Here is a 57671-nt window from a genome sequence, read left to right as displayed (position 1 = left end):
CACCGCTTATATGTGTGCCGAGGCACTCTGGTGGCGTTGTCATAGATCCATGATCTCGGATTATCTAAAAGCAAAAGGCTGGGAAGTGGAGCATATCATGGCTATAGACAAGGAAGAACCCCACAGCTACACCGCCCCTGCTCGTATTATAGGTGATAAAGTAGTGTATTATGATGAAGGAACACTTTTAGATCTCCAATGATTGATTTACCCCGCAACTAATCATCCTCTTCATAATCGTAGTATCTCGTACCATGAGGGTCTGCCTTTAGATGATGATAGTTTGTAAGTTCATAAGTAATTGTTCTTTTTTGTGGCAAAGATAAGGATTATTAATAAATTTTCCTTATCTTTGTACTTTCATACCCCCTCGAATTCGAGGGGTTAAAAAACAAATTTATCTGTCTTTTTGGCAAAGTAAAAAATCAACACAATGAGTACATTAACTCCTAATTTTGATTATGAAGAGATGCTTCTACAAGCCATTAATCATATCCGAGACGGACGTAATTATCTCGCCAAACAAATAAGTTCTACTATCAGTTCTGTATATTGGAATATAGGGAAGCTCCTTTTTGATCGGCATTTAGAAGAAGGATATGGTAGCGGAGTTGTAAAACAACTCTCTGTTGACCTAAAGAGAGAATTTCCTGATATGGGACTCTCACCTCGTAATCTCTGGTATATGAAACGGTTCTACGAACATTATTATCAAGCAGATACAAAACTGCAACGCAGCGTTGCAGTTTTACCATGGAGACATAATATCCTCCTATTAGACAAACAAGTCTCCGATGAAAAAGTTATTTTTTATAGTAACATGAGTTCGATATAACGAAAGCTCCCACTGATTTTCGTGGATTTCACAGATTTTCTATGTCTGTGTAATTGTGTTGTTGTGATTTACACAGATTTTTATAAGACCTTTGGTCTTATTTATCCGTGAAAATTAAAGAGTTACGCTTAGTTATATCATTTTCTCCGTGAAAATCCGTAGAATCTGTGGGAGAAAAAATATAATTTTGCTTACGTCGAACTCACGTTATATTATGATAAAGAAGTCTTCTGATTAACAGACAGAGGTTCAAAAGTAGGCAATAGCGGACTTTCATGAAATTTCAAGATAGATTTGTAAGTCTCTTCGCAAGTAAGGCGAGTGATAAACTCCCGAAAATGATAACCAACAAAATATATCCCTACAGGAAAATGTACAAGATAGATCGGATATTCCCCCGCTTTAGGGTATCTAACATCCCAAAAGACAACTTCCCCATTTTCGCTAAACATAAAAGGCTCCGCATTCATAAGTAACTCTAAGTTCTCTTTCTTTTTAAGCATGGACAACGGCACATGTATATATTGCAGGAAAACATCCTTCCAATAGGCATTTTGCCTCTCTAAGCTATCACAATAATTATTATCCTTACCCATGGGAATATAAGTCAAGAAAAGCTCTAAAAGACGACCAAAACCCAATTCTTGAACAAATTCAAGATAGGAGGTAGGCAATGCCCAGTTGTCACTGATACAAGTAATATCTTCTTTAGCGAGACAGTAAGAATTTCCTTTTATGGTTAAAAGTTCTTGATACATATATTTCTAGATTTTCTTCAACTAGTCACTAATCACTAACAACTAATTGGCAAACCTCCCCGTCAAACACCGCATAACTATAGTAGTGTATCCAGTCTCCTGTATTGATATAAGTGGCTCCCCCACCGAGGTCTATGGTCATAGGTAGGTGACGATGGCCAAAAAGAAAGTAGTCGTAATGTTCCCTTTCCAATTTGCGACGGCAGTACTGCACCAACCATTCCTTGTCTTCACCCAAGAAATGTACATCTTCCGCCCCCGAAATGAGTTTGTTTTTCACCGAAAGGTATTGCGCCAAGCGTACCCCAATATCAGGGTGTAGCCAACGGAAAAGCCACTTACAGAAAGGATTGGTAAAGACCTTTTTCATACGCTTATACCCCTTATCCCCTGGACCTAACCCATCGCCATGACCTATAAAAAAGCGCTTGCCATGGCAAAGAAATTCTTGCGGACGATGATATACAGGGATACCCAACTCCTGCTCGAAGTAATCCCCCATCCATAGGTCATGGTTGCCCACAAAAAAGAAGATAGGCAGGCCGCTGTCACGCAGCTCGGCCAACTTGCCCAATACACGTACAAAACCACGAGGTACCACCGTTTTGTACTCAAACCAGAAGTCAAAAAGATCACCCAAGAGAAAGAGCGCTCCCGCATCGGCCTTGATCGTATCCAGCCAATGCACAAAGCGCGCCTCACGCTCCCGACTTTTCTTATAAGTCGGTGCCCCTAAGTGATTATCTGAAGCAAAATATAGCTTCTTTCCTTTCTCTAATATTATTTCTTTCATCAACGATCAGTTATCAGCAGTCAGCTATCAGTAGTCAGTAGCCAGTTTCTTTTGGAGGGAATAAATCATTTTACCCACTTCATCTACCAAACACATTGCTTTTTGTACCTCTGACTCTTTTAAGTAATCTACTTTTACGCAGAGTAATAATTGTGTTTCTAATTCAGCCTTTGAACCTCTTGCTATAGACAAGAAATATGAAAATTCTTTTAAAGAACTCCTTCCTTGTCCTTCAGCTATATTACTGGGAATAGAAATCACGGCACGTCTTATTTGGTCACTTAGCGCAAAGAGTTCTTCTTTAGGTAACTTTTTTACTAATTGATATACCTCCACAACAAGTTCCATGGCTCGTTGCCAAACAATCAAATCTTTAAAATCCTTAGCACCATTCACTGACCACTGACCTCTGTCTTCGCGCTGACCGAGAGCACAATCCCCAACGCTATACAGGTCATCCATATAGAGGTACCCCCTGTGGTGAAGAACGGTAGGTTTTGTCCTGTTATGGGTAGCAGCCCCACGGAAACTCCCATATTGATAAATCCCTGAAAAACAATCGGTATACCTACACCCAGTACTAACAGCTTTCCAAAAATAGTGGTTGCCTTCAGTGAGATGATCACAAAGCGCACTAGCATGATGATAAAGAGCAGAATCAGGCAGCCCCCACCCCATAAGCCATATTCCTCCACTACTATGGCAAAAATAAAGTCGGACGAACCCTGTGGAAGCAGGTTTTTCATCACACTCTTACCTGCTCCTTTGCCCCAAAAACCTCCCGAAACAATAGCCATTTTCGCCCGCTCCGATTGGTAATTCTCTTCCTTATCTTTGCTAAAAAAGGTCTCTATACGGCTTTTCCATGTATCGGCACGGTGCGGAAAGGCATCGGGGAAAGCTTTGATAAAAAGAAAGAAAAGACCCGATAGCATGATTACAAAAAGGAAACTCAATAGCATATGCCTGATAGGATAGCGCCCTATGAAAAGTAGCATGAGCACCATTGTATACATAATCGCCCCTGTGGAGAAGTTGGGTAGCGTTACCAGTCCTACAGTGATGCCCACAGGCAGCCATAAGGGAAGTATGCTATCGACGAAACTCACCTTAGTACCATACACTTCGGCCAAGTAGGAGGCTACATACATCGGGAGAACCACCATCGCCATGGCCGACGGCTGAAAAGATACACCAAAAAAATCGATCCATCGACTTGCATTTGCCCCTTTTATTGTAGTGCCTTTCAGCAAAACAAAAAATAACAGTACCCATGCCAACAAAAGCCCTAACCGAGCCAAAGGACGAAAATAACGGTACGGAAAGATATGTATCAGATAGATCAGCAGCACCCCTACCGACACTAAGGCTGTGTGGCGCAACAAGTATCCAAAAGTACTTATCTTTGCCTTCTCCATATACACTAAGTTACTACTGGAGCTGTATACAGGCAAAAAAGAGAGAAAAACAAACAATAGTACCACCCCCCAAAGGGAAATGTCCCCCTTGAGATACTGCCTAAATCGTTCCATAACTACCTCGTTTAGAGCATATTTACATAATGCTTGAACTGATTACCTCTGTCCTCATAGCTCTGGAAAAGGTCAAAGCTCGCACAGGCAGGTGAGAGCAATACGGTATCTCCCTCTTGAGCCAAACCGCGCCCTACTTGTACAGCGTCTTCCATGGAGTGGGTCTCTATGATAGTAGGTATGATGCTTTGGAATGTTTGTATTATTTTTTGATTGTCAAGCCCTAAGCATACTATAGCCTTTACTTTCTTACTTACATAAGGAATCAGTGGGTTGTAGTCATTCCCCTTGTCCTGTCCCCCTACAATCCACACGAGGTTATCCTCCATGGAGTCCAAGGCGTAATATACAGAGTTCACATTGGTTGCCTTAGAGTCATTGATATACTTCACGCCTTCTACCTCGCGAACAAACTCCAAGCGATGGGGTACTCCTTGGAAAGTCATCAAGCTGTTGCGGATACTCTCGTTGCGAATATTAAGCATTTTGGCAACCATAGTGGCGCCCATAGCGTTCTTTAGGTTATGCTTACCTTTGATTGTCAAATCTTTTGTGGACATTTCTAATAGGTTTTGGTTAAAGTTTATATGTATATTTTTTTCATCAAGGCAATAAGCCCCTTGTGTATTTGCTTTTTCTAAGGAGAAAGGCAACAATTGTGCTTTTATATCCCTTCTCTTGGCTAACTCTTCCTGCAACACAGGATCATCTGCATCATAGATAAGATAGTCGCTGGCTTCTTGGTAGGCTGTGATACGAAATTTCGCATCTATATAGTTCTGAAATTCATAGTTATACCTGTCCAAGTGGTCAGGAGTGACATTGAGCAACAGGGCTATATGTGGGCGGAAAGAGGTGATGTCGTCCAACTGAAAGCTACTGATTTCCAGCACATAATATTCCTTTGGCTCTTTGGCAACCATATAAGCAAAACTGTTGCCTATATTTCCTCCTACTCCTACCGAAAGACCTGCCTGCTCCAGAAGGTGATAAATGAGGCTTGTGGTAGTGGTCTTGCCATTGCTGCCCGTAATAGCAATAATTTTTGCATTGGTATAGCGTGAGGCAAACTCTATCTCTGAGATAATCTCTATCCCCTTTGCCTTCGCCTGCTGGATAATGGGTACCTTGTGGGGTATACCAGGGCTTTTGATAATACAGTCGGCCGAGAGAATCTGGCTTTCTGTATGTTGGCCTTCTTCCCAGCGTATTCCCGCTGCGGTAAGTTCTTTTTTGTAACTGTCTTTCAGAGGCGCCTTATCGGAGAGAAATACCTCCCAGCCTTTTTGTTGTCCGAGAATCGCGGCACCTGTACCGCTCTCCCCTCCTCCTAATATGACTAATTTCATCTCTTATTAGTTTTGAGTTTTTAATTTTGAGTTCTAAGGGTTATAGATTTATAGGAGTCTTGCCTAACAACTAACCACTATCTTATCTTCAGCGTGATAAACGACACTAAGGCCAAAATAATCCCTACAATCAAGAACCGCATCACAATCTTGCTCTCATGGTAGCCCTTTTTCTGATAGTGATGGTGCAGAGGCGACATAAGCAATATCCTGCGTCCTTCTCCATATTTCTTCTTCGTATATTTAAAATACCCTACTTGCAGGATTACCGATAAGTTTTCTATCAAAAACACCCCACAGAGCACTGGGATAAGCAATTCCTTTCTAACCATAATAGCCAATACCGCTATGATCCCTCCTATGGTAAGGCTACCTGTATCCCCCATAAAGACCTGTGCTGGATAGGTATTGTACCAGAGAAAACCGATGAGCGCTCCTACCAAGGCGGCAATGAATATGGTTACCTCGCCTACATGAGGTATGTACATGATATTCAAGTATTCCGAAAAGATTGTGTTCCCTGAAATCCACGCAAATATCCCCAAAGTAAAGACGATGATTGCCGAGGTTCCCGCCGCCAGCCCATCTATTCCATCGGTGAGGTTAGCCCCATTGGATACCGCCGTGATGATAAAGGTAACTATCGGAATAAAAATAAGCCATACCCAATGCTTGTAATCCTTTCCTACCCACTTAATCAGGGAGGCATAGTCAAACTCATTATTCTTCATAAAAGGAATCGTCGTCTTGGTTGATTTCACCTCGGCCATTTCCGAAAGTGTTCGCCTTTGCTCTACACGAACCTGCCGAGAGGCTTGGGCATTCTCATTTTTTACGGTAACCTCAGGGTGAAAATATAGGGTAGCCCCCACTATGATCCCTAAGGACAACTGTCCCATAACCTTAAATCGCCCTTTTAGTCCATCCTTATTCTTCCTAAAGACCTTGATATAATCATCTATAAAACCGATAAGTCCCATCCATACGGTAGTAATCAGTAGCAAGATGATGTATATATTGTCCAGTTTAGTCAAAAGAATAGCAGGCACCAACAAGGCCAAGATTATAATAATCCCCCCCATAGTAGGAGTCCCGGTCTTTTCCTTCTGCCCTGCTAGTCCCAAGTCTCGAACCGACTCTCCTACTTGTCGCCTGTAGAGCATATTGATAATACGTTTCCCTGTAATGGTAGCAATCAGCAGCGAGAGGATCGCTGCCACTCCCGCTCTAAAGGATATATACTGAAACATCCCCGCTCCAGGCAAATTATAAGCCCTATGTAAGTAATCAAATAAATAATATAACACAATAGCTAATTGTTAATTGTCAATGGTCAATGATTTTTTCCCTTTCGCTGGCGCGAGCTTGTAGCTCGTGTCTATTATCAGTAGAGCTTGTAGCTCCTTTCGCTGGCGCGAGCTTGCAGCTCGTGCCCAATATCTGTAGAGCTTGTAGCTCTCATTAATTTATATCTATTTCTAAAACAGCACTCATATCATCACAATAGTTCTTAGCACTACTATATTTCCATTCCCATGCATTTTCTACAAAACCACTTTTTACAGGATTCTGATGTATATAGTTTAGTTTTTCCTCAAATACTGACAAAGACCATATTTCTATAGGATGATTATCTTGTTGCCAAAATTGATAATCTTTTACATTTGACCTTTTTGCAGCTGCCCTTCTAAACATCCACAACAACCATTCTTTCCCACTCTCTTGAGGATTTTCCTCTATCAATCTCACTATTTTCTTAGAGGTAAAAGTCTTAAAATCACGAATAATATCTGACGGATTATTATTCTTTGCTCTAAAAATCAAATGAATATGACTAGGCATTATACAATAGCCATATATTTCCATCTCTTTATTCTTCCTACAATAATCTAAAGAACTTATTATTTCATTAAAATATAACTCTCTAGTAAAAACATCTATCCAATTTACAACTGAAAAGCTAATAAAATAAGCTCCTCGTTCAGTATAAAATTTATATTTTCTACTCATTGTAGTTTTTCTGTTGCTTTCCAATTATCCTAACTAATGGTAAGAGCTAAAAGCTCTCCTAATTATAGGCACGAGCTGCAAGCTCGCGCCAGCAGACGGAAACTTAAATCATTAATCATTGCTGGCATTAATCATTAATGGCATTGATCATTTCTTCTAGGTCGTCAAAATGGCTCTTCACTCCCTTTACCTCCTGATAGGTTTCATGGCCTTTGCCTGCCAAAAGAATAATATCGCCTGCTTTGGCTAAGTGGCACGCTACTCTGATGGCTTGTCGGCGGTCGGTAACGGTCATATACTTGCTTTGGTTAGCGGCCTTGATCCCCGCTTCCATATCTCGGAGAATTGCTTCGGGGTCTTCATCACGAGGGTTGTCCGAGGTCAGCACTACCTTGTCGCTCAGCATAGTGGCTATATGTGCCATTATAGGGCGCTTGCCCTTGTCTCGGTTACCCCCACAGCCTACAACGGTAATGAGCTGTTGGTTCCCCTGCTTGATACTGCGAATCGTTTCCAATACATTCTCCAAAGCATCGGGGGTGTGGGCATAATCCACAATAAGAGTACGCTTGTCAGGCGCTACAAAGTACTGGAACCGCCCCGCTACAGCTGTGAGCTTGCTTAGGGCAAGTAGCACCCCATCGGAATCCTCACCCAAGCATATCGCTGTGGCATAGATAGCCAAGAGGTTATACGCATTGAACCTGCCTATGAGTGATACCCATACTTCTTTATCATTGATACGCAACAGCATACCAGAAAAAGTATTCTCAAGAACAGTTGCTCTGAAATCAGCCATTGTCTTTAGCGAATAACTATAGGTACGTGCCGAGGTGTTCTGCAACATATAGCTGCCGTTCTTGTCGTCTATATTGGTCAGTGCAAAAGAGGTTTTGCTTAAGCTGTCAAAGAACTTTTTCTTGGTATCGCGATAGTCGGCCAGTGTCTTATGAAAATCCAAATGGTCTTGGGTAAGGTTGGTAAAGATTCCTCCTGCAAAGCGCAACCCTTCTATCCTATGCATAGCCACTCCATGCGAACTCACTTCCATAAAGCAGTGAGTTACCCCCTCCGTTACCATTCGCTGCATCAGCTCGTTAAGGGTAAGCACATCGGGAGTGGTATTTTGTGTTTCTATACGCTGCCCGTTTATATAATTGGCTATGGTTGAGATAAGCCCTACCTTATAACCCAAATTTGCAAAGAGCTGATACAAAAGGGTTGCTATTGTTGTCTTTCCATTGGTGCCTGTAACGCCTACCAATCGGAGCTTCTGCGAAGGTCGTCCATAGTAATTGGCCGCTATCTGCCCCATGGCTATCGTAGTATCAGCTACTTGCACAAAGGTTACCCCTTCAGGACAAGCTTCAGGAAGCTTTTCACAAACAATGACGCTCGCCTTTTCTTTTATTACCTGTTCTATAAAAGAATGTCCATCTATTTTTGCTCCTTTTACAGCAAAAAACAGCGTATTTTCAACAATTTTTCGTGAGTCCTGAGTGATATGCTCAACTTCTACTTGCTCATCTCCTATGATCTGTATCGTTTTTACGCCTTCTAATAGCTCTTTTAGTTCCATGGTCTAATTAAAATCCAATTTTATAGTCTTTCTACCTCCTATATACTCTCCTCCTGCTATAGATTGTGCTGATACTTTGGCTGCATTACCGGATACTTTCACCGTAAGTCCTAAATTTTCCATAATAGCAATAGCATCCATAGCGTCCATACCTACTACATTGGGTACGATGGTCTTGTATTTGTTCATAATCTCATCATATCGCCCATAGTCTTTATTTACCTCTGCTGTTGAGGTCTCTATATCTTCTATTGTGTCTATTAGCAGAGAGTTGGTATAAATCTTCTGAGCAATACTCTTAAATACAGGCCCTGACACATCCGCCCCATAGTACCCTATCTTCTTATCAGGGTTGTGTATTACCACTATACAAGAGTACTTAGGGTTATCTGCTGGAAAAAAGCCTGCAAAGGAGGAGATGTACCCCAGCTTAGACTTGTCCTTATAATCTTTTTGGGCAGTACCTGTCTTCCCTGCCATGGAAAAATGAGGCGAATAGAGGCTCTTCCCTGTCCCATATTTTACTGTGTTCTCTAGGATTTTCTTTACTTTCTTGGCCGTCTCTTGACTACATACAGTACTATTGAGTACTTCTATATCAAACTTCTGTATGGACTTATTCAGTCGCTTAACTTCCTTAAGCATACGTGGCTTGAGCATCACCCCATTGTTGGCTATGGCATTGTAGAAGGTCAGAACTTGCAAAGGGGTCATCTCCAGCCCATATCCGAAGGCCATCCACTCAAGGGCAATCCCACTCCAACCTCGCTGCCCTGGCTGGGGAACAAAAGGATCCTTCTCTCCTTGTATGGCCATACCCAACTTGCGATTTAGGTGCATTTTATTAATCTTATCTACAAATTTTTTTGGATTTTTCCCAAAAAGATCGTGTATCGCTTGTACTATGCCCGTGTTGGAGGAGACTTGCATCGCCTTTGATAGGTTGATTTTCCCATAACCCTTATGGTTGGAATCCCAGACCTGTCGCCCATAGAAGGAAATCATCCCCTTTTTGGTATCTACCATATAGGTAGTGTCTATCTTAGCCTCTTCTAGTGCTACCACCAGCGATACGGTCTTAAATACCGATCCTGGCTCATAAGTCTCCCCTATGGCATAGTTTAGCCGCTCCGCATAGCTACCATCCTTGTTACGGCCTAAGTTGGTAATCGCTTTTATCTCTCCTGTGGCTACTTCCATGACCACTGCACACCCATGATCAGCCTGATAGGTTTCTAATTGCTTGAGCAGTGCATGATGGGCTATGTCTTGTATATTTATATTGATCGATGAGACTACATCATCACCATCCTTGGGATCTATCTCATTGCTATCCTCTATGGGTTTCCACTGCCCTTGAGCTATCTTTTGTTTGAGGTGTCGCCCTTCTACTCCTGAGAGGTATTTGCTAAAGGCACCTTCCAACCCTACTTTGAACACATTTCCTTGTCCATCGGTACGCTCATACCCTACAATACGGTGTGCTATGTCTCCCAAAGGATACTCCCTTGAGGTCCTCCCCTCTACTACCAATCCGCCCTGAATAGAACCAAGCGAGAAAAGAGGAAATTTCCGTACCCGAGCACATTCATCATACCCCAAACCCTTGGCTATCAATAGGTATTTGTTCCTACGCTTCCGTGCATTGGTAAGTAATTCCCTATAATAGGACGAAGGCCGATTGAAAAACTTCCCTAACGAATCACTCAGTGCCGGCAGATAAGTATCAAAATCCGACTGCGGGGGGGTGAGTGCATCAAAGTGTATATCATATCGCGTAATCGAGGTAGCCAAAAGACTCCCATCATCCGCATACAAATCCCCTCTATTGGGTGCTATCACAAACTCCTTTATGGTATGTTCGGCTATCATCTGCTCATACTTATCTCCTTTGAAATAGAGCATCTGTAGCTTATAAAAAATCAATATAGCAAAGACAAATAACCCTACTGCTACCATGATGGTACGTAGGTTTAGGATCCTATCCTTGGGCATCTCATTACTCATCTTCTTTTACTATTACTTTTATTTTATTCGGAGGGGTCTGCGATTGCTTTAGTCCTGTATTTTGAAGTTCACTAAGTACTGATGACTCTAATTTCTCTCGCTGTAGCCGAGAACGTACCGAAACAAACTCGCTGCGTAACTCCTTCACCTCTGTTTCCAATTTCGCTATAGTATATATCTTTTGGTCTATCAAGTGTCCACTGTAGATCATCACAATCCCCAACAGCAGCACCAGTAGTATTGTTATCCAGTTCCTCTGCGAATCCTTCCCTACGAGAAACTCCGCTTTGAATACTTTTACAAATCTCTCCTTTAATCTCTTCATGACACACTATTTGTTCACTTCTCATTTTTCACTCTTCTCTCTTTCGTTCTGCTACTCTCAGTACCGCACTACGCGCCCTGTTATTCTGAGCTATCTCCTCTTGGGTTGCCACGATGGCCTTGCCCACTTTCTGAAAAGGGGTCAACAGGTTTCCATAGAAATCCTTCTGTGGCTCCCCTGAGAACTGCCCATCACGTATAAAACGTTTTACCAACCTATCCTCAAGCGAATGATAGCTAATCAGGGCAATACGCCCCCCTGGCCTTACTATCTCTGGCAATTGCAAAAGCAGTTCCTCCAGTGCGGCCAGCTCACCATTGACCTCTATGCGTATAGCTTGATAGAGTTGGGCTAAGACCTTGTTTTCCTTGCCTTTAGGCAAAAAGCGCTGTACCACTTGCTTAAGCTCCCCCGTAGTAGCTATAGGTCTTGTGCTGCGCTGCTGCACGATGGTGCGGGCTATCTGTCGGCTTTGAGAGAGTTCTCCATAACGGAAAAAAAGTGTACTAAGGGCTTCCTCTTCATAGGTATTCACTACCTCATAGGCCGAAAGCGGTGCCTCTGGGTTCATTCTCATATCCAATGCGCCCTCAAGCCGAGTGGAGAACCCACGCTCGGCAGTGTCAAACTGGTAGGAGGATACCCCAAAATCGGCCAAAACACCATCTACTTGCTTTACCCCGTAGAAACGCAAGAAGCGTTTTATGTGTCTGAAATTCTGTGGGATAAGGGTAAACCGCTCATCATCTATGGCGTTCTGTTGCGCCTGAGGGTCTTGGTCAAAAGCCAGCAAACGGCCTCGACTGCCTAGTGCTGCCAATATCGCCCGTGAGTGGCCACCCCCTCCGAAGGTCGTATCCACATACGTCCCCGTGGGGTTTATTGCCAACCCTTCCAAACTCTCCTTGAGCAAGACGGGTACATGATAACTATACTCTATCATTGCCCATTATTTTTTCACTTAGCTGCATAAAGGCTTCTTCATCTATGCTATTATTCTGTGCTTCAAAGAGTTCCCTATCCCATATCTCTATAAAATTGATCAGGGGCACCAGCACCACTTCCTTGTCTATCTGGGCATATTCCACTAAGGACTTTGGAATAAGAAATCGTGCTGCCGCATCTACCTCCACTTCCTTAACCCCTGCGGTAAATTTTCGCAAATAGTCCAAATGTTGCTTGGAAAAAAGGTTCAATTTCGCACGCATTTTCTCCATAATCTCCTGCCATTCCCCCTGCGGATAGAGCTCTATACAGCGGTTGAAGACCGAAGGCTTGAGTACAAAACCATTCTGTAACTCTTTGTCCAGCACGACCTTAAGCCCCGAAGGAACCGTGATTCGCCCCTTGGAGTCCGCCTTGCATTCGTATGTTACAGAAGAATGTATCATCACCTTTGATTATTCGGGCCAAAGATACAAACTTTTTCCCACTTTCTCCCACTTTCTCCCACTTTTTTATTAACAGACATCTGAGGGAGTAATAATAAAAAGTGAAGAGTGAAAAATGTCCTCAGACACTTTTCACTCTTCACTTTTCACTTTTCGTTTTTCACGCTTCGCTTAGTAGAACTTCGCTCTATCGTCTTTGATCTTAGCGGTACTTTCTAAGGCTGAGAAAAGATCTTGAGAAGCTCGGTTCAGCTTCTGTGCGCGTAGGCTATTGGCATAAGCAGAATAGCTGTTGATAGCTGGAGCGATGGCCTTTTGAGTTACCTCTATCACATATACGCCATTGTTTCCTGCTATAGGTTTGCTCAGTTTATTCTCTGGCAAGACAAAGGCTACACCCACTACATTGGGCTCACTGCCTTGTCCTGAGAGGTTAGGGTTGCTCTGCATAAGCCCCTCACCTACTTGTATATTGTTAGCCTGGCCTGTAGCCTGAGCGATTTGTTCAAGCGAAGAGCCTTTCATCTTCTCAGAGATTTGTTTTACTTTCTTTTCTTTGATAAGGATAGGTTCTACGATGGCTCTCACATCGACTGCCTTGGCTAGACCTTCGTCTATTTTCTTGGTGAGTTGCACTACTACATAGCCGTCTTTTAGGTCAAAACGACGCACATCACCTACTTTAGTATCATCTTCAAAAGCCCATTTTACTATCGGACGATTGTTACCCAAGCCTGGAATATCTTCCGCAAGTACTTCTAAGTTATTGGCTGGCAATACGCTATAACCTTCCTTAGCAGCAATAGCAGCAAAATCCTTAGGATTCTTTAGCACCGCTTCGTTGAAGGCTGTAATCTTGGTATATACTTCATTGTTGGTAGCTGCTGAAGGCGCTATATTACGCACGATAGTGGCCAACTGTACCCCTTCTTTCTGGTCAGTAACCTTTACAACATGGAAACCAAAGTTCGTTTCCACAAGGCCTACATCCCCTACTTTAGCCTTGAACACATAATCATTGAAGGCTGGCACCATAGTCCCTGGGGTAAAGAAGTTCAAATCACCTCCATTAGGCGCATTAGACTTATCATCGGAATTAGCTTGTGCCAAAGCGGCAAAATCACTACCTGCTTTCACTTGAGCTAAGATTTCTTCTGCTTTCGCTTTAGCTTCTTCCTTGCTACGAGTAACTGTATTATCTGATACAGAACCCTTGTAAGCTATAAGGATATGGCTGGCTCTCACCTCTGCATTAGGTTTCTTGGAGAGCATACGGCTGTATTTGTAAGCCTCTCCGTCCTTATAGGGTCCATAGAGCTCCCCTACTTGTAGGTTGTAAAGTGCATCGGCATATTCCGCTGGAAGTCTGTCGCGATTTACATAGAGACTATCAAAAGGCACATCAGAGTTTTCATTTACAAAATCAGGTACTTCACTCTTTGGCAAAGCTGCAAAACCTGGAAGGGTATCGTTGGACTGGGTAGTGGCATTATACACTACTTTAGGCTCATTAAGGGCTTTAAGAGATGCCTCTATGGCTTGAATATCTGCCTGAGAAGCTACATTGGAAGCTAAAACAAACTGTAGGTTACGCATTTGTTTTTGCTCAAATTGCTTCTTATGGCTCTTGATATAGTCCTCTATCTCACTATCTGATACCTTTACAAGGCTATCGGAAATAGAGCTATAAGGTACCGTAACATATTTTATATTTACTTGGTCGGACTGCTTGTGGTATTCTCTTTCTCCGTCCTTGAAGGTAACGCCTAAGCCTGCGCGGATAAGACCTAAATATACCTCACGCTTAGCGTTGTCTATATAAGATTTTTCTTCCTGTTGCCATTGCTTGTACACTGTAGGATTCATAGTCTTAAGCTCGGAGATGAATTGGGCAAACTTAGCCTCAGAGAAGTTTCCTTTATCATCCTGAAACTGGGGGTTTTGTCCATAGTCAGGTATTCTGGCTATCATACTCACAATTTGGTCTTTCCCTACACTAATGCCCAGTTTCTCAAACTGTTGGTCTATGATACGGCTCTGTACCGCTTGTTGCCACAAGGCATTTACGATATATCCTTGGCCTATACTACCGCCCATATTGCGCATAGTATTTTCCACCTGGGTAGAGAAATCCACATAGGAGATATCATCACCATTTACACTCCCAATGACCAACTGACTTGGGGTAGTGTTACGACTAAATATGCCTGAGATAACAAAGGCAAAAAGCGCTAATCCGATCACAAGGATTAGGAACACTGTTCTTTTTCTGATTTTTTCTAAAACAGCCATTTTATAGTTTTTAGTTTTTAGTAGTTAGTGATTAGTGGCAAGTATTCTCCTTTCACTAGTCACTTTTCACTATTTTGGGGTGCGAAATTACAACTTTTTTACCAATTTTAAAAATTTTATACTTCTTATTTATCCACATCTATATAATACAGTGATTATCAAACACTTACCATTAGTCGCTTGTCACTAGTCATTAGTCACTTGTCACTTGTCACTCGTCATTTGTCATTTGTCATTTGTCATTCACAAAGATTCTCACTGTAATCACTTTATTATCCGCCACTTCCTCCACTAAGAAGCGATAATTCTCTATGCTGACCTCTTCGTCCTTACAAGGAATCGCCTCATGGATAGCCACTACTAGCCCCCCTAAGGTCTCATAGTTTTCACTCTCTGGAAGTGAAAGCTTATATTTTTCATTGATATAATCCACCTCCAAGCGTGCGGAAAAGACATATTCTTTGTCTGAAATCTGCAATTCCTTCTTAAAATTCTGGTCATGCTCATCTTCTATCTCTCCAAAAAGCTCCTCTACGATGTCTTCCAAGGTGATAAGTCCCGAAGTACCCCCATATTCGTCAAAGACAACGGCCATACTCTGGTGCTTCTTGGTGAGTGTATCCAGGAGCTTGGAGATGTAAATGGTCTCTGGCACAAAGGTGATAGGTCGGAGAAACTCTCGTATGGTCTTTGGACTCTTGAAGAGGTCAAAGGCATGTACATAGCCTATGATTTCGTCTATATTTTCCTGATAGACAAGTACTTTTGAGTAGTTGGAACTAACAAAAAGATCTCGTAGTGCCTCTACCGACTCATCTATATTGATCGCCACTATTTCTGTTCGGGGTCGCATAATCTCCCGTGCCTTTACCTGCGAGAAGCCTAAGGCATTCTGGAAGATCTGTACCTCACTGTCCATCTCCCTGTCTTCAGGCATGTTCTCTATCTGCTCGGAGATATAGCTCTCCAACTCTTCCTTGGAAAAAGTCAATCTAGTCACATCGCCTTGGGTATTGAAGAATACGTGTAAAATATTGTCCGACAGCCAAATAACAAAAGTTGAAACAGGTGAAAAGATCAAATAAAACACATAGGTAATAGGACTGAGTGCTCTAAGGAGTGTATTGGAATAGATCTGAAAAAACACCTTGGGCAGAAACTCTCCTGTGATGACAATCACCAAGGTTGAGATAATCGTCTGCCACAATACATTATGGAAATAAGGAGGCAACTGCGCCACAACCAATTTCCCCATCTCTATCCCATAGATCACCAAGGTGATATTGTTACCCACCAGCATAGTGGCGATAAACTTGGATGGCTTACGAGTGAGTTTCCCCAATATATTGCCAATCACCCCACCTTCCTTCTTCTCTATTTCCAATTGCACCTTGTTCGAGGAGACATACGCAATCTCCATCCCTGAGAAAAACGCAGAGAGCAACAATAGTACGGTTATGAATATCAGTGATGTCAACATTTTTTATTAGGGTTTAGGTAACAGACATTAATCATTAATCATTAATCATTAATCATTAATCATTCGTCACTTGTCACTTGTCATTAGTCACTTGTCACTATTCTCTTATGGGTATAATCCCCGTGATTTTATGGGCTTTTAGGTGTGTAAATTGCTTATCAAAATCCATACCGATGCCCTTGGTGATAGTTCCTTGCAGTGAATCCACAAACTCAAATGGACGTTCGGTAAAGACCCAATCCGTGGAGGCCTGCCAGAATAGCTGTGAGGTCTTGAGCTGCTTACCCTCATAAGTGGAAAGCGACACACTATCGCGTAGCTCTACCATCTGGGTTGGCAAGTAATAGATCGCATACTTAGAGCGAATGATATTCTCATGCCCCATATCGTCATACAACCTCAGTACCATTCCTTCGGGAAACTCCGTATAGGGAAAACGCTGATTGGAAAAATCCTTGTTCAGGCTACTCTCCAGGATCGTCTTGACCTTTGCAGAATCTGTGTACAACAAGCGGAAATTATACGTCTCCCCATTGGGAATCTTATCTTGTTGCAAGTGGTTTTTCTTCGGCTCATCATCACACGAGAAAAACATTGTAAGGACAAAAAGCCCTACAATGTTTCTAACCAATAACAATCTTTTTATACAAGTTCTTATCATTACAATTGGGGTACCTTAACCGATTGGCCTACCCAGCACTTGAAGGTAATGGTCTTTCCTGCCAATCCTGAGTTAAATATATCTGCCCTAGAAGGTGCAAGTGCCTCATAGCGTGCGGCCAACTTGTCCAAACCGCCTTTTCTGGCAGTGGCGGCAGCAAGCCAATATACAGCGCGCTTCTCAAAGGAGGTCGAACCGCACTCATTAGCAGCTCCAGCATAGGCCTGTGCCATGATCTGGTAAGCTGTCGTATTGGATGGATTGTATGAAAGCGCCTTTTGAGCATAACTTACCGCTGTACTACCTGAGTATTTGCTGGCTATTTTTACCAAATACATGGATTTCTTTAGGTTGTCTTTCTCCAAATCTACCGCTTGGTTAAAGTATTTCACCGCCTCTGTGGTATTCTTTTGCTTCTCTTTCATGATTCCTAAGTATAGAGCGGAAGAAGCCGAAGGTGATAGCTGGTAAAGACGTTCTACGAGCTTGGCAAAAAGTGGGTCAGAGGTACAATCCTTATCGGACATCTTAGCTGCTGCCCTACGAAGCCACTCGGCATTGTCCTTGTTCGCCTCATAGGTCTTTTGATAAAGCGGAATAAGGTTTGCACAATCTGCCAATTGCCCCAAAGCTGCATCCACACTCTCGGTGATATTCTTTAGATTGCCCACACGAGTACGTGCCACCTGTAGTTGTGCCTTTTCCTTATCATCGAGGGTATTAGCCTCTTCCTTAGGCAATAGCTCATTGATACGTACCGAAAGTTTGTCATTCTCATTCTCTATGATTTCCGATACATTGTCATAGATATCAAAGACCTCTTGTACTTGCTTCTTCCCTCCCTTGTAAAGATCCAAGGCTGAAGCAAAATACTGATAGATAAGGGTATCATCGTTGAACGCATCTTTATTGAGCTTATAGGTATCATCCAAAAGCGCAAAAAGTTGTTCCTTAGTACCTATATTTTGTTCTACCATAAGGAATGCCTGGCGCATATTCTTATCCGCCTGTGAGAATTTTTGTGGGAAATACTGGAAATACTTCTCATAAAGCTCTTGTAAATCCTTTATATACTTCTGTTTGTCTGTTCCTTTAGCAATCTTATCTCTGAGAATACGTTCTCCATATTGGAAAGTAGACTGATAGAGTTCTGGACAATGATCATACACATACTTCCATGGCTCATAGGCATCATTATAGTTCTTAAGCTTTGCTGCTTCTACATATACAGAGGCCTTCAGCTGGCACTCTTCTTTTTGCGCAAAAGTACCTAACGTACCCGCTACAAAAAGTACTGAAAATAGGAATTTCTTTTTCATTTTTTTATTCTAAGGGTTAATTTCTTATTTTAGGTATTAGATATTTAAGTTACTATATGCTACTATGTGTTAGCAGGTAACAATTAATAATTAACAATTAACAATTTATTAATGGTATTTCGTTCTTTGGAACCATTTATCATTGAGTGTCAAGGCTACTTTCAGTGTCAAATAATTCTCCTTCAGCACGCTGCCATCTCCTCTCTTACCCCAAGCCGCTCCAATAGTTGCATTAGAGAGCCCTTGCACTGGTAGGCTTACTCCAAAAGTTATGCCAAAATCGTTGATAGGCTTCTCTTTTACAATAATTCCTGTATGCTCATAATACAATCCTGCTCTGTAAGTAACTCGTTTCCAGTATTTTGTGTAAACTGTATTATGTGGCAAATAAAATCCTCCTACTGAAAAGCGGTACGCATTCTCATACCCCACAAAAGAAGAGGTTACAAATGGGTTAGAGAACGCACTCATATTGGAATAGCCAAAGCTCGCTCCTGCAAACCAGCGCTCTTGATCTCCCACCCCTGCCGAAAAGTCCAAAGAGGAGGGAAGCGTAAGGTTGGTCTTTACCAGATTTGGGTCTGTGATATTGCGACTGTCCTTAACTAGGAAATTGCCACTAGCAGGCCTGAGCGAATAGAGTGTCAAGTTATTAGTCGAACGCAAGCGTGCCTCTGGTATATAGCTCAGCCCCACACTCAGAGATAAGTCTTTGGTCAATTCCCGCTCATATTGTACCCCTAAGGCATAGCTACCGCCACGGTAAAGAGACTCACTATCTTCTCTGGAGATGTATAAGAACGAAGGCGAACTATAGAGGTTTTGCCACTGGGTCTTCCCAAAGTTAAAACCGCCTGAAACACCTATTCTAAGGCCTTTCAAAACCTCATAGCCTGCGGCCAAATATGCCTGATTTACCCCGCCACTCCCTTCGTAAGAGTAATATTGTTCCCTACCACTGATGCTCTCATGGCTCATCAGCCTATAACCTACCGAAGTATAAGGGCGCAACCCTACCGATACCCCTAAGTTTTTATATATGGGAAAAGAGAGGTTCAAGTAATCCAACAGAAAAGTACGCTCCTGATAGCTGCTCGCTGAGGTCTGCATCTTCCTTATATCATAGGAAGTAGCCAGAGAAAAGGTCGTACGGGTGAGCTTGGCCAATGAGGCAGGATTACGTACATCCACCCGTGTAGAATCCACATAGGCATTCACCCCGCCCATAAGGGCATTCTCCGTATTCCCTTCAAAACGCTTCTCTCCCAATCCATAATAGGAAAATGGCGAATTAGTCCCCTTCTGACCATAAGCAAAAGTGACTAAAAACAAAGCTAAGACTATAGGTAACCTCATATGTTCATTACTGTTACAGCTTGCAAATATCTAACTTTTTTAGCTCTTAAACAAGAAAAAAATAAAATCCCCCCGTTAAAATTTTGTTTAGTAAAAATTTTTCAGTTTTAATTTATTGAAAAACAATAACATAAAAACAAAAGAAAAATTTTTTCCGAAAATTTCTCTCAATCCCTTGCAGATTAGAAAAAAAGTTGTACCTTTGCACCCGAATTAAACAACCAATGGTGCCTTAGCTCAGTTGGTAGAGCAAAGGACTGAAAATCCTTGTGTCCCTGGTTCGATTCCTGGAGGCACCACTATTAAAATTTTTTTCAAAACTACTTTTTCTCTCTTTTGAAAAAGTAGTTTTTTTATTTACATGTCATTGACAATTGATAATTGACAATTAACAATTAAATCTATGCGTATTCTCCTCTCTGGTGGTGGCACAGGTGGCCACATCTTCCCTGCCTTGGCTATTGCAGGTGAGATCAAAAAGCGATTCCCCTCTGCTGAGTTTCTCTTTGTCGGTGCCGAGGGCAAAATGGAAATGCAGCGTGTCCCCAAGGCGGGCTACCCTATAGTAGGACTCCCCATTCGCGGACTCCAGCGCAAGCTCAGCCTCTCTACACTTGCCTTTCCCTTTAGGGTCATCTATAGCCTCTATAAGGCCTATAAGCTCATCAAGCGCTTCCAGCCCGATGTGGTCATCGGCACCGGAGGCTATGCCTCCGCCCCTACCCTGAAGGCCGCACAGCTATTGGGAATTCCTTATTTTATTCAGGAACAAAACTCCTATGCTGGGGTAACTAACAAGTGGGTAGCCAAAGGCGCCAAAGGCATCTTCGTGGCTTATGACCATATGGAACGTTATTTCCCTTCTGCCCCTCTCTTTCTCACCGGCAACCCTATCCGTGAGGACTTAATGACAATAACAGACAAAGACCCTGAGGCTTATAAGCTCTTTTCTCTTGACCCTCAAGCCTTTACCTTGCTTGTCATCGGAGGCAGTTTAGGGGCAAGAAAGATTAACGAATTGGTCAAGGAGCACTTACCGCTCTTCCAGGAGAAGGAGGTACAAGTCCTCTGGCAGTGTGGGGCTTACTACTTCCCTGAGTACAAGCACTTAGAAAGCGAATCGGTACGTATCCTCCCCTTTGTGGAGAACATGAAAGCGGCCTTCTCCCTTGCCGATGTGATTATCTCCCGTGCAGGTGCTAGCTCCGTCAGCGAACTGTCCGTCGTAGGCAAGCCTGTCATCTTCGTCCCCTCCCCCAACGTCGCCGAAGACCACCAAACGAAAAATGCCCAAGCCATAGCCGACCAAAATGCAGCTCTCTTACTTAAGGAAACAGACATCACCACTCATTTTCCCTCTCTTTTCACCGCCCTCCTCTCCGATGAGAACAAGCGAAAAGAGCTTTCCGAAAACTTCCGAAAGCTCGCCCGTCCCCACGCTACCCAAGAGATAGTTGATAAGATAAGTGAAATACTAAAAGTGAAAAGTGAAGAGTAACTTTTCACTTTTCACTCTTCACTCTTCACTCTTCACTTAACTAAGTCCTGTAATCACGCCATCATCATCTATATCCATACCTTCGGCGGCAGGCACACTTGGCAAACCTGGCATACGCACCGTATCGCCTAAGATAGGAATGATAAAGCCCGCTCCTGAGGCAAACTCGAACTCGCGAACGGTTACCTCAAAATCGGTTGGGCGAGCCAACTTCTTCTCGTCATCGCTGAGTGACTTAGGGGTCTTAACCATACAGATAGGAAGTTTGTCGAAGCCCAATTTGCTGATTTGCTTAAGTTGGCTAAGCGCCTTAGTACTATAATTCACTCCTTTAGCCCCATAGATACGGGTAGCTACTGTTTTTATCTTTTCCTCTACCGAAGCAGCATGGTCGTATAGGGGAGTAAAGTGGCTTTCTCTGCTCTCGGCTATGGCTACCACCGCACGGGCAAGCTCTTGGGTACCTGCGCCACCTTCGCTAAAGCCACGGCTGACAATCGCCTCCACGCCTCGTTCCTTGCAGAAGGCTTGGATATAGGCAATCTCCTCCTCGCTGTCATGAGGAAAGTGGTTGATAGCCACCACAGGTTTCAGTCCGAAACATTGTACGTTTTCTATGTGTTTTTCTAAGTTGGCAATACCTTTCTTTACACGCTCTAAGGAAGGGGTGTTGTACTCCTCTTTGGTAGCACCGCCGTGGTGACGTAGGGCACGTACAGTAGCCACTACCACTACAGCATCAGGAGCAAGTCCTGCCGATACGCACTTGATATTAAGGAACTTCTCTGCCCCTAGGTCTGCTCCAAAGCCCGCTTCGGTAACTACATATTCGCCTAAGGAAAGTCCCATCTTGGTCGCCAATACGGTATTGGTACCTTGGGCGATACTTGCAAAAGGCCCTCCGTGAAGGATAGCAGGGTTATTCTCAAGGGTTTGTACAAGGTTGGGCTTGATAGCCTCTTTCAGCAGTAGTGCCATTGCCCCTACAGCCTTCAGGTCGCGTGCAAAAACGGGGGTGCCGTCATACTTCTTTCCTACATAGATATTGCCAATACGGCGCTTAAGGTCAGAGAAGTTCTCCGCCAGACAGAGGATCGCCATAATCTCCGAAGCAGGAGTGATATTGAACCCATCTTCGCGGGGAATACCATGGGTAGCGCCACCCAAGCCTACTATGATATGGCGTAAGGCGCGGTCGTTCATATCCATCACACGCTTCCATACCACCGTACGAGGATCTATGCCTATGGAGTGGGTTTTGCTCTGTATATTATTGTCTATTACGGCAGCCAAGAGGTTGTTGGCGCGCTCAATAGCGGCAAAGTCACCAGTGAAGTGCAGGTTGATGTCCTCCATGGGCACCACTTGGGAATAGCCTCCGCCTGCTGCCCCTCCTTTGATGCCGAAGACAGGGCCTAAGGACGGCTCGCGAAGAACAGCAATGGCCTTTTTACCTATCTTGTTCAGCCCCTCTGTAAGACCAATGCTCACAGTAGTCTTACCTTCCCCTGCTGGAGTAGGGGTAATGGCAGTAACCAAGATGAGCTTGTGCTGGGCAATCTTCTTAGGGTCTATCAGGGACAAAGGCAACTTGGCCTTGTATTTCCCATAAGGGTCTATATCATCTTCTGGGATATCTAATTTTTTGGCTATCTCTCTAATAGGTAGCATGTGAGCTTGTTGCGCTATGGCAAGATCAGTAGGAAAACTCATAATTAATCAAAAATATCATTTGTATGTATGCTCAAAGTAGGAAACTTTACCGAGGTGATTTCTTTCCCCTCCACCACAGGCGCAAGGCCTCGGTAAAGGCCTTGGTCTAAGACAAAGATATTCACTTCCTTATCTGTAGGACGTACGATCCAGTATTCACTTACCCCCGCTTGTTCGTATAGGTGAAACTTGTCGTCTAAATCGCGTTGGGAATTACCTTTGGAAAGAATCTCAATCACCAAGTCAGGCGCTCCTAAGCAGCGCTTGCCATCGGCCAATTTCTCAGGGTCGCACACCACACATAGGTCGGGCTGTACCACATTATCCTCCTTTCCGTCGGCACTGGGAAGAACGACATCAAAGGGAGCGGTGAAAACCTCACAAGACTTCCCTTTGAAGAAATTATAAAACTCTCCTGAGAGCCTCATAGAGATTCTTTGGTGAATAATAGCGGGAGCAGGGATCATCTTAAAGATACGCCCACGCAGTAGCTCCACCCGTTCCTTCAACTGCCATAACAGATAGTCGGCATAGGTGTACCCTCCGCGGCTTAGGTCTAACTGATTGAGGCTGGTAATGGTCATTTCATTGGGATTTAAAGGGCAAATGTACGAAATATAATTGTTAATTATCAATGCTTAATTGTTAATTTTAATCATTGGTAAACAGAAGACAATAGATATGACATAGTTTATAATCAAGTAGAAATGGTTTGTGATTTTTTTCATCTTGTTATAGAATACAATAATACATGAGGCAATTCTCTAAAAATGGATAGTACTTCATTAAAATTCTTGCAAAATTCGTCTATCACAAAGAATATTTTAGTAAATTTGTCACTTGATAACATAAGGGATATTTTTTAGGTAATTATTTGATTTTCAAACCATAAAGCTACCAAAAATATCCCTTTCTTGCAAGAAAAAAGTAACTTTCTTATGTCGAACTCACGGTAAATAATATGATTGGAAATATCGATATTTTGGTAAAAGAACTCTGCAAACTACCTAAAGAGGCAGGATGGGTTGAGTTCAAGCATAACAATTGTGAGCCAAATATGGTTGGTGAGGACATTAGTGCCCTTGCAAATAGTGCAACATTGAACGACCGAGACTATGCCTATATGATATGGGGCATAGATGATACTACACATGAAATTATTGGCACAAAGGTACGGTTGAAGATGGAGAAGAAAGGTAATCAAGAGTTAGAGAATTGGCTTCGTTATCTTCTTTCAAAAAATGCGGATTTTGAGTTCCTTGATACAGAGATTGATGGTAAACATGTAGAGCTGATTAGAGTTCACAAGGCTCTTAACGAACCTGTTGCATTCCAAAATATTGATTATGTACGAAGCGGAAGTTACACAAAGAAGTTGTATGAGTTTCCTATATTCCGTGCTCAACTATGGGATAAGTTGCGCCATGCCCAGTTTGAGGATGTATGTGTCAAGACTGAACAGAGATTTGAAGATATTATCAGGCTACTTCAGGTAGATGCCTATTTTACGTTATTGAAGATACCCCAACCAGCAGAGAAAGATGCAGTAATACATTATCTGAACGAGGATGGAATCATCCAGAAGCAGGATAATGGACTATATAGTATTACCAACCTTGGTGCCATTTTATTTGCCAAGGATTTGAATGAGTTTGCCCGTTTAGGACGAAAAGCCATGCGAGTGGTACAGTACAAAGACGTTAACCGTCTACTGATTCAGAAAGAAGAATCATTTATACAGGGTTATGCCATTTGCTTTGAGAATATCGTGCGTTATGTGAATGCTTTGCTGCCAAGCAATGAGGATATAAATACTGTCCAATTGTCAACAACAAGCAAGTTCCCTTTGCCTGCTGTAAGAGAAGCCATTGCAAATAGCCTTATCCACCAAGACTTATATATAACGGGAGCAGCTCCAGTAGTGGAGATATTTGACAATCGTATTGAGGTAACAAATCCAGGCACTCCGTTAGTCGATATACTCCGAATAATAGACAATCCGCCAAAGTCGAGAAATGAGAAACTTGCTTCTCTCATGCGTCGTTTGAAGATGTGTGAGGAACTTGGTCGTGGATGGGACAGAATGGTGTTGGCATGTGAAGCACAATTCCTGCCTGCCCCGCGTATCGAGGTTTTCCAAGATAGCACAAAAGTTACACTTTTCTCAGAAATGAGTTTTAGCAATATTCCTATGGAGGACAAATTGTGGTCTTGCTATCTTCATGCATGTCTGATGTATATACAGGGTGACGCCCTGTCGAACAAATCACTTCGTGATAGATTTGGTATTCCAGAAACTTCTTCTAGTAGTTCCTCCAGATTAATTAGAGAGGCAATTAACAAGAAACTGATTAAGGTACTTGATCCTAGAACAGCTCCTCGATATATGAAGTATATCCCCATCTGGGCATAGATTTAACTTGCTGGTAACTTGCTAAGACAGACGAAATACGGATTGAGTTTTCCGCTAATTACTTGATATTCATCAGGTTTTCCGAATTAATTTAACTTGCTGAACTTGTCGCCAATTTGTTGCCAATTAGTTAAAGTGGTGAATGGAGAAGAGGAATTAAGCAATAATACCATCAGTGTTACCAAGAACAAATGATTTACCTCCTAGCTATGAAACATTTTGGAAAAATAAGTGCCCTCTTGTGGGTGTTGTTATTGGTTGTAGCAACCCATATAGGCTATGCCCCTTCCTATTTCAGCAAAACCATGGGGCTGAATTGCAGTTGGGTTATAGGGGTTACCTTATTGTTCTTGCCTATGTACTATTTTTTATGTTATAAGAAATTTTTATGGGCATACCGATTGGCTCTTTGGGGGATTATGAGTAGTTTCTCAGGGAGTGTTTTTGCCTATTATGAGCAATCACTTATGGAAAAGGTACTAAAGGGAGACCTTTCCATGATCGATAGAAACGCTTCCTTGGCGTTGGCAGCACCTATTCTATGGGTAATGCTACTTGTTTTATTCCTGATTTATGGAACTATTTTTGATGCTATAACAAGAAAAAGATATAAAAATGAGACAATGAGTCAATGAACCAATTAACTAATTAAAAAATTTCCATTAACCATTTGGTTAATCCAAATATTTAATATACCTTTGTTCCCGAATTAGAGGTTAGGTTTTAGGAACTAACCAATTTTACCTTTTACTTTTTATCTTTTATCTCTTTAAGATGACCACCGAAGAACGAATCAAAGCTGCTGCCCGTAAGGTCTTTCATCAGAAAGGCTATGCTGGTACCCGCACCCGCGACATAGCCGAGGAAGCGGGCATCAACCATGCTATGGTCAATTATTATTTCCGCAGCAAGGAGAAGCTCTTCCAAATCGTGATGATAGAGACAATGACTTATTTCTTTCAAGGGATATCTGCCATTCTAAATGAGGAGACGACCTCCCTTGAGCAGAAAATAGAACAGGTCGTAGCCAAGTATATAGACCTACTCTTGGAGGAGCCAGAGTTACCAACCTTCGTGTTCAATGAGGTACGCACTAATCCTGAACCTTTCGTAGAAAATTCGCCTATTCACGAGGCACTACAAAACTCAGTCTTAGCCCGCCAATACGCCGAGGCAGTAGCCCGCGGAGAGATTAGCGAACCCAATCTGCTCCAGATGGTACTCAATGTAATTGGTTTGGTGATATTCCCTTTCATTGCCCAGCCTATTCTCATTGCTTTAAACAAAATAGATAATGCCCCATACAAAGCCCTTATGCTTGAGCGAAAAAAGTTGATCCCCCAGTGGATCAAGGCTATGTTGTTTGTAGAGGAAAAATCCGAAAATAAGCGAAGTATATGAGGCCTTTCGTCCTTTAAAAACAACCATATTTTTTTACCTATACATTAACCAATTGGTTAAACTCACTGATTAACAATTAAAAAGATGCGTTATTTACTCTTATTACTTCCTTTCATGGGGTTTGCTCAAGAGGCACTTACCTTGGAGGATTGTTACCGTCTTGCCCGCGATCATTACCCAACCGTACAGAAGTTGGACTTAATTGCCAAGAGCGAGGACTATACTTTGGCCAATGCCAATAAGGCTTATTTACCTCAAATCAGTATCACAGGACAGGCCTCTTACCAGTCCGAAACCATTGATTTTTCCCAGTCTATCGGACGCTTACCGCTGACTATAACCTTGCCCACGGTAAGCAAAGACCAATACAAAGTAGTAGGTGAGGTAAGCCAGCTCCTTTATAATGGCGGAGCTACTCGCACTCAAAAGCAGCTGATCAAAGCTCAAAGTGCCGTACAAACCCAAGCCGTGGAAACCCAACTCTATGCCCTTAAGCAGCGGGTGAGTAATCTCTATTTTGGAGTATTGCTCATTGATGCACAACTATCTCAAAACCAACTAAATGCAGAAACTGTCCAATCCCAATTGGAAAAGGGGGAAGTAGCCCTAAAAAATGGTACCACTCTACCGAGCAATGTGGCTGAGCTAAAGGCGGAATTGGTGCGCCTTGCGATGCAGCGTACAGAGTATGAAGCTACTAAGGCGATGTATCTTCAGATGCTTAGCACTTTCATAGGTAAGTCCTTACCTTCCGATACGACTTTGCCTCGCCCAAAACCCACGGCACTTGGCACCGCCAACCATCGCCCTGAGCTAAAGGGATTTGACCTCCAACAATCGGTATTGGATATCCAGAGGCGACAGCTTACCTCGGAATATTTGCCCAAAATAGGACTGTTTTTCCAAGGTGCCTATGGCCGCCCCACACTCAATATCATCAAGAATGAGTTTGATTTCTATTATATAGCAGGGGTACGCTTGCAGTGGAATCTTAGCCCGCTGTATAGCTTGTCCAATAGGAAACAACTCCTACAACTCCAAGGGGAATCCCTTTCGGCCGATCGCAAGGCTTTTCTGATGAGCACCGAACTGGATCTTACCCAGCAACAGACGCAGATCAGCAAGCTCCAGCGCCTTATGGAGCAAGACCAAGAGAGCGTTGCCCTACGCCACTCGGTAGCTCAAGCCGCCCAAGTACAATTGGACAATGGGGTTATCACCACTCACGAATACCTCCAAAAGGTCAATGCCGAAAACCTCGCTAAGCAGACGCTCCTCTTGCACGAGATACAGCTACTCCAAGCACAAGAAAACCAACACTTAGTGACCAATGATTAGTGATGTAGCTCGTGCTTAACTCAAAACTTAGAACTCAAAATTCAAAATTCAATGAAGAAAATATACCTCGCAAGCCTCCTTGTCCTAAGTGCTTGCTCTTCCAAGAATACTTTTGATGCCTCTGGCAATTTTACTGCCGATGAGGTGATCGTATCAGCCGAACAAAATGGCCGCCTCTTGTCCTACTCCGTCGAAGAAGGCAAGATGCTCCAAGAGGGGGAGAAGGTTGGACAAATCAACGTGGAAATCCTAAAGCTCCAAAAAGAGCAGGTAGAAGCCACTATCTCCTCCCTGAAGGAAAAAACACTAAATCCCTCAGACCAAGTGGCGCTCATACGTAGCCAATATGAGGTGCAGAAAGCGCAGCTTGCCCAGCAACAACGCGAACTCGCTCGTGTGCAACAGCTTGTGGCTGGCGGGGCAGCTACTCAAAAACAGTTGGACGACCTCACCGCCCTGACCGACCAATTACGCAAACAGCTTGCCGTAACTGAAAACCAACTCAAGGTGAGCCTTACCAATATCAATAGCCAGAACCGCAATGTGCTCAGCCAAGAAGCTCCCTTACAGAAAAACGCCGATGCTGTCCAAGCTCAAATCAACCAAGGGGAGATCATCAACCCTATTGCAGGAACAGTACTTGTCAATTATGCTCTCAAGGGAGAAATGCAGACCTTTGGCAAGCCCTTGTACAAGATTGCCAATATGGATACCCTTACTCTCAAAGCCTATATCACTGGTGACCAACTCCCCAAAATCAAATTGGGTCAGTCCGTAACCGTCCATACCGATGCAGGAGAGGGAAAGCAACGCTCCTATGAGGGTACCCTTACCTATATAGCCGACAAGGCCGAGTTTACCCCCAAGACCATACAAACCAAGTCCGAACGTGCTAACCTTGTTTATGCTATCAAAGTAAAGGTAAAAAACGATGGCTATCTCAAAATAGGCATGTACGGGGAAGCCCTATTTAGATAAAAAATAAAAGGTAAAAGGTAAAAAGTAAAGCCAGCAAATATTTGGAGCTGGGTATGTCGGTAAAAAGTAAAACCAGCGAATACGAGGAAATAACCAAACAAATTCATATATTTGCATTCTGTTAGTGTATCATTTTTAATATATTCTTATGGATAACTCAGTGTCATATGATAATGCGGTCAGAGCTATAAAGACCGCTATATTGCAAGGACAATATGAAGCAGCAAAGGATGTAAACAGGGTGCAACTTGTTTTGTATTTTGCCATTGGCAAATATTTATCACAGCATACTCGTAATGGGGTTTGGGGTGAAGGAGTATTAGCAACTATCAGTGAACAACTTCGCAGAGAACTTCCTGGACTTAGAGGCTTTTCTGAAACCCAAATGAAGGATATGAGGCGCTTTTATGAAGCATGGGAAATGCTTGATGCTAATTCAGCGGTCATGACCGCCAAATTAGACAAAGGTAATTCGGCGGTCATGACCGCCGAATTATTAACAGTTGATAATGAGATAGATATATTTCATACTATGCAAGTTGCCAATGTAGCAGAATTTCCTATAGAAGACTTTTTTAAAGTCCCTTTTTCCCATCACTCTATTATTATAATCGGAACAAAAGATATACAGGAACGTTACTATTATATACGTCGTGTAGCGGAGGAGCATCTTGCTGTAAGAAAACTAAGATTGTTAATAAAGGAAGAAGCCTACAAAAGTCAAGGGAATATGCCCAATAATTTTACAAGGACTATTAACGACCCTATAGAAGCCCGTCGGGCAGTAGAAATGTTCAAGGATGAGTATTTGCTTGATTTTATTAATGTGGAAGAAATAGGACAACGTGAAAATATTGATGTAGATGAACGTGTAGTAGAACAAAAAATTGTACAAAACATCAAAAACTTCATTATGACTTTTGGACGCGATTTTGCTTTCATTGGTAATCAGTACCACTTGGAAATCTATGGAGTAGAACAGTTCCCTGATTTATTATTTTTTAATAGAGAGCTAAATGCTATGGTAGTAGTAGAATTGAAGTTAGGAGAGTTTAAGACCTCTTATTTAGGACAGCTTTTTGGTTATCTACAAATACTTGATGATCACATAAGAAAACCCCATGAAAATCCGACTATAGGTATTGTTCTCTGTCAAACAGCAAATCATTCTTATGCCCAATATGCTGTACGTGATTATACCAAGCCTATGGGAGTGGCTACTTATAAGACCTTAGACGATATGCCCGAAAAATTGCGTAAGGCGCTACCTGATGTAAAGAAAATGATGGAAATTTTAGAGAAAAAAGAATAATTGTTTTATGCTAAAGAAATACGACAAAGCAATAGCCGCACTTTTTGCCCTACTTACTGTAGTTCTTATAACAGTCTTTTTCACTAATGACGCCTTTTTTCAGTGGGCTTTTGCGCGACATCATAATATAGGGAGCTGGTACGTGCGTCCGCTCTTTATCGTGCCTATGGTGTATTTCGCTTTGAGAAAGTCGTATGCAGGCGTAACATTGAGTATCTTTTGCCTATTTACCAGTATGTTTTGGTTCCTGACTCCAGAGCAAACCGACCCTAAAGTACTTAGTTTCTTAGCCTACGAAATGGACTACCTCAAAGGTGCGTGGGACGCAAAAAAGATACTTTTCTCGCTAACGGTACCCCTGTTTTTCTACCTGCTGATAGCCTCGGCATGGCAGCGAAAATGGCACCTATTGCTCTATACTATAGTACTGACAGCACTTTTAAAACTCTTGTGGAGTGTAGAGAGTAGTGGGGCAAGCGGTTGGTCTGTAGCCAAACCTGCGCTTGTAGGACTGGTAATATGCGTAGTATTTATTTTGATAACCAGAAGGAAAGAAAAGAAATAAGTGAGAAAATCAGTGCCCATTTGCCTTTGAAAAGAGGTTAATTACCACCACCCCAGCGATGATAAGCAGGGCACCCAGTACAAAAGGTAAGTCTATTTTGCTTTTGAAAACGAGTATACCCACCATGGCGGTCAGTACAATCCCTACCCCTGACCAGATAGCATAGGCTACCCCCAGCGGAATATTTTTGAGGGTTAAGGATAAAAAATAAAAACAAACACCGTATGACAACAGCGACCCCACGGCAAACAACCATTTAGTAAACCCTTCTGATTTACCTAAAAGAGTGGTAGCGAAGACCTCTAAAACAATGGCTAAAGCCAAATATAAGTTGTGCATCATATATTTTTTCAATCCGCAGCAAAAGTACAACAATTTTACTGAAGATGAAATTAAAACTTATAGCCCCCTGCTGGCTCGTACCCTTCAAGAATAGAGCTTGTAGCGCAACTCTTAGCACATTTTTTGTGGTTTAATGACTAACAAAACTCTTGTGCTACCACGATTACAATTAAAACATCAAGTAATATGAAACGTTATTATATCTGTATTATCTTCTTCTTTGTCTCTGTATGTGGAATGGCACAAACCGTACAGGATATTAGGAATATACAAGAAGTTGATGTGTTCGAAAAATATACCCATTTGGCAAAAGATAGTCTTGCCATCCAAAATATCGTAGCGCATCAGAAGTTCTGCCATTCTTCGCGACGCTTTACCATAGAAAAAGGAGAGAAGGGAGAAGCTGTGGCCACACATAGACTTTTGATGTGGTCTCTCTCGTCGGTTTTATCTCAGAATAAAATATTGATTCGCAACCCTCAAGCAGATTATTGCCTGACAAATCTTTATGTGTATACCAATACAGAACTCTTTTTCGATCACATTATCGACATGTACGTATTATCCCCGTTCTCATCTACCAATAAGTCGTTAATGAAGTTTGTACACTCCCTGAAGGATAAGGATTATATAGTATTCGACCCCATAATGAAAATGCCGCATGTTTGCTATATGTTTTGGTATGAAGAAAAACTCATAATGATAGTTGTTCCCTGTCGTATCCTCTCTTTTGCAAAAGATGTAGACGATAAGATTGTAGAAGTAGCAAAAGAAGCGTTGGAGCGTTATTACAAATAATCCAATAAGAGTTATAGTCAAACAGAAATGGTTTGCGAAAAATTAGCATGAGCAGGTGTAGGGGCTAATGGCAATTAGCCCTTGAAAGAGAGCGAATTAGGAACGAACCCCTTGCCTTATTTATTCGCATTTTATTCACATTCTAAATATGATTGATTATAAATAACACACAAAATCAGTAAGAAAAACGAATTATACCTACAAGATGAAATTAAAACTCATAGAACACATAAAGCTCACCAAAGACCTCGTAGACCGAGAACATTTCTTTACTTTAGGCTATTGCGAAGCACTCGAAACCCACTTGATGAAAGTACTTGTAAGTTGGGTAGCAGGCTACGAACGCTATTACCGCATAAGTACCGACGATTACGCTTTGTTCGAAGAAGATCGCCCTGCATTCTACGAATTGTACAAAAATGAGCTTGCTGAGGATAACGAATGCTTTACACAGAAGTTTATGGGAGCGCAAGCGCTACGCGATTACGATGGTCGTAAGAACTTTCAGACGTGTTATCCCTCAAAAGAAATGAACCCTTTTGGGCATTATGCTTATTACAACGGAGTACTATATGCTCAAATCCTTTGGGACAAAGGTACCGTATACGTACCCCCTTATCAAAAAGTAAAAACCGCCAATGGCACTTGGGACTATCCCTTGCGAAAAGATTGTTATATAGAAAAAGATCCTGAAGGCAAAGACCTTTGCTTTTGCCTTGATACAGAAAACGAAAAATGAACAACTTACTAGTAAAATATGTTTGATATAGAAGACTGTAAAGTAACCTTCCTTACAGAAGACACCTACGAGGTGAGCTTCCCAGTTGGACGTATGTTGCTAAAATATGAAACAGAGCCTCCACACGGAGATGAGGTTTGCTCTGTATATTTCCCTGAGTCAAACAATGAATTGCCCTATTGGTGTTATCTGAGAAATATCAAGCAAATAAGTATAGATAAATCGACCGAAAGTTTCTTTATATCAATAGAAGCCGTGAAACCTCATCAGTGGTCAGGTGTTGTAACTCTAATTATTGATCCTAAATATAGTAGATTTGCTTGTTTAGATGATTGGTATCCTTCTGTCAAAATAGAGGAGAACAAAATAAGTTATCGTAATGCTTATACAAAAAAAGAATGTATTTTAGATGATTTTCAACTGCTTAACTGGAAATCCCTTGCTGGCGCGAGCTTGTAGCTCGTGCCTATCAAAAAAAGAGCTTGTAGCTCATTGATAAATCAACTAATCAGAAAAATGACAAGTATAAATATCCAAAACCTCAGCAAGTCCTACGGCGACACTCAGGCCGTGCAACACCTCTCTTTAGAAGTCAAGAAAGGCGAGCTTTTCGGGCTGATTGGCTCCGATGGTGCAGGCAAAACCACCGTCTTCCGTATGCTCACCACGCTCCTGCTGCCCGACGAAGGAAGCGCCACGCTGGAGGGGCTTGATATTGTAAAGGATTACAAAGAAATCCGCAAGATCGTAGGCTATATGCCGGGGCGGTTCTCCCTCTACCAAGACCTTAGCGTGGAAGAAAACCTCAATTTCTTCGCGACTGTCTTTGGCACCACCATTGCCGAGAATTACGACCTTATCAAGGATATTTATGAGCAGATAAAGCCCTTTAGTGCGCGTCGTGCGGGCAAACTCTCTGGGGGAATGAAACAAAAATTAGCCCTCTGTTGCGCGCTCATTCACAAGCCTAAAGTCCTTTTACTGGACGAGCCTACCACAGGGGTAGATGTAGTCTCTCGTAAAGAGTTTTGGCAGATGCTCGCCAAGCTGAAAGCGCAGGGTATCAGCATACTGGTCTCCACCCCTTATATGGACGAGGCCAGCCTGTGCGACCGTATTGCCCTTATACAAAGCGGCAAAATCCTCTCCACCAGTACCCCCCTGCAGATTATCAGTAACTTTGGACAAACCCTCTATGCGGCAAGCACCCCTGATATTTACACATTGCTCCAGCATCTGCGTACTTGCCCCGAAATAGATAGTTGTTATCCCTTTGGCGAATACTTACATATCACCTTAAAGCAAGCGACAGATCCGCTCCAATTAGAGCAACAACTGAAAACCACCTTTCCACTCCTTGAGTGGAAAACGATTACCCCCACCATTGAGGATAGTTTTATCCGTCTAATGGAGAGTGCTGTAGGGGCGAATGGCAATTCGCCCTCTCCTAACATTGGCAAATTGACAAACCAACAAATGAACAAATGAACGCAATTCACTGTCATAACCTTACCAAGCAATTCGGCGATTTCAAAGCCGTGAACAACATTTCCCTAACCGTTGAAAAAGGCGAAATCTTTGGCTTTCTCGGTGCCAATGGAGCGGGGAAAACCACCGCTATACGTATCTTCTGTGGGCTTTCCTACCCCACTTCAGGAGAGGCACATGTAGCTGGCTTTGATGTGTATCGGCAGCAAGAGCAGATCAAAAAGCATATCGGCTATATGAGTCAGAAGTTTTCCCTCTATGATAGCCTTACCGTTTCGGAAAACATCACCTTCTATGGAGGGGTATATGGACTAAGCCGCAAGCAGATCAAGCCTCGACGAGAACAACTCATCGAGACCCTCGGTCTTGAGCAGGAAGCCAACAAACTCGTAGGGTCATTGCCTTTGGGCTGGAAGCAGAAATTGGCCTTCTCGGTAGCGATTTTTCACCGCCCCGAAATTGTCTTCTTGGACGAGCCTACCGGGGGAGTTGATCCCATAACCCGCCGTCAGTTTTGGGATATGATATACGAGGCATCTGCTCAGGGTATCACCGTATTTGTAACCACCCACTATATGGACGAAGCCGAGTACTGCCACCGCATCAGCATCATGGTAGATGGCAGGGTAGAGGCCATGGACAGCCCTACCCAACTCAAAAAACAATTCAACACCCATTCCATGGACGAGGTCTTCTATGTCCTTGCCCGCAATGCCAAACGTAATGAATAACCATGAAACAACTCATTGCCTTTATCCGCAAGGAATTCTATCACGTATTCCGTGACCGCCGTACGCTACTAATCCTCTTCGGGATTCCTATAGCGCAGATTGTCCTTTTCGGCCAAGCCCTCAGCAGCGAGGTGAAGAATATCGGTATTGCTGTGCTCGATGAGGCTCACAATACCTATACCGATGCACTTACGCAACGCTTACAGGCAAGTTCGTATTTCAAAGTAAAAGACCCACTACTGAGTTACAAAGAGGTAGAAGACGCATTCAGACGTGGAACTATAAAAGCAGCTCTTATATTCCCCCCTGATTTCGGTCATGATCTCTATACCCCCAAAGGTACCACCCTACAACTGATTACCGATGGTAGCGACCCCAATACCGCCAAAACGGTAGAGAACTACCTCTCTGCTATGGTGTCCAGCTACCAGCAAGAACTGAACCCTACCTTGCGGCTGCCTTACCAGATAACGATAGAAAACCGCATGTTGTACAACTTAGAGCAAAATGGCTCTATGAACTTTGTCCCTGGGGTCATTGCGCTCGTTTTTATGATTGTCAGCACCGCCTTGACCTCCGTAGCAGTCGTTCGCGAAAAGGAGTTAGGCACCATGGAGATCCTTCTGGTATCACCTTTCAATCCTTTGAAAATACTCGTAGCCAAAGCCGTCCCCTACCTTATTCTCTCGCTGATCAACTTCACTGTGATTCTGCTGCTCTCGGTCTATATGCTTGATGTACCAATACGTGGTAATCTGCTATTGCTTTACGGGGAAAGTACCTTGTTCATCATCATCTGTTTGTCCTTGGGGCTACTGATTTCCACCAGTACTTCCTCTCAACAAACCGCCATGCTTATTGCCATGATGGGAATGATGTTGCCTACGGCTTTCTTTACAGGCTTTATGTTCCCCATAGAGAACATGCCTCTTGTCTTTCAGGGTATATCCAAGATCTTCCCCTCAAGCTATTACTATAGCATTGTAAAGAAAGTCATGCTCAAGGGATTAGGTTTTAGTTATATCTGGAAAGAAACCTTAATCCTTATCACTATGGCTGTGATGTTCTTAAGCCTTGCCATGAAGAAGTTTAAAATCCGATTAGAATAGAAGAGTGGTTAGTGATTAGTGGTTAGTGGTTAGAATTAACCCATTAATCACTAACAACTGACAACTAACAACTAACAACTAACAACTGATGAAGACCTTATCATTCATACTCCAAAAAGAATTCAAACAGATATTCCGAGATAAAACCATCTTGGCTATGATGTTTGTTGCCCCTATGATGCAGCTGATTATACTGCCTTTAGTGGCCAATTTTGATGTAAAGAACATCAACCTCGTCTATGTGGATCACGACCAAAGTCCTTATTCCCACCAGCTAATACAGAAGATCACCTCCTCTGGATATTTTCGCCTTGTAGATGCTCCTTTCTCTTACAAAGAAGGTCTTTCCCTCATAGAAGACGGTAAGGCTGATGTCGTCTTGGAAGTACCTGAGGGCTTTGAGCGTAACTTGGTGCGTGAAGGCCGACAAGCGCTCGGTGTCTCTATCGATGCCATCAACGGCAGTAAGTCGTCCTTAGGGGGTGCCTATTTGCTCTCGGTAATACGTGAGTTCAACGCTGAGCTGGACGTAAATATAAAAGCTCCCCAACGCATAGGTGCTGTAGCCAAACTCAATGTGGCCTCCACCCACTGGTACAATCCGCATCTGCAATATACGCGCTATATCGTCCCAGGGATTCTGGCAATCTTACTGACTATTATCGGGGGATTTCTCTCTGCGCTCAATGTGGTGAGAGAAAAGGAGATCGGCACCATTGAGCAAATCAATGTAACCCCTATCAAGAAGTGGCAGTTTATACTCGGTAAGCTCATACCTTTTTTGGTAGTAGGTTTAATCCTCTTTACTTTAGGGCTTACAGTGATGTATGTAGTATATGGCATCTTCCCCGCAGGCAGTTTGCTTACCCTATATGCTTTTGCCGCTATGTATCTCATTGCGATTCTGGGCTTTGGCCTTTTGGTCTCCACCTATGCCGATTCGCAGTTACAAGCCATGTTCATTGCCTACTTCTTTATCATGATTTTTCTATTGATGAGTGGTTTCCTCACCAGTGTAGATAGCATGCCCGCATGGAGCAGAGAGGTAAGCAATGCCATTCCTATAACCCATTTTGTCAATGCTATCCGCTTAATTGTCCTCAAGGGCAGTAGTTTTTTGCAGCTCAGCACAGAGTTTCTGTACCTTGTAGGCTTTGCCGTGCTTCTAAATAGCTGGGCTGTTTGGAATTATAGAAAAACAAGCTAACAAGAGAGTGAAAAGTCATTCGTCACTTGTCATTAGTCACTAATTTTGATTCCTTTAATACCATATCTCACTCCCATGCTCAGTTCAAATTTCTTAAAAACCCCCTCTTTGAGTTCATAGCCACCACTGAGGTTACCCTCAAACCCAAAGTGCCCATCTCCTGAGCCTTCCACTGCACGAAGTCCTACCCAGATACGTCCTTTGGGAAGTACCACCTGTAGCTCTTGGACAATCTTTTGCTTTTGACTATTTTGTGGAATATTAAGGTAAATAGGCTTCTCCACAAGTGGTGTAAGCGTACCATCGTCCTCTATCTTAAGGATTTGCAAGCGCAGCACAAGGTTAGGCATAGTATTCTCCAAGATGGGCAACTCAAACTCCTTGGCCAAATAGGTGTGCTTTAGGGTTATGATATTACCAATCTCTTCTTTATTAAGTACATCTTCCCCTATATAATATACCCCTCCTACATAGATACCCATTCCCTTAATCGTCTGTAGTTTAGGCTTCTTTTGGCTTACCGTAAAGGACGGCAACTCAAAGACATGTTCTACAAGGACAACCTTTGGATCTCGCTGTAAGTCTTTGACAGCAAAAGCTCTTCGGTAATAATTCAGATGAGAAAAGTAGATACTATCTTTTTGGGCAACTCCTGTAAGGTCTATTTGGTACCGTCCTTTGCTATCACTGACAGTACCTTTCCCTTTGCCCACTACCCCTATATTTACATAGGGGACACTTAAGCCCAAGCTATCTGTTATACGCCCAGAGAGCACCTCCTGTGCCCCAGCAACTAAGGGAAAACATAAAAGAAAAATAAGTTTTTTCATATAAAAATCGGTTTTTGAAAATCAATAGGCAAAGATAGTAAAAAAATCGTTGTCTGTACTGTTTTTTACTTCATTTCTTAAAAAATTTGTTTGTGTATCAGAAATATTTTTATACCTTTGTAGTCAAAAACAGCTTATGAGAGTCATTGCCAAGAAAGCATTGGTCGATTTTTATACGCTCTATCCTGATGCGAAACTATCTTTGGAGGATTGGTATAGGAAAACAATAGATGCCCAATGGACATGTTTCGCTGATATAAAAAAGAGCTTTAACAGCGTAGATGCTGTAGGGAACAAACGTTTTGTTTTCAATATTAAAGGTAATCATTTCAGGATAGTGGCTCTTATACTATTTACACCTAAGATTCTGTATATTCGATTTGTAGGTACTCATAAGGAATATGATGATATAGAAAATATAGATAAAATATAAGATTATGATAAAAAATGAAACACAATACAACGCTATTATGAAGCGTATAGACCAACTTTTAGAAATGGTTGATGATAATACCCCTGAAGATAATCCAGAATATATAGAATTAATGCTCCTTACAGACCTTGTGGAAAGCTATGAAGATGAACATTATCCTATAGAGAGACCTCCTTTGGATAAAGTCGTTGAGCCTCATCTTGCATTAGCTTAGAAGTCAATATGAACTTAAAAACTCAAAACCTTATGAAACGATTCTTACTTGGCTTAGTCCTCATTCTCATCGCTTCTTGTTCTAAGAAGCCTGCCTCTTTGTCACTGATCCCCAGCGATGCCGCTTGGGTTGTTTCTATTGACTTTAAGTCGCTTTACCAAAAAGCGGATATCGGCTCCTCTGAAGAGGCTGCGGAGTTCAAGCAGTGGGTTGATAGCCTTTCCCTAACGGATAAGCAACGCGATTTCCTCCGTGAGCTGCTCCGTAATCCTAGAAATTCAGGGGTGCGTTTTCGCGAACCTATCTATTTCTTCCAGTATGGACAACAAGGGGGCAATGGAATGGAAAACTATATCGGGATGGCCTGCTCCCTCTCCGATAAGGAAAAATTTGAAAAGACCCTTAACCAACTTTTTGCCTTGGCTGACAAGAAAAATACTCCTACCGAGGAAAGTGGCTATAAGTTGCTGAACATGGCCGAAGGCAAATATACACTGAGCTGGGATAACGACAAAGCGCTTTTTCTGGGAGTAGGCGACGCAGATGAAGAACCCGCTTCAGAACTACAAATCCCCTTGAAAGCCAAGCAACTCCGCTCCTTAGAGGCTAAAAAACAGATTACCTCCCTTGACGGCTTTGCCGATTTCCTTTCGGATCAGAAGGATATCAGTGTATGGGTCAACATAACAGACGCTTATGAGACTTTGGATAAGCGAGTACCCTCCGCCTCAGCGCTTTCTCCTTCGTTGTTCAACCTACAACAGGGAAGCTATCTCTATGCTACCTTGGAATTCGAGAAAGAGCAGATTATCCTCTCGGCTCGTACCCTATATAACGAAAAGTACCAAAAGCTATTAGACAAACATCGTATAGGGGATGCTTCCTTTAACAAAAAGCTCCTCAAGCACTTCCCTGAGAAAATGCCTATGGCCTTCACAGGAGCGGTCAATGTCAAGCACTACTACGAGTTCCTCAAAGAAGCTGAACCCGAATTGGTCAAAGAAGCCGACATCAAACAGTGGCTCGCCAAGAAAGACCTCCAGCTGGACAACCTCTTGAACCTTTTCGGAGGGAGTTTCGTAGTGGCCTTGGAGGACTTTGAGACGGGTATGAGTATTCCTATACCTGTGGTAGGAGCTAGCTTTGATGTCAATGATAAAAAGATCTTGGACAAAATGGTTGCTGAAGAAGGTGCCTTTACCAAAGAGGGGGATCGTTATAGCCTGACCTTTTTCTTTGTAAGTATCCATTTCGCTTATAATGACAAAGCCTTTTTCATAAGCAACTCTTCCGACGAGGTAGATGCTTTTATCGCTGGAAAACACAAAGATAACGCCTATAGTAGCTCCTTGGCTTCTCAGGCAGGCAAGAATACCTTCTATGGCTTTTTCAATCTGAACTTGGACGACTATCCTAGTATAATCAGGATGGCGATGAAGTCCGACAAGAGTGTCCGTGACGAAGCTTCCTTCCAGTGGCTTATAGACCACTCCAAGGACTTAGAAGTCAAAGCCAATGCCAAGGAAAACACCGCCTCCCTTATCTATCACATGAAGAATGTAGAACGCAATAGTCTCTATAGCTTCCTTAAATTTGCCAAGCAGGTCAATGCAAGCAAGGCCGCCAAAGGAAATAATGCAAAAGAGGACGAAGCCTACGAGGATGACGAAAACTACGAAGAAGGAGAAGCCTATGGAGAAGAGGAGGTAATCGAAGAAGACGGAACAACCGAAAAAGGCGAAAAATAAAAACAATGGAAATCTCCTTACATCAGCTAAGACCAAGTTATATGGAACAGACGGAGCTAACTCCCTCGGATATTTATCTGAGGGAGCTGGTCGTCTTTGCCCCTGCTTGGTGCTATCTTATCCGTGCCCAGTCAGGTAGGGGAAAGACCTCCCTGCTAAGTTTCCTCTATGGGGAGCGCGATAGCTATGAGGGTACTATTACCTATGATGGGATCGCCCGACCCAAAGACCTCTTTGCCTATCGCCGCCATAGGCTGAGCTACCTCTTCCAAGATCTACGCCTTTTTCCTTCTTTGACAGCCAAGGAGAATATACTGCTCAAGAACCGACTGACAGGCTATTTCTCCTCCCAGCAGATCAGCGAACTACTTGCACGGGTAGGGCTTGCTCATAAGCAGGATACCCCTGTGGCTACCCTCTCCTTAGGACAACGCCAACGTGTCGCCTTCCTGCGTGCCTTAGCCCAACCCTTCGAGGTGCTCCTTCTGGACGAGCCTTTTAGTCATCTGGATGAGGCCAACACCCATGTGCTCTGTGAGATCCTAAACGAAGAACTCTCCCAAAGAGGGGCTACCCTACTGATGACTGCCCTAGAGACCAACGCGCTGCTAAATTATGACCAAGTCCTACAGCTCTAAAATTCTGATGTATGCTCTATAAGCTCCAACGAAAAACGCTCCCCAAAGCCCAACTCCTCGGCTATAGCTTCGCCTTGACGGTAGCCCTAACACTATTAGGGGGCATTTGGCAACTCTATAAGGACGTAAAACCCTTGTTAGAGGAGCAAACAGATATATTTTCAAGTAACTATGCAGTAGTGAGCAAGCCCATTTCAGCAGTAAGCTCACTTGAGAAGGAAAGTATCTACTTCACTCCCCAAGAACAAGAGGCCTTGCAAAAAGAGTCCTTTGTCAAGAGTATGGCGCCCTTTTCAGTGGCTACCTTTAAGATCATGGCCTATACACATGAGGGAGAGGGCGAATTGCCGCTATTTGCTACCGACCTTTTCTTTGAGAGTATTCCCGACAAGTATATTGATGTTCAGAGCGACCAATGGCAGTGGACTCCCTCTCGATCCTTTGTCCCTATCATCATTCCTGAGAACTATCTATCCCTTTATAACTTTGGCTTTGCCGAAAGCCAAGGACTGCCTGTGCTCTCCAAGGGACTTATTGACAAACTCACCTTCGGCCTTCGCCTCTCTGGCAATGGCAAGGAAGCAATATTCTCCAGCCGTATTGTGGGCTTCTCTGCTAAAATCAACTCTATTCTCGTCCCAGAAGACTTCCTCGCTTGGGCTAACCAGACTTATGGGACACCCTCCTCACGTGTCTCTCGCCTTTTAGTGGAGTTCCATGACCCCTCACAGCAGGAGATATTGACCTACTTCAAGGCTCATAACTACACCATAAGCAAGGACGAGTTGGAACTGAGCAAAATGCGCTTTTTCTTCTCCTCTGCCCTTTGGACAGTGGTAGGGATTGCCTTACTGATATTGTTATTATCCGTAGCAGTGGTTATCCTTAGCTTGCATCTGGTCTTGCAGCGCAACAGAGAGCAAATCCGCTCGCTGCTTTCCATTGGCTACACACCTAGGCAGATAGCCCGTTACTATCAGTGGGTTGTCTGTCTCTTTACACTGGGGGCTATCATCGCCGCCTTAGTGCTCTGCTACGTGCTGCGTAACCTCTATATGGCCAAGCTCTCCCAGCTCTTCCCCGTCTCCCCTACCAACTTTACCCTACCCTTAGCCGCTTTTGCTTTGGCCGTAGTGTTATGCGTCCTCTATAGCGTGATACTTGTTAGGGGGGTGAAAAATGAAAAGTAATCATTAGTTGTTGATTGTTGGTTAACGCTTTGTTAATAATATTAAAATCTTAAAAGAAATACCTTACTTTTGTAACTTCCTATAAGGCTGCATTATGAGAAGTAATTTTGAATTTCTAAAAGATATTGAACCCCTCCTACTCTATCGTATTGCTTATTTGGCAGAGACTTACCTATATACCGACCCCAATGGCTGCTTGATGAAGCTACGCCAATTTGCTGAAGTTATGGTCAATGAGGTCTTTCAAATAGAACATATTGCCCTGCCTTATGATAACAATCAGGCCAATAGAATCAGTGTCCTTAAGCGGGAAGGAATTATAGAACACCAGTTAGGTAGTATTCTTAACCAATTACGACAGCGAGGGAATGAAGCCGTTCATGCTGGCTTTGACTCGGTTTCCTCTGCTAAAACAAACTTGCAAATGGCCTACCATCTGGCTCAGTGGTATGCCTTGAGTTATGGGGAGGGAACCGGAGGGCATACCTTTGTCATGCCCAAAGAGGAGGATATACCCAATGTTGCCGACCTACAAGCCGAGAAGGAAGCCCAAGAGCAGCAGATCAAAGCCCTTACCGAGCAGCTCATTGAGCTACAAAAGCAACAGAGTTATTGGGAAGCTGCCCAGACCAAAGAGTTTATAAATGCTCAAAAAGAGCGCGCACGCCGCACCCTACAATACGCAAAGGATCTTCAGCTTTCAGAGGCCGAAACACGAAAACTCATTGATGCACAGCTGTGTGAAGCAGGTTGGCAGGCCGACACTGAACAGTTGCGTTATAGCAAAGGTACCCGCCCACAGAAGGGGAAAAACCTTGCTATTGCCGAATGGCCTACTGACAAAGGCTTTGCCGACTACGCCCTTTTTGCGGGGTTGCAGTTGGTAGGTATTGTAGAGGCCAAAGCAAAACACAAAGATATTTCAAGTATCCTCTCCAACCAATGCAAGGACTACGCCACTCATATCAAAAAAGAACATGCCTGCTATCTCATTGGAACATGGGGTAACTATCAGGTACCATTTCTTTTTTCCACTAACGGACGGCGATACCTCAAACAGATAGAAACCAAATCTGGTATTTGGTTTTTGGACGTGCGCCGTGAGGAAAATATTCCCAAAGCACTACAACACTGGAAAAGTCCTCAAGGCCTCTTGGAAGATTTGGCTTTAGATATAGCCAAAGCTACTCAAAGCCTCACTCAGACACCTTATGACCTACTGAGAGACCCCAACGGACTCAACCTACGTCCCTACCAAATCCGCGCTGTAGAAGCTACCGAAAAAGCCTTAGCTGAAGCTCGTCGCTCGGTGCTCCTCTCTATGGCCACAGGTACAGGAAAAACGCGTACTCTACTGGCGATGATCTACCGATTTTTGGCTGCCAAACGCTTTAAGCGTATCTTGTTCTTAGTGGATCGCAATGTCTTAGGAAAGCAGGCGCTTGATGTGTTCAAGGATGTAAAACTGGAAGACCTACAGACTCTCTATAACATCTATCCTATTAACTCACTAAGTGAGAAAACAATAGAGAAAGAAACCAAAATACAACTCAGTACTGTACAGGCTATGGTCAGGCGTATTCTCTATAATGAAGGAGAGCAAATGCCTACTGTATCAGATTACGACTTGGTAATCGTAGATGAGGCACACCGTGGTTATATCCTTGATAAAGAGATGAGTGAAGATGAATTTGCTTTCCGCGATCAAGATGATTTCACCAGCAAATATACCATGGTTATAGACTATTTCGATGCTGTGAAAATAGCGGTTACTGCTACCCCTGCCCTACACACTACCCAACTCTTTGGCAAACCTGTCTTTGAGTATTCTTATCGCGAAGCTGTTTTGGACGGATTTTTAGTAGATTATAACCTTCCTCACCATATTTTTACCCAACAGCGTATAGAAGGGATTCACTTTGCTAAAGGAGAAACTGTACAGGTATATGACGCTGAGAAAAACGAAGTGATAGATTTGTCAGAAATACCTGACGAACTGAACTTTGAGGTAGAACAATTCAACCGAAATATCATCGTAGAAGGGTTTAACCGTGCTGTATTGGAGGAAATCTCTCAATTCTTAGACCCTACAGGCGAAGGAAAGACCCTTATTTTTGCAGTAGATGATGCCCATGCCGATCTTGTGGTGAAGATCCTCAAAGAAATCTATGCCGAACAAGGGGTAGATAACGATGCTATCCAAAAGATAACAGGTAGCATAGGAGATAAAAAGCGGGTAGAAGAGGCCGTTAATAAGTTTAAAAACGACACTTATCCCAATATAGTGGTAACTGTAGACCTACTTACCACAGGGGTAGATGTCCCTGAAATCACCACTTTGGTATTCCTGCGTTTGGTGAAATCGCGTATTCTTTTCGAGCAGATGATCGGGCGCGCTACCCGCCTTTGCCCTAAGATAAACAAGGAATATTTTGATGTATATGACCCCGTGGGTGTCTTTGATTTCTTTACAGAAGTCTCTGAAATGGCGCCTATTGTGGTCAATCCCAGCACTACCTTAGAAGATATCATCAATGGCTTTGAACATACCGAAGACCTTGAGCTAATTGCCAAATATACCCAACAGCTCTTAGGCCGATTGCAACGACGCGCGAAGAATATTAGCCAACAGGATTTCGACTATTTCTGTAGCCTAAGTCAAGGCGTGTCTCCCAAGGATTTTTTAACCACTCTTAAAAACACACCCTCCGAAGAAGTAAAGTCTTTTGTCAGAGAAAACATAAAAGCGATTGCATGCCTGTTCCATTCTCAAGCTAAGACAGTAAAGTACAAATATATCAGTGACAAGCCTGATGAGGTTCGCGAACACTATGTAGGCTATGGTAAGACCGAAAAACGCCCAGGGGACTATATAGAACAATTCTCAGCCTATATAGCCGAGAATCGCAATAAGCTCACCGCCCTGAACCTGCTCTGTACGCGCCCTTCGGAGCTTACTCGTAGTGATCTCAAGCATCTTTACCTAGAAATGGCGCAAGAGGGCTATACCCTGAAAGAGCTGAACCAAGCGTGGAACAATGCCAAGAATGTAGAGATCACCGCCGACCTCATTGGTATGATACGTACCTTAGCCTTGGGCAGTGCCCTAGTGGATTATAAAGTACGCTTGGACAATGCTTTTGAGAAGCTCAAACAAACACACAGTTTCAATGCTATGGAAACCAAATGGCTCGACCGTATCAAGACTTTCTTAGAGAAGGAGCAATATATTGAAAAAGCCGACTTTGATACCGGAGCTTTCCAAAATGCAGGCGGCTATGAGAAGATTAATAAAGTCTTTAAAAACCATCTGGGGGAAATTGTAGATGAATTAAAGGAATATTTATTTATGGGGTGATGATATAATTCGTTTATTCCTCTATCATCTTATTTCATCAGCAAATCCCTAAAAGAACAAAAATAAACATAAACTACTGATAATGAGCATAGTTTTTATTTCATCAGTAAATCCCTATATGGAAAATATAGATTCTATAAATTATTGATAATGAGTCGTTTGATTTTTTAGACTAAAAATAATTTTACCTAAAAAACCTCTATTGACTATCTTATTTCATCAGCAAATCCCTAAAGGAACTAAAACAAACATAACCTACTGATAATAAGCATGTTTTTATTTCATCAGTAAATCCCTAAAACAAACTATCACTATGAACAACCAAGAAATTGTAGCCAAACTATGGGCATTGTGTAATGTGCTCCGTGATGACGGTATCACCTACCATCAATACGTAACAGAACTGACCTATATCCTTTTCCTAAAAATGGCCAAGGAAACCAATTCCGAAGAGGAAATACCTGAGGCTTATCGCTGGGACACTCTTGTGAGCAAAGACGGTATAGAACTAAAGAAATTCTATAAGGAGCTGTTAGAACACCTAGGCGAACAGTGCCGAGGGAGGATTCAGGAAATCTATGCAGGGGCTAAGTCCAATATAGAAGAGCCTAAAAACCTCGAAAAAATCATCAAGACCATTGATGCTCTTGATTGGTATTCTGCCAAAGAAGAAGGCTTGGGTAACCTATATGAAGGCCTATTGGAGAAGAACGCCAATGAAAAGAAATCAGGAGCAGGGCAGTACTTTACCCCTCGTGTGCTTATTGATGTAATGACGGAACTCACGAACCCCCAAGCGGGCGAACGCTGTAATGACCCTGCTTGTGGTACTTTTGGCTTTATGATTGCCGCTGACCGATATATCAAAGACCAAACCGATGACCTTTTCTCCCTCTCCCAAGAACTACAGGAGTTCCAGATCAATGAGGCTTTCTCAGGGGGTGAATTGGTGCATGAAACCCACCGCTTGGCACTGATGAACGCCATGTTGCACGACATCAAAGGGCCTATACAACTCGGCGATACCCTTTCCTCCTTAGGCAAGCAGATGACAGGTTATGATGTAGTACTGACCAATCCACCCTTTGGCACCAAGAAAGGGGGCGAACGTGCTACTCGTGACGACCTTACCTTCCCTACTTCCAACAAACAGCTGAATTTTTTACAACATATCTACCGCAGTCTTAAAAAAGGCGGACGTGCTGCCGTAGTACTCCCCGACAATGTGCTCTTTGTAGATGGCGATGGCGAGCGTATCCGCAAAGACCTCATGGAAAAGTGCAACCTACATACTATCCTGCGCCTACCTACGGGGATTTTCTATGCCCAAGGGGTCAAGACCAATGTGCTCTTCTTCGAACGAGGACTTTCGGACAAAGGCAATACCAAAGAGATTTGGTTCTATGACCTACGTAGCAATATGCCTAACTTTGGAAAAACCAATCCCCTCAAGCGGGAACACTTTGACGAGTTTGTACAGTGTTATCAGCGTGACGACCGCCGTAAGCGCCAAGAAACCTATAGCGAGGAAAATCCACAGGGCAGATGGCGCCGATACACCTATGAGGAAATCTGTGCCCGTGACAAAACAAGCCTTGACCTAAGCTGGATACGTCAGGGAGAAGAAACCGAGGAAATACCTCTAAACGAACTTATAGCTACTATGGAGGAAAAAGCAGCTAAAATCACTGAAGCTATTGCACAACTAAAAGCAATCATGGGAAATGAGTAGTCCAAAGAAATCTAAAGACATGCTAAGGGCTTCCGTAGCGGAGTACCTAACCTTTGTTACCGCCACAGGAGAGAGCAATATCCAAAGCCTCTATGCCGACGAGAATGTATGGCTCTCTCAAAAAATGATGGGATTGCTCTATGGGGTAGAAATCCCTACTATCAATTATCATCTAAAGAAGATATTTGAAGACAATGAATTAGATGAGAATTCAGTTATTAGAAATTTTCTAATAACTGCCGATGATGGGAAAACCTATAATACCAAGCACTATAACCTATCGGCGATTATTGCCGTAGGCTACAAAGTCAATTCAGAAAGGGCGGTGCAGTTCCGCAAATGGGCAACGCAGATCATAGAAGAATTTACCATCAAGGGCTTTGCCATGGATGATGAGCGGCTGAAAAACGATGGAACCCTACTGGGAAAGAAGTATTTCGAGGAACAGCTACAGCGTATCCGAGAAATACGCCTCTCCGAACGCAAGTTCTATCAGAAAATCACCGACATTTACGCTACTTCCATTGATTACGACCCCAAAGCCTCCGCTACCCAACGTTTTTTCGCTACAGTCCAGAACAAACTACATTGGGCTATTCATGGTCATACCGCTGCCGAGGTAATTTACGAGCGTGCCAATGCCGAAAAACCTCATATGGGGCTGACCACTTGGAAGGATTCCCCAAAGGGGAAAATCTATCCCTTTGATGTGGTCGTAGCTAAGAACTACCTTACCGAAGATGAGATGGCACAGCTACAGCGCTTAGTCTCTGCCTACTTGGATATGGCAGAAGATATGGCCCTAAGACATATCCCGATGACCATGAGTGATTGGGAGGTACGCCTCAACCGCTTTTTAGAATTTGCCGACCGAGAGGTCTTACAAGACGCTGGTAAAATCACCGCCGAGATCGCCCATACGCATGCCTTAGCGGAGTTTGAAAAGTATCGTATCGTACAAGACCGCCTTTTCCAATCAGATTTTGATAAATTTCTTGAATCACGACGATAGCCCAACCCAAAAAAATAATGGCAGATGAGTAATAAAAAAACAGAGAAAACACCCCAAGATATTATTATCTATAAAACAGTGGATGACAAGGTAAAAATAGCCTTATACGCCAAAGATGGCTCAATATGGCTCAACCAAAATCAGTTAGCTAACCTTTTTGACACCTCTAAGCAGAGTATTAGTTATCATATAATTAATATACTGAATGATAACGAGTTAGATCAAAGATCAGTTGTCAAAAATTATTTGACAACTGCTTCTGACGGCAAAGATTATGAAGTTACTTTTTACAGTTTGGAAATGATTCTTGCCATTGGTTTTAGGGTACGAAGTAAACGAGGGGTACAGTTCAGACAATGGGCGAACCAACATCTAAGAGAATATATGGTTAAAGGATTTGTAATGGACGATGAACGCCTTAAAAATCCCGATGGACGCCCTGATTATTTTGATGAGTTATTAGAGCGTATTCGTGATATTAGAGCCTCTGAAAAACGTTTTTATCAGAAAGTGAGAGATCTCTTTATGCTTAGCAGTGATTATGATCCTTCTGATAAGGCAACACAAATGTTCTATGCACAAACTCAGAATAAAATACTCTATGCGATTACAGGACAAACAGCCGCTGAAATAGTAGTAAGCCGAGCCGATGCTTCCAAAAGCAATATGGCTCTTACCTCATGGGAAGGTTCAATAGTAAGAAAAGGGGATATTTATATTGCAAAAAACTATCTTACAGAGGATGAAATAGATACTCTGAATCGTTTTGTAATAGTGTTTTTAGAATCAGCAGAATTGAGGGCTAAAAACAGACAAGATATTACTATGAATTTTTGGCGAGAGAATATAGATAAAGTCATTGCTTTTAATGACAAAGAAGTTCTTAAAGGAAATGGTACGATTAGTAATGAACAAATGAAAAAGATCGTAGGTAAAGTATATGAAGCATTTGATGCCAAACGCAAACAATTTGAGGCACAACAAGCAGACTTGTACGATTTAAAAGAAATAGAAGCTTGGGAGAAAGATATAAAACTTATAAACCATGAACACTAAGCAAATACGACAAAAGATATTAGACCTAGCTATCCGTGGGGAGTTAGTCCCCCAAGATCCCACCGATGAACCTGCCTCCGTGCTCTTGGAGCGTATTCGTGCAGAGAAAGAGCAGCTTATCAAAGATAAAAAGCTCAAACGAGACAAAAAAGACAACGAACCAATTGATGAAATCCCCTTTGAACTTCCCGAAGGATGGGAGTGGTGTAGGTTGGGGGAAGTGTGCTTTTTTAAGGGAGGATATGCTTTTAAGAGTAATAAGTACATAGAAAAATCTAATAATCAAGTAATAAGAATAGGAAATGTAAAAAATAATAATCTCATACTCAGTAATCAACCTGTTTATATTCCTGACACCTTACAAAATGAAATTGAAGATTATCATATTAAAGAAAATGATTTACTTTTTACAATGACAGGAACAAAAGGTAAAAGAGATTATTTTTATACTTTAGTTGTTCCGAAGGTCAAACACAACTTATACCTTAATCAAAGAGTTGGATTATTAAGAGTTATTCTTTCAGAATTAAATATCTATTTTATCAACCTTGTTTTAAAACACCAATTTGTATTAGATTCTATTTTTCAAACAGAAACAGGAAATGTTAATCAAGGGAATATAGGTTCTGAGAACACTTTAAACTTACTTATTCCTATCCCTCCCCTTGCAGAGCAGCATCGTATTGTTGAAAAAGTAGAACAGCTTTTTGCTCTTGTGGATACTATAGAAACCCATAAAGAGCAGCTCAAATCCGATGTTAAGCAGGCTAAAAATCAGGTGCTCAACTATGCCATAGCGGGCAAACTTACCCACCAAGACCCTAATGATGAACCTGCGGAAGAACTTCTTAAGCGTATAGGCAAAACAACTACAACTGCTGCTGATACCCCTTATGAGAAGTTGCCAAAAGGGTGGGTGTGGTGTAAGCTGGGGGAAGTGTGCAGTTTTGAAAATGGTTATGCCTTTAATAGTGATGATTATCAAAAAAATGGAACTCCTTTGATAAGAATTTCTAATATAAAGAATGGAAAAATAGATATTTCGGAGGCTGTCTTTATAAAAATAGAATATGATAAAAGGTTTATGGTGGAATATGGGGATTTATTGATAGCGATGTCAGGAGCCACAACAGGAAAAATGGGAGTTTATAAGTTAGATAGAGAAGCTGTATTGAATCAGCGAGTAGGAAATATTAAGATAAGAAATAAAGATATCTTTTTTCATAAATTTAGAAATTATATTATGCAAACAAAAAGTGATGAAATTCTAAAAATGGCTTATGGTGGAGCTCAACCCAATATAAGTGGAAAAATGATAGAGAACTTAACAATCCCTCTTCCTCCTCTTGCGGAGCAGTACCGTATCGTCCAAAAAATAGAGACTTATTTTTCTTTTTTAGATACCATAGAAAATAGTTTGTAAAAAGTTCGTTTATTATCATTTCTAAATTTTAAAGAAATGATAGAACAATTCAAGTCTTTTCTCCAGAAAAGCAACTTAGCACCCAATACGATAGACTCGTATGTGTGGACAGTGAGGTATTTCTTAGAAAAATACCCTATTATCAACAAGCCAAACCTGATGGCTTACAAGAATTTCCTGCTGGACAAGTACAAAGCACAAACCGTCAATCTGCGTTTGCAGGCGATTAACAAGTACTTAGACTTCGTCAAGAAAGGCTCCTTGAAGATGTCCTTTGTAAAGGTACAGCAAAAGAACTTTTTAGAGCATGTGATTAGTCATGCGGATTACTTGTTCTTAAAGGCACAACTCAAAAAAGATGGGTATGAGGATTGGTATTTTCTCGTATGGTTTCTCACCGCTACAGGGGCGCGTGTGAGCGAACTGATTCAGATAAAAGCAGAACACCTCACTCAAGGCTATTTGGATCTTTATAGCAAAGGCGGAAAGGTACGCCGCCTATATATTCCTAAACTCTTGCGTGAGGAAAGTAGTTTGTGGCTTAAGGAAAAGGGAATCACTTCGGGTTATATCTTTCTTAATCGCTTTGGTAAGCGTATTACCCCACGAGGCATTGCACAGCAACTCAAAGTTTTTGCCCATAAGTACCAGCTTAATCCTAAGGTAGTATATCCTCATTCTTTCAGACATCGGTTTGCTAAGAACTTTTTAGAGCGCTTCAATGACCTTATGCTCCTTGCCGACCTTATGGGGCATGAAAGTATTGAGACCACTCGTATCTATCTCAGGCGTACTGCCAGCGAGCAGCAGGCTATTGTAGATACGGTTGTCAATTGGTAAGCCGTAGGGGCGATTGGCCAATCGCCCTTAACTGTATTCGCTCTCTATGCCAATTCTTTTTCTATTTGGTCAAAAGCTGTAAAGTAGTTTTTTATTTGCTGAACGATACGGTGTTGCTCTGCAAGAGGAGGAAGAGGAATAAGAATCTTACTAAAGGCACTTGCTGAAAGTTCTTGAAAAGTGGTACCTGAAGCAAGAAGTTTTATTCTTTCCTTCTCTGCTAAAAGGAAATAGTATACAAATTCTTCTGACATATTTATAGAAAGAGATAGACTTTTAAAACCTTGATTAGTAGATAAAGGTCTATCAGCTATTACTACATAGCCGATAGGTGCCCTTGTTGAAAATAAAATAGATCCTTTAGGAATTAATTTAGCAGAAGAATTATCTAAACCTAACTGTGTGATATTACGCTTTCCTTGAGCTATATACTTATCTGAATAATTGCTTAAATCAGCTGGAGTAATCCAAGAAACTTCACCATTCCAATATTCCTCAATAGAAGTGGAAGGAGTACCTCCTCCGATTATCTCACCTATATCCCCCAGCCTACACCACGCCCATCCTTTTGGCAACTTCTCATAAGGGGTAATATGTACTCATTGTCGCATTTGCTTCTCCTCTAATTTGTGGCACTATTTTTGTGGTCTCTACAAGCCCCCCCACGCTGGCGCGAGCTTGCAGCTCATGCTCTTTAATAACGTGAGTTCGACATAAGCAAAATTATATTTTTTCTCCCACAGATTCCTCTATGTAAATCGCAACAGCACAATTACACAAACATAGAAAATCTGTGAAATCCGTGTTTCACATACCCAGCTGTGGGTACTCGCTGGCTTTGAGGGAGCTTTCGTTATATTGAACTCTCGTTAAATAAAGAAGACAACAAGTCTTCTCTCTATGTTATAAGGAATGATATCCGATAGAATAGTCATCTATTATTAGCACAAATAAAAGCCTACAATATCAGTAGTCTGTAACCCAAAACTCAAAACTATGAAAAAATCTCTCTTGTGCCTTCTAATAATCCTCTCCGCTTGCCAGCCTAAAAAGGAAGAGCAAGCCACAACCTCCCCTACTCCTACTGCGCAGGAGCAAGCACCCATCAGGCAAGAGGCCGATAACCAAGAAAACACAACACAAGCACCCACTACCCGCCCCGATTTCCCCATCGGCTCGGTAGTATATGTATTAGGCAAAGAAGACGCCAGACCAGCCCCTAAAAAGGAAGACCAGCCCCAGACGGAGGATTTCGCCTTGGGAACCAAGTTGGAAATAGTAGGCGAAGAAGGCCCCTATTACAAGGTCAAAAAGGGAGCACATGAGAGTTATGTTCTCAAAAGCGAAGTAGGTTATAAAGATGAGATCTTCTCCCCTGAGGAGCTAGAGCAAGTCAGCTACCTCACCGAATACAAAGGTACTACGCGCACCCCTAAGGATTTGGATAATATCTCTGAGTTTTTCTCTATCTCCCTTATCTCCGAGGCCGACTACCAGCAGGCTTTGCAGCAGCGCCCCAAGCCTTTTGATAAGGGCGAGACAATTGAGAAAACAGGAAAAATCCTATCCCTGCCTTGCCAAAAGAAAAAAGTAAAATATGAGGACATCAGTCAGGACGGATTTAACGAGGTTATCTATAGCTATGTAGGCGAGCATAAGGACATAGAGCAATATATCGTACGTGTGACAGGCACGCAAGTGGTGCCTTATATACTCACCGATAAGGCCACAGGCAATGAGCTATATATGGACGGTTTTCCCCTGCTCTCAGCCGATAGAAAACATATTATCACCCTACATACCGACCCCGTCAACGACGAAACCGATATCGCCCTCTACCGCATAGAGGGTACCGCTCCCCTGCGCCTTAAGACCATGGTCAAAGCCTCCTTGGCTTGGTGGCGATGTGCCATGAACCAGCAAACACCTGTTTTCTTAGGTGCAGACCAATGCCTCTATGCCGCTATCTACCCCATTGGCCTACCAGAAAACACAAGCAAACTACGCTATATCAAAACAAAGATTAATGATTAATGATTTAAGTTTCGCAAGTTGTTTTTAGGTTGCTATTAAAATTGCAAGTAATTGATAAACAATTATTTGTAAAAACCTCCCCCCCCCTCCAAAGGATAGTCTGCGAATACTTGGAGCAGAGTATGTGAGTTGCGAGAGCGGAGTATGTGTCTTTAAGGGCGTTGAAATGGTCTAATTTGTTTATTAAATTAGAAATTTTCCCTTCTATAACTTATTGAACCTCTACTACTTACTAACTCCCCCCTTGAGGGGGGGTAGGGGGGGATGTTTTGAGAATCAGTTGATTACAGAGCTTGCGAAACTTAAATTAATGATTAATGGCATTAATCATTAATTATTAATCATTTTCCGTAATACTTTCAAACTGTTCCCAAAAGTCTGGGAAGGACTTGCTTACCACTTCCATATCATTGATAATCAGCGATATTTTCAGTGATAGCGGTGCAAAAGCCATCGCCATACGGTGATCTCCATAAGTGTTGATAGAGACATTGCGAGGAATCTTGCGTGTGACTGTACTGCCAATCCATATTTCCTCTTCGGAGATATGCACCTCGGCATTTAGCTTCGTCAGTTCGTTCTTGAGTGCTTCCAATCGGTTGGTTTCCTTGATGTTAAGCGTATGTAAGCCACTCAAAAAACACTCTATCCCAAGACCAAAACAAGTAACCGCAATCGTCTGGGCTATATCAGGACAGTCCCTCAGGTTATAGGAGAATATAGGTGAGAGCAAGTCGCGCTCCTTAATAAGCTGTATCTTATCTCCCCAAAAGATAGTACGCACCCCGAAGGCTTGGTAAATATCCGCTACGATACGGTCACCTTGCAGACTTCTCTCCTTATAGTGTTCCAAATAGAGCGAAGTCCCTATAGGGCTGAGTGCTACCATACTATAGAAATACGAAGCCGAACTCCAGTCGGGTTCCACCACTATCCTCTGAGGAGCAATGGCCATTGTATAGGGAATGGTAAAGGTGTTCTCCTCATATGTCCCCTCTATACCCAGCTCATTGAGCAGCGAAAGGGTCATTCTAAGATAGGGAAAGGAGGTAATCTCTCCTTCCAATTGTAAGATTAGCCCATCGGTAAAGGACGGAGCCACAAGCAGCAAAGCCGAGATATATTGGCTGCTTACATTAGCTTTGATAGAGAGCAGACCGCCGCGTAGCTGCTTACCGCGAATATGCAAGGGCGGAAATCCCTCCGCTTTAGAATAGTAGATATCTGCCCCCAATTGGCGCAAGGCATCCACCAAAATACCAATAGGGCGCTCCTGCATACGAGCCGAACCTGTCAAAAAGATATCTTTGTCTTGGCAAGCGGCAAAGTAGGCCGTCAGAAAGCGCATAGCTGTGCCCGCATCTCCTATGTCTATGGTACTCTCGCCACAGTATAGTCCCTTATACATCGCCTCAGAATCCTTCGAGGGGGAGGCATTTTCTATTTGTAGTGTAGGATAAAGAGACTGTAGTAGCAGAAGTCGGTTGGTTTCACTCTTAGAGCCTCCTATGGTTAAGGTAAGGTTGTTGTCGTTCTTTAAGCGTTTTTTCTTTAGACGAATATCCATGTTGTATTTTAGAAAGTGCAAAAATACAAAAACTTTCAAAAAATAAAGACATAACCCGCTTGTTTTTGGCTACAAATTAACTTTTTTAACGTATACGAGCATGGAAGAGAATAGAATAAAAGACAGATACTAAACCCCACATTGCTAAAAATCATAAAACATTTCATTTATCCAATAAAAATTCCTATCTTTACACCTTGAAACGATGATAATTGTTAGTTGTCAATACCCTCCCCTCCTCAAGGATAGTCTGCGAATACTTGCAGCAAAGTATGTGGATTGCGTAAACGAGTGTGTGAAAGTAAGTAATAGAGGTTCAACTTGCGAAACTTGAGTTGACAATTAACAATTAACAATTGATAATTAATAATGAATTGGCTATCAAAACTTTTCAAAGGAACATTCTCGGCTTCGCCAAGCCCTAACCCATATATGAAAGAACCACAGAAGGAACTCCCTATTGATGAGGCTTTTGTAAAAAACTTCAAAGATAAGGGGGGCATCTTTGTCTATGTAGAAAAGCGAGATGACCTCCCCAAGGTGTTCCAAACCGTGGTCAGCGAAGCTGGCGAAGATACCTTCGTCTTTACCCATAATGAGCACTTAGACCAGCAGCTCTCGGCGGACTTCCCCGATTGTTTTGTTACCAATGACCAGCTCGCTACTCATTTTTTGACCGATTGCGAATATTTGGTAGCCGAAGAGGGTTCCATCATGTTCTCCTCTCGACAACTGGGACAAAAACGCCTGGACGAACTCCCTTCTACCCTGATTGTAGTGGCTAAAATCAGCCAAATCGTCGCCACCCTGATGGACGCCATGGGCGGACTTAACCGACAAGTACACCAGGAACGACCCAATAATATACGCACCCTCAGAGCTTTTACGCCCCCTGAGGAAAAAGATTCTATCTTCTACGAAAACTGTTACCGAACCACATATCTACTCCTTTTGGAGGACTTAAATACAACCGAATGAACGAATTACTAAAACGCTGTATCACAGGCATTATATACGTGTTCCTACTCCTTACAGCCATTATGCTCTCCAATGCCGAAGCCTTCGGCTTCCTTTTCCTTGTCTTCGGACTAATATGTCTGTTCGAGTTCAAGCGATTGGTTCGCCTTACAGGAAGCACCATTTACCTGATTTTTCTATCCCTTTGGTGGTGCTTTAACTATCTGATTCCCATAAGCGAATTCGGAAGCAATCTCTTTGTCTATCTACTGCTTTTGGCAGTCATCTCCACCGATATTTATTTGGTGTTTTACCTTTACAAAAAGGAAACCGTCAAGTATGAGACCTGGCAGAAATTCCTCTTAAACCTATTCTATGTAGGGGGAGGCTGCCTATTCATCTCGCTACTTTACAAATTGGAGATTTATAAGAACGAACAGGAGTTGTCCAATTCCTTTGCTTTTTGGGAATTTTCTCAGTGGCGCTTCTCGGAGGCTTTCTCCGAGGCACAACATACCATGATTGCTATCTTAGCCATTATCTGGGCGAGCGATAGCTTTGCCTATGTCTCAGGTCGTTTCTTAGGCCGTACCAAGCTCTTTCCTTCGGTCTCTCCCAAAAAGACGGTGGAGGGCTTCATAGGAGGGCTTGTGGGCGCCTTGCTTATTGCGGCATGGCTCTCCCTATATAGCAACAAAGAGCTATGGAAGTGGCTGATAGTAGCTGCTGTATTGGTAGTAACGGGCACCTTGGGTGACTTGGTAGAGTCTAAGTTCAAGCGTGTGGCAGGCAAAAAGGATAGCGGCACCATACTCCCTGGGCATGGGGGCTTGCTCGATAGGCTCGATAGCCTTATTTTCGCTTCTCCCTTTGCCTTTATCACCCTCTTGGTGCTTTCATATTTTTAGACTTAATGGACAAAAATGTTGCCCCACGCTGGCGCGAGCTTGTAGCTTGTGCCTTCTAATAATAGTCCCCATGCTGGCGCGAGCTTGTAGCTCGTGTCCTTTAACCCCCTCGCTGACGCAAGCTTGCAGCTCGTGCCTTCTAATAATAGTCGATCAGAAATAGTTTACGAAAAATTAGCATGAGCAGGTGTAGGAGCAAAGTCCGCGAAAGCGGAGTATGTGAGCAATTCGCCCTTGAAAAAGAGTAAATGCTAGCGCGAGCTTGTAGCTCGTGCTCTTTAATGTAGGGGCAAGACAATTCGCCCTTAAAAAAGAGCAAAGAAAATAGTTGCCTTTTTGTTTGTTTATTCCTATAATATTCCTTACCTTTGTAGGGCGAAAATTGAAAGTAAAAAGTAACAGGTAATAGGTA

Annotated in this window: 54 protein-coding genes and 1 tRNA gene (1 of these 55 only partly in view); 32 read left to right on the top strand and 23 right to left on the bottom strand. The window is 42.6% G+C overall.

Going from position 1 to position 57671, the window contains the following annotated elements; all coding sequences use genetic code 11:
• On the top strand, window positions 1-202 hold the 3' end of the coding sequence (locus tag HMPREF9331_RS05735; protein WP_016420073.1) for a DUF488 domain-containing protein. The gene continues 338 nt to the left of window position 1, outside the view; 202 of the gene's 540 nt are visible here — the last part of the coding sequence; the start codon falls outside the window, past its left edge; the stop codon is at window positions 200-202.
• 231 nt (window positions 203-433) lie between these two features.
• Complete coding sequence (locus HMPREF9331_RS05730) at window positions 434-835, top strand: DUF1016 N-terminal domain-containing protein (protein ID WP_016420072.1); 402 nt, start codon at window positions 434-436, stop codon at window positions 833-835.
• A 212-nt stretch (window positions 836-1047) separates the two neighbouring features.
• Here HMPREF9331_RS05730 and HMPREF9331_RS05725 read toward each other — a convergent pair whose 3' ends face one another.
• The 17 genes from HMPREF9331_RS05725 to bamG all read right to left on the bottom strand — a co-directional run bounded on the left by HMPREF9331_RS05725 (window position 1048) and on the right by bamG (window position 19687).
• Window positions 1048-1593, bottom strand: a complete 546-nt coding sequence (locus HMPREF9331_RS05725) for a hypothetical protein (RefSeq protein ID WP_016420071.1) — start codon at window positions 1591-1593, stop codon at window positions 1048-1050.
• Window positions 1594-1621: 28 nt separating this feature from the next.
• A complete protein-coding gene (locus tag HMPREF9331_RS05720; RefSeq protein ID WP_016420070.1) occupies window positions 1622-2386 on the bottom strand; it encodes a UDP-2,3-diacylglucosamine diphosphatase in 765 nt (254 codons plus the stop codon).
• Between the two features lie 27 nt (window positions 2387-2413).
• Complete coding sequence (locus HMPREF9331_RS05715; RefSeq protein ID WP_016420069.1) at window positions 2414-2782, bottom strand: four helix bundle protein; 369 nt, start codon at window positions 2780-2782, stop codon at window positions 2414-2416.
• A complete protein-coding gene (locus tag HMPREF9331_RS05710; RefSeq protein WP_016420068.1) occupies window positions 2779-3918 on the bottom strand; it encodes an FtsW/RodA/SpoVE family cell cycle protein in 1140 nt (379 codons plus the stop codon). Before HMPREF9331_RS05710 ends, HMPREF9331_RS05715 begins: the two co-directional genes overlap by 4 nt.
• Before the next feature lie 11 nt (window positions 3919-3929).
• The gene (murD, locus tag HMPREF9331_RS05705) at window positions 3930-5267 is read right to left on the bottom strand and encodes a UDP-N-acetylmuramoyl-L-alanine--D-glutamate ligase (RefSeq protein WP_016420067.1); all 1338 of its coding nucleotides are present in this window, start codon (window positions 5265-5267) and stop codon (window positions 3930-3932) included.
• A gap of 77 nt (window positions 5268-5344) precedes the next feature.
• Complete coding sequence (gene mraY / locus HMPREF9331_RS05700) at window positions 5345-6574, bottom strand: phospho-N-acetylmuramoyl-pentapeptide-transferase (RefSeq protein ID WP_016420066.1); 1230 nt, start codon at window positions 6572-6574, stop codon at window positions 5345-5347.
• Between the two features lie 154 nt (window positions 6575-6728).
• On the bottom strand, window positions 6729-7277 hold the full coding sequence (locus HMPREF9331_RS05695; protein WP_016420065.1) for an REP-associated tyrosine transposase: 549 nt from the start codon (window positions 7275-7277) through the stop codon (window positions 6729-6731).
• 127 nt (window positions 7278-7404) lie between these two features.
• Window positions 7405-8856 (bottom strand): UDP-N-acetylmuramoyl-L-alanyl-D-glutamate--2,6-diaminopimelate ligase, encoded by a 1452-nt coding sequence (locus tag HMPREF9331_RS05690; protein WP_016420064.1) that lies wholly within the window; start codon window positions 8854-8856, stop codon window positions 7405-7407.
• A 3-nt stretch (window positions 8857-8859) separates the two neighbouring features.
• Window positions 8860-10863, bottom strand: a complete 2004-nt coding sequence (locus tag HMPREF9331_RS05685) for a penicillin-binding protein (protein ID WP_016420063.1) — start codon at window positions 10861-10863, stop codon at window positions 8860-8862.
• Window positions 10856-11188, bottom strand: coding sequence for an FtsL-like putative cell division protein (locus HMPREF9331_RS05680; RefSeq protein WP_016420062.1), 333 nt, complete (start codon window positions 11186-11188; stop codon window positions 10856-10858). Before HMPREF9331_RS05680 ends, HMPREF9331_RS05685 begins: the two co-directional genes overlap by 8 nt.
• A gap of 28 nt (window positions 11189-11216) precedes the next feature.
• Window positions 11217-12131: a 16S rRNA (cytosine(1402)-N(4))-methyltransferase RsmH gene (gene rsmH / locus HMPREF9331_RS05675; RefSeq protein ID WP_016420061.1), complete on the bottom strand. Its 915-nt coding sequence runs from the start codon at window positions 12129-12131 to the stop codon at window positions 11217-11219.
• Window positions 12118-12579 carry a division/cell wall cluster transcriptional repressor MraZ gene (locus HMPREF9331_RS05670; protein ID WP_016420060.1) on the bottom strand — a complete coding sequence of 154 codons (462 nt, stop codon included), beginning with the start codon at window positions 12577-12579 and terminating at the stop codon, window positions 12118-12120. Before HMPREF9331_RS05670 ends, rsmH begins: the two co-directional genes overlap by 14 nt.
• A gap of 171 nt (window positions 12580-12750) precedes the next feature.
• Window positions 12751-14871, bottom strand: a complete 2121-nt coding sequence (locus tag HMPREF9331_RS05665; RefSeq protein WP_016420059.1) for a peptidylprolyl isomerase — start codon at window positions 14869-14871, stop codon at window positions 12751-12753.
• Window positions 14872-15103: 232 nt separating this feature from the next.
• Window positions 15104-16351: a hemolysin family protein gene (locus HMPREF9331_RS05660; protein ID WP_016420058.1), complete on the bottom strand. Its 1248-nt coding sequence runs from the start codon at window positions 16349-16351 to the stop codon at window positions 15104-15106.
• 97 nt (window positions 16352-16448) lie between these two features.
• Window positions 16449-16982, bottom strand: coding sequence for an LPS export ABC transporter periplasmic protein LptC (gene lptC / locus HMPREF9331_RS05655; protein ID WP_009640613.1), 534 nt, complete (start codon window positions 16980-16982; stop codon window positions 16449-16451).
• A 29-nt stretch (window positions 16983-17011) separates the two neighbouring features.
• Entirely contained in the window at window positions 17012-18331 is a 1320-nt protein-coding gene (locus tag HMPREF9331_RS05650; protein ID WP_016420057.1) for a tetratricopeptide repeat protein, read from the bottom strand.
• Between the two features lie 108 nt (window positions 18332-18439).
• Window positions 18440-19687 (bottom strand): BamG family beta-barrel-assembly machinery protein, encoded by a 1248-nt coding sequence (gene bamG, locus HMPREF9331_RS05645; protein ID WP_016420056.1) that lies wholly within the window; start codon window positions 19685-19687, stop codon window positions 18440-18442.
• A gap of 226 nt (window positions 19688-19913) precedes the next feature.
• On the opposite strand from bamG, the gene HMPREF9331_RS05640 reads away from it, so the two are divergent.
• Together HMPREF9331_RS05640 and murG are read left to right on the top strand one after the other, a co-directional pair.
• Window positions 19914-19986 (top strand) — tRNA-Phe (locus HMPREF9331_RS05640).
• Window positions 19987-20090: 104 nt separating this feature from the next.
• On the top strand, window positions 20091-21185 hold the full coding sequence (gene murG, locus HMPREF9331_RS05635; protein ID WP_016420055.1) for an undecaprenyldiphospho-muramoylpentapeptide beta-N-acetylglucosaminyltransferase: 1095 nt from the start codon (window positions 20091-20093) through the stop codon (window positions 21183-21185).
• Window positions 21186-21221: 36 nt separating this feature from the next.
• Here the strand turns inward: murG and HMPREF9331_RS05630 are convergent, their stop codons facing one another.
• Both HMPREF9331_RS05630 and HMPREF9331_RS05625 read right to left on the bottom strand, forming a co-directional pair.
• Window positions 21222-22898 carry a formate--tetrahydrofolate ligase gene (locus tag HMPREF9331_RS05630; protein WP_016420054.1) on the bottom strand — a complete coding sequence of 559 codons (1677 nt, stop codon included), beginning with the start codon at window positions 22896-22898 and terminating at the stop codon, window positions 21222-21224.
• Between the two features lie 2 nt (window positions 22899-22900).
• The gene (locus tag HMPREF9331_RS05625) at window positions 22901-23482 is read right to left on the bottom strand and encodes a Uma2 family endonuclease (protein WP_016420053.1); all 582 of its coding nucleotides are present in this window, start codon (window positions 23480-23482) and stop codon (window positions 22901-22903) included.
• 377 nt (window positions 23483-23859) lie between these two features.
• Here HMPREF9331_RS05625 and HMPREF9331_RS05620 point away from each other — a divergent pair, with 377 nt between their 5' ends.
• The 7 genes from HMPREF9331_RS05620 (at window position 23860) to HMPREF9331_RS05590 (ending at window position 30905) form a co-directional block, all read left to right on the top strand.
• Entirely contained in the window at window positions 23860-25311 is a 1452-nt protein-coding gene (locus HMPREF9331_RS05620; protein WP_016420051.1) for an ATP-binding protein, read from the top strand.
• A 209-nt stretch (window positions 25312-25520) separates the two neighbouring features.
• Window positions 25521-25946 (top strand): hypothetical protein, encoded by a 426-nt coding sequence (locus HMPREF9331_RS05615; RefSeq protein WP_115596283.1) that lies wholly within the window; start codon window positions 25521-25523, stop codon window positions 25944-25946.
• 139 nt (window positions 25947-26085) lie between these two features.
• Window positions 26086-26712 carry a TetR/AcrR family transcriptional regulator gene (locus HMPREF9331_RS05610; protein ID WP_016420049.1) on the top strand — a complete coding sequence of 209 codons (627 nt, stop codon included), beginning with the start codon at window positions 26086-26088 and terminating at the stop codon, window positions 26710-26712.
• 84 nt (window positions 26713-26796) lie between these two features.
• Window positions 26797-28050, top strand: coding sequence for a TolC family protein (locus HMPREF9331_RS05605; protein WP_016420048.1), 1254 nt, complete (start codon window positions 26797-26799; stop codon window positions 28048-28050).
• Between the two features lie 51 nt (window positions 28051-28101).
• Window positions 28102-29028 carry an HlyD family secretion protein gene (locus HMPREF9331_RS05600; RefSeq protein WP_016420047.1) on the top strand — a complete coding sequence of 309 codons (927 nt, stop codon included), beginning with the start codon at window positions 28102-28104 and terminating at the stop codon, window positions 29026-29028.
• Window positions 29029-29176: 148 nt separating this feature from the next.
• Window positions 29177-30340, top strand: a complete 1164-nt coding sequence (locus HMPREF9331_RS05595) for a PDDEXK nuclease domain-containing protein (protein ID WP_016420046.1) — start codon at window positions 29177-29179, stop codon at window positions 30338-30340.
• A gap of 7 nt (window positions 30341-30347) precedes the next feature.
• A complete protein-coding gene (locus HMPREF9331_RS05590) occupies window positions 30348-30905 on the top strand; it encodes a hypothetical protein (RefSeq protein WP_016420045.1) in 558 nt (185 codons plus the stop codon).
• A 9-nt stretch (window positions 30906-30914) separates the two neighbouring features.
• Here HMPREF9331_RS05590 and HMPREF9331_RS05585 read toward each other — a convergent pair whose 3' ends face one another.
• Entirely contained in the window at window positions 30915-31244 is a 330-nt protein-coding gene (locus tag HMPREF9331_RS05585) for a DMT family transporter (protein ID WP_016420044.1), read from the bottom strand.
• Between the two features lie 189 nt (window positions 31245-31433).
• Here HMPREF9331_RS05585 and HMPREF9331_RS05580 point away from each other — a divergent pair, with 189 nt between their 5' ends.
• From HMPREF9331_RS05580 to HMPREF9331_RS05550, 7 genes are all read left to right on the top strand, one after another.
• A complete protein-coding gene (locus HMPREF9331_RS05580; RefSeq protein ID WP_016420043.1) occupies window positions 31434-32045 on the top strand; it encodes a hypothetical protein in 612 nt (203 codons plus the stop codon).
• A gap of 205 nt (window positions 32046-32250) precedes the next feature.
• Window positions 32251-32784: a hypothetical protein gene (locus HMPREF9331_RS05575; RefSeq protein ID WP_016420042.1), complete on the top strand. Its 534-nt coding sequence runs from the start codon at window positions 32251-32253 to the stop codon at window positions 32782-32784.
• Between the two features lie 18 nt (window positions 32785-32802).
• Window positions 32803-33243 carry a hypothetical protein gene (locus tag HMPREF9331_RS05570; protein WP_016420041.1) on the top strand — a complete coding sequence of 147 codons (441 nt, stop codon included), beginning with the start codon at window positions 32803-32805 and terminating at the stop codon, window positions 33241-33243.
• A 57-nt stretch (window positions 33244-33300) separates the two neighbouring features.
• Window positions 33301-34272, top strand: coding sequence for an ABC transporter ATP-binding protein (locus HMPREF9331_RS05565; RefSeq protein WP_016420040.1), 972 nt, complete (start codon window positions 33301-33303; stop codon window positions 34270-34272).
• Window positions 34269-35003 carry an ABC transporter ATP-binding protein gene (locus HMPREF9331_RS05560; protein ID WP_016420039.1) on the top strand — a complete coding sequence of 245 codons (735 nt, stop codon included), beginning with the start codon at window positions 34269-34271 and terminating at the stop codon, window positions 35001-35003. The genes HMPREF9331_RS05565 and HMPREF9331_RS05560 overlap by 4 nt, the downstream gene beginning before the upstream one ends.
• 2 nt (window positions 35004-35005) lie before the next feature.
• Window positions 35006-36112 carry an ABC transporter permease gene (locus tag HMPREF9331_RS05555; RefSeq protein WP_016420038.1) on the top strand — a complete coding sequence of 369 codons (1107 nt, stop codon included), beginning with the start codon at window positions 35006-35008 and terminating at the stop codon, window positions 36110-36112.
• Window positions 36113-36200: 88 nt separating this feature from the next.
• Window positions 36201-37319 carry an ABC transporter permease gene (locus HMPREF9331_RS05550; protein WP_040357124.1) on the top strand — a complete coding sequence of 373 codons (1119 nt, stop codon included), beginning with the start codon at window positions 36201-36203 and terminating at the stop codon, window positions 37317-37319.
• Between the two features lie 32 nt (window positions 37320-37351).
• Here HMPREF9331_RS05550 and HMPREF9331_RS05545 read toward each other — a convergent pair whose 3' ends face one another.
• A complete protein-coding gene (locus HMPREF9331_RS05545; protein WP_016420036.1) occupies window positions 37352-38149 on the bottom strand; it encodes a peptidase associated/transthyretin-like domain-containing protein in 798 nt (265 codons plus the stop codon).
• A 136-nt stretch (window positions 38150-38285) separates the two neighbouring features.
• Here HMPREF9331_RS05545 and HMPREF9331_RS05540 point away from each other — a divergent pair, with 136 nt between their 5' ends.
• The 11 genes from HMPREF9331_RS05540 (at window position 38286) to HMPREF9331_RS05490 (ending at window position 51793) form a co-directional block, all read left to right on the top strand.
• Window positions 38286-38582 carry a type II toxin-antitoxin system HigB family toxin gene (locus HMPREF9331_RS05540; RefSeq protein WP_016420035.1) on the top strand — a complete coding sequence of 99 codons (297 nt, stop codon included), beginning with the start codon at window positions 38286-38288 and terminating at the stop codon, window positions 38580-38582.
• Window positions 38583-38586: 4 nt separating this feature from the next.
• The gene (locus HMPREF9331_RS05535; RefSeq protein WP_009640488.1) at window positions 38587-38796 is read left to right on the top strand and encodes an XRE family transcriptional regulator; all 210 of its coding nucleotides are present in this window, start codon (window positions 38587-38589) and stop codon (window positions 38794-38796) included.
• A gap of 32 nt (window positions 38797-38828) precedes the next feature.
• Window positions 38829-40544, top strand: a complete 1716-nt coding sequence (locus tag HMPREF9331_RS05530; protein WP_016420034.1) for a DUF4836 family protein — start codon at window positions 38829-38831, stop codon at window positions 40542-40544.
• A 5-nt stretch (window positions 40545-40549) separates the two neighbouring features.
• Window positions 40550-41182 (top strand): ABC transporter ATP-binding protein, encoded by a 633-nt coding sequence (locus HMPREF9331_RS05525; protein WP_234945861.1) that lies wholly within the window; start codon window positions 40550-40552, stop codon window positions 41180-41182.
• A gap of 11 nt (window positions 41183-41193) precedes the next feature.
• Complete coding sequence (locus HMPREF9331_RS05520) at window positions 41194-42372, top strand: FtsX-like permease family protein (protein ID WP_016420032.1); 1179 nt, start codon at window positions 41194-41196, stop codon at window positions 42370-42372.
• Between the two features lie 94 nt (window positions 42373-42466).
• Window positions 42467-45730 carry a type I restriction-modification system endonuclease gene (hsdR, locus tag HMPREF9331_RS05515; protein WP_016420031.1) on the top strand — a complete coding sequence of 1088 codons (3264 nt, stop codon included), beginning with the start codon at window positions 42467-42469 and terminating at the stop codon, window positions 45728-45730.
• Between the two features lie 313 nt (window positions 45731-46043).
• Window positions 46044-47462 (top strand): class I SAM-dependent DNA methyltransferase, encoded by a 1419-nt coding sequence (locus HMPREF9331_RS05510; RefSeq protein WP_016420030.1) that lies wholly within the window; start codon window positions 46044-46046, stop codon window positions 47460-47462.
• Window positions 47455-48474 carry a virulence RhuM family protein gene (locus HMPREF9331_RS05505; protein ID WP_016420029.1) on the top strand — a complete coding sequence of 340 codons (1020 nt, stop codon included), beginning with the start codon at window positions 47455-47457 and terminating at the stop codon, window positions 48472-48474. Before HMPREF9331_RS05510 ends, HMPREF9331_RS05505 begins: the two co-directional genes overlap by 8 nt.
• Before the next feature lie 24 nt (window positions 48475-48498).
• Complete coding sequence (locus HMPREF9331_RS05500) at window positions 48499-49530, top strand: virulence RhuM family protein (RefSeq protein ID WP_016420028.1); 1032 nt, start codon at window positions 48499-48501, stop codon at window positions 49528-49530.
• Entirely contained in the window at window positions 49520-50953 is a 1434-nt protein-coding gene (locus HMPREF9331_RS12925) for a restriction endonuclease subunit S (protein ID WP_016420027.1), read from the top strand. Before HMPREF9331_RS05500 ends, HMPREF9331_RS12925 begins: the two co-directional genes overlap by 11 nt.
• 36 nt (window positions 50954-50989) lie before the next feature.
• Complete coding sequence (locus tag HMPREF9331_RS05490) at window positions 50990-51793, top strand: tyrosine-type recombinase/integrase (RefSeq protein ID WP_016420026.1); 804 nt, start codon at window positions 50990-50992, stop codon at window positions 51791-51793.
• 44 nt (window positions 51794-51837) lie between these two features.
• On the opposite strand, the gene HMPREF9331_RS05485 is transcribed toward HMPREF9331_RS05490, so the two are convergent.
• Entirely contained in the window at window positions 51838-52368 is a 531-nt protein-coding gene (locus HMPREF9331_RS05485) for a restriction endonuclease subunit S (protein ID WP_016420025.1), read from the bottom strand.
• A gap of 421 nt (window positions 52369-52789) precedes the next feature.
• Here HMPREF9331_RS05485 and HMPREF9331_RS05480 point away from each other — a divergent pair, with 421 nt between their 5' ends.
• Window positions 52790-53827: a hypothetical protein gene (locus HMPREF9331_RS05480; protein WP_016420024.1), complete on the top strand. Its 1038-nt coding sequence runs from the start codon at window positions 52790-52792 to the stop codon at window positions 53825-53827.
• A 337-nt stretch (window positions 53828-54164) separates the two neighbouring features.
• On the opposite strand, the gene HMPREF9331_RS05475 is transcribed toward HMPREF9331_RS05480, so the two are convergent.
• Window positions 54165-55394, bottom strand: a complete 1230-nt coding sequence (locus tag HMPREF9331_RS05475) for a 3-phosphoshikimate 1-carboxyvinyltransferase (protein ID WP_016420023.1) — start codon at window positions 55392-55394, stop codon at window positions 54165-54167.
• A gap of 369 nt (window positions 55395-55763) precedes the next feature.
• Between HMPREF9331_RS05475 and HMPREF9331_RS05470 the strand changes: the two genes are divergently transcribed.
• Window positions 55764-56372: an LUD domain-containing protein gene (locus HMPREF9331_RS05470; RefSeq protein ID WP_016420022.1), complete on the top strand. Its 609-nt coding sequence runs from the start codon at window positions 55764-55766 to the stop codon at window positions 56370-56372.
• Window positions 56369-57259, top strand: coding sequence for a phosphatidate cytidylyltransferase (locus tag HMPREF9331_RS05465; RefSeq protein ID WP_016420021.1), 891 nt, complete (start codon window positions 56369-56371; stop codon window positions 57257-57259). Before HMPREF9331_RS05470 ends, HMPREF9331_RS05465 begins: the two co-directional genes overlap by 4 nt.
• Window positions 57260-57671 lie beyond the last annotated feature (412 nt).

It is taken from the genome of Capnocytophaga granulosa ATCC 51502, assembly GCF_000411115.1.
Classification (GTDB): Bacteria; Bacteroidota; Bacteroidia; order Flavobacteriales; family Flavobacteriaceae; genus Capnocytophaga; species Capnocytophaga granulosa.
This window is presented reverse-complemented; position numbering and strand designations above follow the sequence as displayed.

Bases quoted from the DNA above. Each gene is read 5' to 3' on its own strand.
- HMPREF9331_RS05480 (WP_016420024.1), top strand. From the start codon at position 52,790: ATGAAAAAATCTCTCTTGTGCCTTCTAATAATCCTCTCCGCTTGCCAG.
- HMPREF9331_RS05720 (WP_016420070.1), bottom strand. From the start codon at position 2,386: ATGAAAGAAATAATATTAGAGAAAGGAAAGAAGCTATATTTTGCTTCA.
- HMPREF9331_RS05650 (WP_016420057.1), bottom strand. From the start codon at position 18,331: ATGAAAAAGAAATTCCTATTTTCAGTACTTTTTGTAGCGGGTACGTTA.
- hsdR (WP_016420031.1), top strand. From the start codon at position 42,467: ATGAGAAGTAATTTTGAATTTCTAAAAGATATTGAACCCCTCCTACTC.
- HMPREF9331_RS05565 (WP_016420040.1), top strand. From the start codon at position 33,301: ATGACAAGTATAAATATCCAAAACCTCAGCAAGTCCTACGGCGACACT.
- HMPREF9331_RS05695 (WP_016420065.1), bottom strand. From the start codon at position 7,277: ATGAGTAGAAAATATAAATTTTATACTGAACGAGGAGCTTATTTTATT.
- HMPREF9331_RS05620 (WP_016420051.1), top strand. From the start codon at position 23,860: ATGATTGGAAATATCGATATTTTGGTAAAAGAACTCTGCAAACTACCT.
- HMPREF9331_RS05550 (WP_040357124.1), top strand. From the start codon at position 36,201: ATGAAGACCTTATCATTCATACTCCAAAAAGAATTCAAACAGATATTC.
- HMPREF9331_RS05670 (WP_016420060.1), bottom strand. From the start codon at position 12,579: ATGATACATTCTTCTGTAACATACGAATGCAAGGCGGACTCCAAGGGG.
- HMPREF9331_RS05595 (WP_016420046.1), top strand. From the start codon at position 29,177: ATGGATAACTCAGTGTCATATGATAATGCGGTCAGAGCTATAAAGACC.
- HMPREF9331_RS05520 (WP_016420032.1), top strand. From the start codon at position 41,194: ATGCTCTATAAGCTCCAACGAAAAACGCTCCCCAAAGCCCAACTCCTC.
- HMPREF9331_RS05600 (WP_016420047.1), top strand. From the start codon at position 28,102: ATGAAGAAAATATACCTCGCAAGCCTCCTTGTCCTAAGTGCTTGCTCT.
- HMPREF9331_RS05725 (WP_016420071.1), bottom strand. From the start codon at position 1,593: ATGTATCAAGAACTTTTAACCATAAAAGGAAATTCTTACTGTCTCGCT.
- HMPREF9331_RS05605 (WP_016420048.1), top strand. From the start codon at position 26,797: ATGCGTTATTTACTCTTATTACTTCCTTTCATGGGGTTTGCTCAAGAG.
- HMPREF9331_RS05505 (WP_016420029.1), top strand. From the start codon at position 47,455: ATGAGTAGTCCAAAGAAATCTAAAGACATGCTAAGGGCTTCCGTAGCG.
- HMPREF9331_RS05680 (WP_016420062.1), bottom strand. From the start codon at position 11,188: ATGAAGAGATTAAAGGAGAGATTTGTAAAAGTATTCAAAGCGGAGTTT.
- HMPREF9331_RS05525 (WP_234945861.1), top strand. From the start codon at position 40,550: ATGGAAATCTCCTTACATCAGCTAAGACCAAGTTATATGGAACAGACG.
- HMPREF9331_RS05540 (WP_016420035.1), top strand. From the start codon at position 38,286: ATGAGAGTCATTGCCAAGAAAGCATTGGTCGATTTTTATACGCTCTAT.
- HMPREF9331_RS05475 (WP_016420023.1), bottom strand. From the start codon at position 55,394: ATGGATATTCGTCTAAAGAAAAAACGCTTAAAGAACGACAACAACCTT.
- HMPREF9331_RS05555 (WP_016420038.1), top strand. From the start codon at position 35,006: ATGAAACAACTCATTGCCTTTATCCGCAAGGAATTCTATCACGTATTC.
- HMPREF9331_RS05580 (WP_016420043.1), top strand. From the start codon at position 31,434: ATGAAACGTTATTATATCTGTATTATCTTCTTCTTTGTCTCTGTATGT.
- HMPREF9331_RS05615 (WP_115596283.1), top strand. From the start codon at position 25,521: ATGAAACATTTTGGAAAAATAAGTGCCCTCTTGTGGGTGTTGTTATTG.
- HMPREF9331_RS05535 (WP_009640488.1), top strand. From the start codon at position 38,587: ATGATAAAAAATGAAACACAATACAACGCTATTATGAAGCGTATAGAC.
- HMPREF9331_RS05510 (WP_016420030.1), top strand. From the start codon at position 46,044: ATGAACAACCAAGAAATTGTAGCCAAACTATGGGCATTGTGTAATGTG.
- HMPREF9331_RS05470 (WP_016420022.1), top strand. From the start codon at position 55,764: ATGAATTGGCTATCAAAACTTTTCAAAGGAACATTCTCGGCTTCGCCA.
- HMPREF9331_RS05530 (WP_016420034.1), top strand. From the start codon at position 38,829: ATGAAACGATTCTTACTTGGCTTAGTCCTCATTCTCATCGCTTCTTGT.
- HMPREF9331_RS05590 (WP_016420045.1), top strand. From the start codon at position 30,348: ATGCTAAAGAAATACGACAAAGCAATAGCCGCACTTTTTGCCCTACTT.
- HMPREF9331_RS05665 (WP_016420059.1), bottom strand. From the start codon at position 14,871: ATGGCTGTTTTAGAAAAAATCAGAAAAAGAACAGTGTTCCTAATCCTT.
- murG (WP_016420055.1), top strand. From the start codon at position 20,091: ATGCGTATTCTCCTCTCTGGTGGTGGCACAGGTGGCCACATCTTCCCT.
- HMPREF9331_RS05610 (WP_016420049.1), top strand. From the start codon at position 26,086: ATGACCACCGAAGAACGAATCAAAGCTGCTGCCCGTAAGGTCTTTCAT.
- HMPREF9331_RS05575 (WP_016420042.1), top strand. From the start codon at position 32,251: ATGAAATTAAAACTCATAGAACACATAAAGCTCACCAAAGACCTCGTA.
- rsmH (WP_016420061.1), bottom strand. From the start codon at position 12,131: ATGATAGAGTATAGTTATCATGTACCCGTCTTGCTCAAGGAGAGTTTG.
- HMPREF9331_RS05690 (WP_016420064.1), bottom strand. From the start codon at position 8,856: ATGGAACTAAAAGAGCTATTAGAAGGCGTAAAAACGATACAGATCATA.
- HMPREF9331_RS05630 (WP_016420054.1), bottom strand. From the start codon at position 22,898: ATGAGTTTTCCTACTGATCTTGCCATAGCGCAACAAGCTCACATGCTA.
- HMPREF9331_RS05500 (WP_016420028.1), top strand. From the start codon at position 48,499: ATGAGTAATAAAAAAACAGAGAAAACACCCCAAGATATTATTATCTAT.
- HMPREF9331_RS05570 (WP_016420041.1), top strand. From the start codon at position 32,803: ATGTTTGATATAGAAGACTGTAAAGTAACCTTCCTTACAGAAGACACC.
- HMPREF9331_RS05545 (WP_016420036.1), bottom strand. From the start codon at position 38,149: ATGAAAAAACTTATTTTTCTTTTATGTTTTCCCTTAGTTGCTGGGGCA.
- bamG (WP_016420056.1), bottom strand. From the start codon at position 19,687: ATGAGGTTACCTATAGTCTTAGCTTTGTTTTTAGTCACTTTTGCTTAT.
- HMPREF9331_RS12925 (WP_016420027.1), top strand. From the start codon at position 49,520: ATGAACACTAAGCAAATACGACAAAAGATATTAGACCTAGCTATCCGT.
- HMPREF9331_RS05730 (WP_016420072.1), top strand. From the start codon at position 434: ATGAGTACATTAACTCCTAATTTTGATTATGAAGAGATGCTTCTACAA.
- HMPREF9331_RS05560 (WP_016420039.1), top strand. From the start codon at position 34,269: ATGAACGCAATTCACTGTCATAACCTTACCAAGCAATTCGGCGATTTC.
- murD (WP_016420067.1), bottom strand. From the start codon at position 5,267: ATGAAATTAGTCATATTAGGAGGAGGGGAGAGCGGTACAGGTGCCGCG.
- HMPREF9331_RS05490 (WP_016420026.1), top strand. From the start codon at position 50,990: ATGATAGAACAATTCAAGTCTTTTCTCCAGAAAAGCAACTTAGCACCC.
- HMPREF9331_RS05625 (WP_016420053.1), bottom strand. From the start codon at position 23,482: ATGACCATTACCAGCCTCAATCAGTTAGACCTAAGCCGCGGAGGGTAC.
- HMPREF9331_RS05710 (WP_016420068.1), bottom strand. From the start codon at position 3,918: ATGGAACGATTTAGGCAGTATCTCAAGGGGGACATTTCCCTTTGGGGG.
- HMPREF9331_RS05660 (WP_016420058.1), bottom strand. From the start codon at position 16,351: ATGTTGACATCACTGATATTCATAACCGTACTATTGTTGCTCTCTGCG.
- HMPREF9331_RS05685 (WP_016420063.1), bottom strand. From the start codon at position 10,863: ATGAGTAATGAGATGCCCAAGGATAGGATCCTAAACCTACGTACCATC.
- HMPREF9331_RS05465 (WP_016420021.1), top strand. From the start codon at position 56,369: ATGAACGAATTACTAAAACGCTGTATCACAGGCATTATATACGTGTTC.
- HMPREF9331_RS05585 (WP_016420044.1), bottom strand. From the start codon at position 31,244: ATGCACAACTTATATTTGGCTTTAGCCATTGTTTTAGAGGTCTTCGCT.